General features: G+C 63.6%; 49 protein-coding genes and 1 CRISPR repeat array (1 of these 50 running past the window's edge). Of the genes, 33 read left to right on the forward strand and 16 right to left on the reverse strand.

Going from position 1 to position 57,671, the window contains the following annotated elements:
- Window positions 1-485: 485 nt before the first annotated feature.
- Window positions 486-1,271 (forward strand): IclR family transcriptional regulator domain-containing protein, encoded by a 786-nt coding sequence (locus CCD76_RS13980; RefSeq protein ID WP_087720069.1) that lies wholly within the window; start codon window positions 486-488, stop codon window positions 1,269-1,271.
- Window positions 1,272-1,467: 196 nt separating this feature from the next.
- Window positions 1,468-2,409: an AEC family transporter gene (locus CCD76_RS13985; RefSeq protein ID WP_256961314.1), complete on the forward strand. Its 942-nt coding sequence runs from the start codon at window positions 1,468-1,470 to the stop codon at window positions 2,407-2,409.
- 18 nt (window positions 2,410-2,427) lie between these two features.
- Here the strand turns inward: CCD76_RS13985 and CCD76_RS13990 are convergent, their stop codons facing one another.
- Window positions 2,428-3,252 carry a sugar phosphate isomerase/epimerase family protein gene (locus CCD76_RS13990; RefSeq protein ID WP_143543297.1) on the reverse strand — a complete coding sequence of 275 codons (825 nt, stop codon included), beginning with the start codon at window positions 3,250-3,252 and terminating at the stop codon, window positions 2,428-2,430.
- Window positions 3,253-3,400: 148 nt separating this feature from the next.
- On the opposite strand from CCD76_RS13990, the gene CCD76_RS13995 reads away from it, so the two are divergent.
- From CCD76_RS13995 to CCD76_RS14065, 15 genes are all read left to right on the forward strand, one after another.
- Entirely contained in the window at window positions 3,401-4,270 is an 870-nt protein-coding gene (locus CCD76_RS13995) for a DMT family transporter (RefSeq protein ID WP_087720072.1), read from the forward strand.
- A gap of 116 nt (window positions 4,271-4,386) precedes the next feature.
- Entirely contained in the window at window positions 4,387-5,727 is a 1,341-nt protein-coding gene (locus tag CCD76_RS14000; protein WP_256961315.1) for an SLC13 family permease, read from the forward strand.
- 154 nt (window positions 5,728-5,881) lie between these two features.
- A complete protein-coding gene (gene msrP, locus CCD76_RS14005) occupies window positions 5,882-6,913 on the forward strand; it encodes a protein-methionine-sulfoxide reductase catalytic subunit MsrP (RefSeq protein WP_087720074.1) in 1,032 nt (343 codons plus the stop codon).
- Window positions 6,913-7,551 carry a protein-methionine-sulfoxide reductase heme-binding subunit MsrQ gene (msrQ, locus tag CCD76_RS14010; RefSeq protein WP_087720075.1) on the forward strand — a complete coding sequence of 213 codons (639 nt, stop codon included), beginning with the start codon at window positions 6,913-6,915 and terminating at the stop codon, window positions 7,549-7,551. The genes msrP and msrQ overlap by 1 nt, the downstream gene beginning before the upstream one ends.
- Window positions 7,552-7,761: 210 nt before the next feature.
- Entirely contained in the window at window positions 7,762-8,748 is a 987-nt protein-coding gene (locus CCD76_RS14015; RefSeq protein ID WP_087720076.1) for a 2-hydroxyacid dehydrogenase, read from the forward strand.
- A 558-nt stretch (window positions 8,749-9,306) separates the two neighbouring features.
- The gene (locus CCD76_RS14020; protein WP_087720077.1) at window positions 9,307-10,365 is read left to right on the forward strand and encodes a LacI family DNA-binding transcriptional regulator; all 1,059 of its coding nucleotides are present in this window, start codon (window positions 9,307-9,309) and stop codon (window positions 10,363-10,365) included.
- A complete protein-coding gene (locus CCD76_RS14025; RefSeq protein ID WP_087720078.1) occupies window positions 10,362-11,360 on the forward strand; it encodes a TRAP transporter substrate-binding protein in 999 nt (332 codons plus the stop codon). The genes CCD76_RS14020 and CCD76_RS14025 overlap by 4 nt, the downstream gene beginning before the upstream one ends.
- A 12-nt stretch (window positions 11,361-11,372) precedes the next feature.
- Complete coding sequence (locus CCD76_RS14030; RefSeq protein ID WP_087720079.1) at window positions 11,373-11,981, forward strand: TRAP transporter small permease; 609 nt, start codon at window positions 11,373-11,375, stop codon at window positions 11,979-11,981.
- The gene (locus CCD76_RS14035) at window positions 11,978-13,285 is read left to right on the forward strand and encodes a TRAP transporter large permease (RefSeq protein WP_087720080.1); all 1,308 of its coding nucleotides are present in this window, start codon (window positions 11,978-11,980) and stop codon (window positions 13,283-13,285) included. Before CCD76_RS14030 ends, CCD76_RS14035 begins: the two co-directional genes overlap by 4 nt.
- A 152-nt stretch (window positions 13,286-13,437) precedes the next feature.
- Window positions 13,438-14,526, forward strand: coding sequence for a glycosyltransferase family 4 protein (locus CCD76_RS14040; RefSeq protein WP_087720081.1), 1,089 nt, complete (start codon window positions 13,438-13,440; stop codon window positions 14,524-14,526).
- Window positions 14,527-14,536: 10 nt separating this feature from the next.
- Window positions 14,537-16,696: an amylo-alpha-1,6-glucosidase gene (locus CCD76_RS14045; RefSeq protein WP_087720082.1), complete on the forward strand. Its 2,160-nt coding sequence runs from the start codon at window positions 14,537-14,539 to the stop codon at window positions 16,694-16,696.
- A gap of 492 nt (window positions 16,697-17,188) precedes the next feature.
- Window positions 17,189-17,869: an HAD family hydrolase gene (locus CCD76_RS14050; protein ID WP_087720083.1), complete on the forward strand. Its 681-nt coding sequence runs from the start codon at window positions 17,189-17,191 to the stop codon at window positions 17,867-17,869.
- Between the two features lie 128 nt (window positions 17,870-17,997).
- Entirely contained in the window at window positions 17,998-18,372 is a 375-nt protein-coding gene (locus CCD76_RS14055) for a translation initiation factor Sui1 (RefSeq protein WP_087720084.1), read from the forward strand.
- Between the two features lie 170 nt (window positions 18,373-18,542).
- Window positions 18,543-18,935 (forward strand): YbaY family lipoprotein, encoded by a 393-nt coding sequence (locus tag CCD76_RS14060; protein ID WP_218777039.1) that lies wholly within the window; start codon window positions 18,543-18,545, stop codon window positions 18,933-18,935.
- 88 nt (window positions 18,936-19,023) lie between these two features.
- A complete protein-coding gene (locus CCD76_RS14065; protein ID WP_087720086.1) occupies window positions 19,024-20,016 on the forward strand; it encodes an aldo/keto reductase in 993 nt (330 codons plus the stop codon).
- Window positions 20,017-20,071: 55 nt separating this feature from the next.
- On the opposite strand, the gene CCD76_RS14070 is transcribed toward CCD76_RS14065, so the two are convergent.
- The gene (locus tag CCD76_RS14070) at window positions 20,072-20,254 is read right to left on the reverse strand and encodes a hypothetical protein (RefSeq protein WP_306298808.1); all 183 of its coding nucleotides are present in this window, start codon (window positions 20,252-20,254) and stop codon (window positions 20,072-20,074) included.
- Window positions 20,255-20,346: 92 nt separating this feature from the next.
- Here CCD76_RS14070 and CCD76_RS14075 point away from each other — a divergent pair, with 92 nt between their 5' ends.
- Both CCD76_RS14075 and CCD76_RS14080 read left to right on the forward strand, forming a co-directional pair.
- The gene (locus tag CCD76_RS14075; protein WP_087720087.1) at window positions 20,347-21,270 is read left to right on the forward strand and encodes a nuclease-related domain-containing protein; all 924 of its coding nucleotides are present in this window, start codon (window positions 20,347-20,349) and stop codon (window positions 21,268-21,270) included.
- Window positions 21,271-21,372: 102 nt separating this feature from the next.
- Complete coding sequence (locus tag CCD76_RS14080) at window positions 21,373-22,365, forward strand: sugar kinase (RefSeq protein ID WP_087720088.1); 993 nt, start codon at window positions 21,373-21,375, stop codon at window positions 22,363-22,365.
- Here CCD76_RS14080 and CCD76_RS14085 read toward each other — a convergent pair.
- From CCD76_RS14085 to CCD76_RS19815, 6 genes are all read right to left on the reverse strand, one after another.
- Window positions 22,362-22,967 (reverse strand): hypothetical protein, encoded by a 606-nt coding sequence (locus tag CCD76_RS14085; protein ID WP_087720089.1) that lies wholly within the window; start codon window positions 22,965-22,967, stop codon window positions 22,362-22,364. The two genes, CCD76_RS14080 and CCD76_RS14085, sit on opposite strands and share 4 nt — an antisense overlap.
- Entirely contained in the window at window positions 22,960-24,585 is a 1,626-nt protein-coding gene (locus CCD76_RS14090; RefSeq protein WP_087720090.1) for a sodium:solute symporter, read from the reverse strand. The genes CCD76_RS14085 and CCD76_RS14090 overlap by 8 nt, the downstream gene beginning before the upstream one ends.
- Before the next feature lie 141 nt (window positions 24,586-24,726).
- Window positions 24,727-26,790 (reverse strand): choline BCCT transporter BetT, encoded by a 2,064-nt coding sequence (betT, locus tag CCD76_RS14095; protein ID WP_087720091.1) that lies wholly within the window; start codon window positions 26,788-26,790, stop codon window positions 24,727-24,729.
- Window positions 26,791-27,491: 701 nt separating this feature from the next.
- Window positions 27,492-28,826: a deoxyguanosinetriphosphate triphosphohydrolase gene (locus CCD76_RS14100; RefSeq protein WP_087720092.1), complete on the reverse strand. Its 1,335-nt coding sequence runs from the start codon at window positions 28,824-28,826 to the stop codon at window positions 27,492-27,494.
- 240 nt (window positions 28,827-29,066) lie between these two features.
- On the reverse strand, window positions 29,067-29,930 hold the full coding sequence (locus CCD76_RS14105) for an isocitrate lyase/PEP mutase family protein (protein WP_087720093.1): 864 nt from the start codon (window positions 29,928-29,930) through the stop codon (window positions 29,067-29,069).
- A 56-nt stretch (window positions 29,931-29,986) separates the two neighbouring features.
- Window positions 29,987-30,190: a hypothetical protein gene (locus tag CCD76_RS19815; RefSeq protein WP_143543299.1), complete on the reverse strand. Its 204-nt coding sequence runs from the start codon at window positions 30,188-30,190 to the stop codon at window positions 29,987-29,989.
- A gap of 98 nt (window positions 30,191-30,288) precedes the next feature.
- On the opposite strand from CCD76_RS19815, the gene CCD76_RS14110 reads away from it, so the two are divergent.
- Window positions 30,289-31,401 (forward strand): cobalamin-independent methionine synthase II family protein, encoded by a 1,113-nt coding sequence (locus CCD76_RS14110; protein ID WP_087720094.1) that lies wholly within the window; start codon window positions 30,289-30,291, stop codon window positions 31,399-31,401.
- A gap of 58 nt (window positions 31,402-31,459) precedes the next feature.
- On the opposite strand, the gene CCD76_RS14115 is transcribed toward CCD76_RS14110, so the two are convergent.
- The 5 genes from CCD76_RS14115 to glnA form a co-directional block, all read right to left on the reverse strand.
- A complete protein-coding gene (locus CCD76_RS14115) occupies window positions 31,460-33,202 on the reverse strand; it encodes an alpha-glucosidase (protein WP_087720095.1) in 1,743 nt (580 codons plus the stop codon).
- A gap of 177 nt (window positions 33,203-33,379) precedes the next feature.
- Complete coding sequence (glnG, locus tag CCD76_RS14120; RefSeq protein ID WP_087720096.1) at window positions 33,380-34,789, reverse strand: nitrogen regulation protein NR(I); 1,410 nt, start codon at window positions 34,787-34,789, stop codon at window positions 33,380-33,382.
- A 163-nt stretch (window positions 34,790-34,952) separates the two neighbouring features.
- The gene (gene glnL, locus CCD76_RS14125; protein WP_087720097.1) at window positions 34,953-35,996 is read right to left on the reverse strand and encodes a nitrogen regulation protein NR(II); all 1,044 of its coding nucleotides are present in this window, start codon (window positions 35,994-35,996) and stop codon (window positions 34,953-34,955) included.
- 141 nt (window positions 35,997-36,137) lie between these two features.
- On the reverse strand, window positions 36,138-36,710 hold the full coding sequence (locus CCD76_RS14130) for a DUF4124 domain-containing protein (RefSeq protein WP_179208931.1): 573 nt from the start codon (window positions 36,708-36,710) through the stop codon (window positions 36,138-36,140).
- Window positions 36,711-36,939: 229 nt separating this feature from the next.
- Entirely contained in the window at window positions 36,940-38,346 is a 1,407-nt protein-coding gene (glnA, locus tag CCD76_RS14135) for a glutamate--ammonia ligase (protein ID WP_087720099.1), read from the reverse strand.
- Between the two features lie 421 nt (window positions 38,347-38,767).
- Here glnA and CCD76_RS14140 point away from each other — a divergent pair, with 421 nt between their 5' ends.
- Window positions 38,768-39,757 carry a polysaccharide deacetylase gene (locus CCD76_RS14140; protein ID WP_087720100.1) on the forward strand — a complete coding sequence of 330 codons (990 nt, stop codon included), beginning with the start codon at window positions 38,768-38,770 and terminating at the stop codon, window positions 39,755-39,757.
- A 31-nt stretch (window positions 39,758-39,788) separates the two neighbouring features.
- On the opposite strand, the gene CCD76_RS14145 is transcribed toward CCD76_RS14140, so the two are convergent.
- Window positions 39,789-40,352 carry a nucleotidyltransferase family protein gene (locus CCD76_RS14145; RefSeq protein ID WP_087720101.1) on the reverse strand — a complete coding sequence of 188 codons (564 nt, stop codon included), beginning with the start codon at window positions 40,350-40,352 and terminating at the stop codon, window positions 39,789-39,791.
- Window positions 40,353-40,907: 555 nt separating this feature from the next.
- On the opposite strand from CCD76_RS14145, the gene typA reads away from it, so the two are divergent.
- The 8 genes from typA (at window position 40,908) to CCD76_RS20065 (ending at window position 48,583) form a co-directional block, all read left to right on the forward strand.
- Window positions 40,908-42,761 carry a translational GTPase TypA gene (gene typA, locus CCD76_RS14150; protein ID WP_087720102.1) on the forward strand — a complete coding sequence of 618 codons (1,854 nt, stop codon included), beginning with the start codon at window positions 40,908-40,910 and terminating at the stop codon, window positions 42,759-42,761.
- A 216-nt stretch (window positions 42,762-42,977) separates the two neighbouring features.
- Window positions 42,978-43,604, forward strand: coding sequence for an OmpW/AlkL family protein (locus tag CCD76_RS14155; protein WP_087720103.1), 627 nt, complete (start codon window positions 42,978-42,980; stop codon window positions 43,602-43,604).
- Window positions 43,605-43,701: 97 nt separating this feature from the next.
- Window positions 43,702-44,010 (forward strand): hypothetical protein, encoded by a 309-nt coding sequence (locus tag CCD76_RS14160; protein WP_087720104.1) that lies wholly within the window; start codon window positions 43,702-43,704, stop codon window positions 44,008-44,010.
- A 114-nt stretch (window positions 44,011-44,124) separates the two neighbouring features.
- Window positions 44,125-44,877: a trehalose-phosphatase gene (otsB, locus tag CCD76_RS14165; protein ID WP_087720105.1), complete on the forward strand. Its 753-nt coding sequence runs from the start codon at window positions 44,125-44,127 to the stop codon at window positions 44,875-44,877.
- Window positions 44,844-46,673 carry a glycoside hydrolase family 15 protein gene (locus CCD76_RS14170; RefSeq protein ID WP_179208932.1) on the forward strand — a complete coding sequence of 610 codons (1,830 nt, stop codon included), beginning with the start codon at window positions 44,844-44,846 and terminating at the stop codon, window positions 46,671-46,673. Before otsB ends, CCD76_RS14170 begins: the two co-directional genes overlap by 34 nt.
- Window positions 46,670-48,043 carry an alpha,alpha-trehalose-phosphate synthase (UDP-forming) gene (locus CCD76_RS14175; RefSeq protein ID WP_087720106.1) on the forward strand — a complete coding sequence of 458 codons (1,374 nt, stop codon included), beginning with the start codon at window positions 46,670-46,672 and terminating at the stop codon, window positions 48,041-48,043. The genes CCD76_RS14170 and CCD76_RS14175 overlap by 4 nt, the downstream gene beginning before the upstream one ends.
- A gap of 109 nt (window positions 48,044-48,152) precedes the next feature.
- Complete coding sequence (locus tag CCD76_RS14180) at window positions 48,153-48,356, forward strand: metallothionein (protein WP_087720107.1); 204 nt, start codon at window positions 48,153-48,155, stop codon at window positions 48,354-48,356.
- A 50-nt stretch (window positions 48,357-48,406) separates the two neighbouring features.
- On the forward strand, window positions 48,407-48,583 hold the full coding sequence (locus CCD76_RS20065) for a hypothetical protein (protein ID WP_179208933.1): 177 nt from the start codon (window positions 48,407-48,409) through the stop codon (window positions 48,581-48,583).
- Between the two features lie 95 nt (window positions 48,584-48,678).
- Here the strand turns inward: CCD76_RS20065 and CCD76_RS14185 are convergent, their stop codons facing one another.
- Window positions 48,679-49,617: a zinc metalloprotease HtpX gene (locus tag CCD76_RS14185; protein WP_087720108.1), complete on the reverse strand. Its 939-nt coding sequence runs from the start codon at window positions 49,615-49,617 to the stop codon at window positions 48,679-48,681.
- Between the two features lie 225 nt (window positions 49,618-49,842).
- Window positions 49,843-51,675, reverse strand: coding sequence for an ATP-dependent zinc metalloprotease FtsH (ftsH, locus tag CCD76_RS14190; protein ID WP_087720109.1), 1,833 nt, complete (start codon window positions 51,673-51,675; stop codon window positions 49,843-49,845).
- Between the two features lie 533 nt (window positions 51,676-52,208).
- Window positions 52,209-54,337: direct repeats of the CRISPR family, unit length 28 nt; unit sequence TTTCTGAGCTGCCTGGGCGGCAGCGAAC.
- Window positions 54,338-55,167: 830 nt separating this feature from the next.
- Here ftsH and CCD76_RS14200 point away from each other — a divergent pair.
- From CCD76_RS14200 to CCD76_RS14215, 4 genes are all read left to right on the forward strand, one after another.
- A complete protein-coding gene (locus CCD76_RS14200; protein ID WP_052384923.1) occupies window positions 55,168-55,521 on the forward strand; it encodes a YHS domain-containing protein in 354 nt (117 codons plus the stop codon).
- The gene (locus CCD76_RS14205; RefSeq protein WP_225347873.1) at window positions 55,514-55,852 is read left to right on the forward strand and encodes a DUF5676 family membrane protein; all 339 of its coding nucleotides are present in this window, start codon (window positions 55,514-55,516) and stop codon (window positions 55,850-55,852) included. Before CCD76_RS14200 ends, CCD76_RS14205 begins: the two co-directional genes overlap by 8 nt.
- A gap of 199 nt (window positions 55,853-56,051) precedes the next feature.
- Window positions 56,052-56,306, forward strand: a complete 255-nt coding sequence (locus CCD76_RS14210; protein ID WP_043337204.1) for an SHOCT domain-containing protein — start codon at window positions 56,052-56,054, stop codon at window positions 56,304-56,306.
- 100 nt (window positions 56,307-56,406) lie between these two features.
- Window positions 56,407-57,671 carry the 5' portion of a copper-transporting P-type ATPase gene (locus CCD76_RS14215; protein WP_175090792.1) on the forward strand. Its footprint extends 1,144 nt past the window's final position, so 1,265 of the gene's 2,409 nt are visible here — the first part of the coding sequence; the start codon lies at window positions 56,407-56,409; its stop codon lies beyond the right edge, outside the window.

The following is a 57,671-nucleotide window of genomic DNA, read 5'->3' on the forward strand; positions in this document are numbered from 1 at the left end:
AAGCGGGTGGTTAATCACACGGGACCCAACAAATATTACTTATCGAGCCAATATCCGGTTTGGCCACAAGACTTGATTACGACCAATGTATAAGACGTGACAAGATTTGGTATTCAAGGTTGCCAGGAAAAGCAACGACTCCTCCTGAAGTAGGAGAGAAGTGCGTGAGGGGAGAAGTGCGCGGCTCGAGTTCATGTTCGGATCCGACATTTGATCGTTCGAATCGCTTCAATACCTCGAATCATGAAGTGCAAGGGAATGCCATGACGACGCTGGCTTTGGCCCCCCCTGCATATCTAGGACTCGAAGGCTGTCATCCTACGAGGCAGCCACTATTGCACTGACATGGAGGCTTCCGACGACAGCAAGTTAATCGTGCAGGCTTGCTGCGCGCACTTTCCAGAACAGATGTTCGGCTTTCGAACTTTTCTTGTACCCCTTAAGCTCGTGGCAACTGACTGGATCGATATCGAGGAACTTCAGGCATGCATAGCAAGGAAGAAACGCTCAACCCTGATGATCGCGACTTCGTCACCGCACTGGCCAGCGGACTCGAGGTGATACTCGCGTTCGATCAGCAGTCACCACGGATGACGTTGAGCGAGGTCGCTGCCAAGACGGGAATGAATCGTGCGCGTGCACGGCGATTTCTGCTGACGCTGCACGCGCTGGGCTACGTGCGTAAACAATATCGTTCGTTCGAGCTGGCACCCAAGGCGCTACAGCTGGGTTATGCCTTTCTCTCCTCGAACGGTTATCGCAGCGTCATTCAACAACACCTCGAGGACATCACCGATGTTACCGGCGAGTCCTCGTCGATGGGCGTACTCGATGGCGACGACGTCACCTATGTGGCGCGATCGGCGGCTCATCACCGCTTGATGTCCATTTCACTGTCGATCGGCACCCGCCTTCCGGCAGCCTATACCTCCATGGGCCGCGTCCTGCTGGCGCAGTTACCGGACGCAGAGCGCGCCGCCTATCTCGAGCGGGTCACTCTCTCGCGACACACCGAGCACAGCATCACCGACAAAGCGGCGTTGGAGGTGCGCCTCGTCGAGATTCGCCAGCAGGGTTACTGTATTCTGGATCAGGAGCTGGACTCGGGACTTCGCTCGTTGGCTCTCCCGGCCTTCGACGCCAATGGTGGGTTGCTGGGCGCCATCAATATCAGCACCAACGCGGCGCGGATCGACATGCAGACGTTAACGAAAGACTTCCTGCCCCTGCTTCGCGAGAAGGCGAAACTGATAGCCCAGCAGGTCAACTGAAAGCTCGCGACGGGCAGTCGGCCAGATCACGGAGGCGCATCGCCAGCGCGCGCTGGAGGTCATCGGCTGGCAACGCTGATTGCAAACATTTGCTGACCGAGGACGACGGGCGCCGTACGAGTGAATCCACTTGCCGGTAGCCCGTCTCGGGCTCATGCTATTAGGCATAAGTCTAATTGGCAGCGGTCAACGTTTCGTGAACACCATCTTCGGCGCCATCGTTCCCATCTTCATCCTGCTGGGCATCGGTTATCTCGCGGTGCTCAAGCGCATCGTCGACAAAGCCCATATCCAGGGCATGGGCCGTTATGTGATCAACATCGCCCTGCCCGCGCTAGTGATCCAGGCGTTGCTCCAGCGTCCGCTGGGCGAGGTCTTCAACGTGCCGTACCTGCTCGTCTACGGACTGGGTTCCGGGCTCGCCTTCGCCATCACCTTCGGTCTGGTGACGCTGCGCGGTAACGCGCCGCTGGAACGCCGGGCAATGTACGCCCTGGGCACGTCGGCCTCCAACAGCGGCTTCATCGGCTATCCGGTGGCGGTGCTGGTGGTGGGCCCCACGGCGGGCATCGCTCTGGCGCTCAACATGCTGATCGAGAACCTGCTGGTGATTCCCACGGCGCTGGTACTCGCCGAACTCGGCCGCCAGGCCAAGGGAGGCGTATGGGAGACGGTGAAACCGGTGGCCGTACGCATTCTGCGCCACCCATTGATCATCGCCATCGCCGTGGGCACGCTGCTCGCCGCGCTGAACCTGCATCCGCCGGCCCCGATTGCCCGGGTGCTCGAGATGCTCGCCGCCTCGTCCTCGCCGGTGGCGCTGTTCGTCATCGGTGGCACGCTGTGCGGCCTGCGCGTGCGCGGCATGGTCAAGCGTGTGACTCGGATCGCGCTCGCCAAGCTCTCCCTGCACCCGCTCTGCATACTGCTGATGGTACTGCTGATCCCGGGGCTCGATCCGGTATTCGCCACCGCGGCAATCATCTTTGCCTGCGCGCCGATGCTCTCGATGTATCCGCTGCTGGGCCAGCGTTACGGGTTCGGCGAGCTGGGCACGGCGGCGATGGTAATGGCGACGGTGCTGTCGGCGCTGACACTGGCATTGGGAATCTGGCTGAGCCATCTGTGGCTGATATAGCCGCCGAACGAGGTGTTGTTACGGCTGCGAAGCCAGTAGCGAATCCAGCGCGTGCTTGCCCTGAAGCGCGGCCATGCCCGTCGGCATGACCGCCAGTGCATCGCTGAAGATTTCCAGCGACAGCGGCCCGGCATATCCTGTCCTGCCCAATGCCTCCATGAATCGTTCGAGGGGTAATTCGCCGTCGCCGGGAAACGCCCGTCGATGACGGCTCAGCGCTTGCAGATCCTGCCCGCGCGGCCACGGCGAATCGGCCAGCTGCACCAGGCCGATTCTGTCGCCAGGAATCGTGGCGAGGGTTTCCAGCTCGAGTTCGCGAGCCAGGATATGGTAGCTGTCCAGCACGATGGAAAGCGCCGGATGATCCGCCCGCTGCACGATCCGCCACGCCTCGCGATAGTCGAAGACATGCCGTCCCCAGGCCAGCGCCTCGAAGCCCACGCGCATCTCCCGTTCGGCCGCCAGTTCGGCCAGGTCGCGCAGGCTGTCGGCGGATCGGCCCCGGTCGTTCTGGGCTTCTTCGCGGGTGTTGCTGCAGGCGAGCAGGAAGTCGCCACCGAGATCGGCCAGCGTATCGAGTTGTCGCCTGGCTTCCTCCAGCATCTGCCGATGCCATGCCGGCGGCAGCGCCTCGGCATCGCGGAACGGCTGTAGCGCGACGACCGTCAGTCCGAGTTCCCGACAACGCTCCCCCACGGTTCGCGGCGCCAGACCGCTCGACTGCAGGTCATCGGCGAAAACCTCCACGCCGTCGAATCCGGCCCGCGCGATCGCCTCCAGCTTGTTCGTCAATTCTCCGCTCAGACAGAGCGTCGCCATCGCGGTTGTCGTTACCTGCTTCACGCATTCTCTCCCGGCTGGCAGGAGCCACCCATCTGGCCCGTCTGGATGTTCAGCCTAGAAGGAAACCGTCACGACGCCACAGGTTCGCGAATCCGATTCGTCATCTACGCTGACGACAGACAACATCTGCCAAGGAGGGCATCAAACCATGTCGAATTCGGTGAAGGGCACCGTCCACATCACGCTTGCAGCCATGTTCTGGGGCCTGTCGGGCGGCGTTGCGAGCCTGCTGATGGACGAGGGCTGGGATCCTTACGTCATCTCTTTCTATCGCGGCGCGATCGGCCTGGTCTGCATGCTGGCCTGGTTCGTCCTCCATCCGTTGCGCAACCTGCGATTCGACTGGCGGCTCATCGCCTGGTCGGTCGTGGCTGGCGTTGGTGTGGCCGGCAACTTCACCTTCTATTTCCTGAGCATCTCGAACGCCAACGTGGCGATCGCCGCCACGCTGATGTACACCGCGCCGCTGTTCGTCTTTCTGGTGTCGTTCGCATGCGGTCTGGAGAAGCCGACGCTAGGCAAATGGGCGTCGATCACGGCGGTGATGGTGGGTATCGTGCTGCTGACCGACATCCTGCGCAGCGGCACGGGCCAGGTTTCGGTCTGGGGTATCGCTTGCGGCCTGTTGTCCGGCTTGTCCTACGCCCTGTTCATCTTCGGCTTTCGCTACGCCAGAGCCCAGGGACCGGCGCAGGCGGTCCTGACGATCGCCTTCCTGACCCTGACGCTGCTGCTGTTCGCATTCGTCGACATCGGGCAGATGCAGAAAGTGCCGTTCACCGGCGACGCCTACGGGTTTCTGCTGCTCGGACTGTTCGGCGCAGGCATCTCCTTCTATCTCTATCTGCCCGGGCTGAGACGGACGTCCCCCTCGGCGGCCTCCATGATCGCCATGGTGGAGCCGGTCACGGCCTCGCTGTTCGGATTCGTCGTGCTGGGACAGACGCTCGCCCCGCTGCAACTTTTCGGCATGGCGATCATTCTGATCACCATTACTCTGCTGAGTCTGCAGCGCTGATCCAGCCCCCCGATTCGACCGATGGTCGCTTTTCACGCTGGTATACTGCCGCCTCGCTCGCCTTCGGATCTGTCGTGATGTCCTCTTCGATTACCGTTTTGCCTTGGCGTCAGGGAATGTCATTGCTGGCTCTGCTGGGCGCGCTCGGCTGGCTGTTGCTGGGCAGCGCCGACGGCTCGGTCCTGCAGGCCGGGATCGTAGTGGTGCTCTGCATCGGCCTGTGGGCCACCGGCTGGCTGCCGCAGTGGCTGACGGCGCTCATCTTCTTCACCCTCTGCACCGTGGCGAAGGTCGCGCCGGCCTCGACGGCGTTCGTCGGTTTCGAGTCGGCCGCGACCTGGCTGGTGTTCTCGGGCATGGTGATCGGCGCCGCGATCAATCACACCGGCCTGGGCGAACGCGTCGCCGCCCGGATCGGACCTCATCTCGCGTCAGGTTATCCACAGGCGGTCGTCGGCGTGGGGCTGCTGGGGCTGATTGCCTCCTTCTTCATGCCGTCGGCGATGGGCCGGATCGTGCTGCTGGTGCCGATCCTGCTGACTCTGGCCGACCGCTTCGGCTACGCCCCGGGCAATCCGGGCCGCAGCGGCGTCCTGCTCAGCGGCATCATGTCGAGCTTTCTGCCCACCTTCACGATTCTGCCGGCCAACGTGCCCAACAATGTGTTGATGGGGGCCAGCGAAGCGGTGCTCGGCTTCTCGCCCAGCTATGGCGAATATCTGCTGCTGCATTTCCCGGTGCTGGGGCTGCTCAAGTGGGTGCTGATCATGGGCTTGATCCTGTGGCAGTTCCGCGCCGCGGCGCCACCCCCTTTCACGACCGAGGCGTCGTCCGGGCTCGACGGCGGCGGCAGGCTGATGAGCGTGCTGCTGGCCTTCGCCGTGGTGATGTGGATGACCGATGCCTGGCACGGCATCTCGCCGGCCTGGATCGGCATGCTGGTGGCGCTGGTCTGCCTGTTCCCGGGCAGCGGGCTGCTGCCGGCCAGACCGTTGCAGCAGATGAACCTCGAACCGTTCATCTACGTCGCCGGGATCGTCAGCCTGGGCGCGCTGGCGCACGACAGCGGGCTGGGCGAGGCGATCGCCGGCCAGCTTCTCGACGTGTTGCCGCTCTCGCCCGAATCGACTGCCGGCAACTTCGCCTGGCTCTCGGTGATCGGCACGATCCTGGGCATGCTGGTCACGCTGCCCGGCGTTCCCGCGGTGATGACGCCACTGGCACCGCAACTGGCCGATGTCACCGGCTGGTCGCCTTCCGCGGTGGTGATGTCTCAGGTGATCGGATTCTCGACCGTGGTGTTCCCCTATCAGTCGCCGCCGCTGATCATCGGCCTGCTCACTTCCGGCGTGAGCATCCGTCAGGCCATGCGCATCACGCTGCCGCTGGCGGTGGTCACGATCCTGCTGTTGTGGCCGCTCGATTTCATCTGGTGGCGCTGGCTGGGCGTGATCTGAACGCGACCGGCGTTTTCCGGCAGGACGGGGCATGGATCACCTAAACTGAGCCTCATGCGGTGTCACGGCGTACGCCGGCGTCTCGGTACACGCATCCAGGCGCGCACCGCCAGCGTATCCACCCTATGCCATCATCGGCGGTTGGAGACTCATCATGTTGATCAAGATTGCCAAACCCGGCGACCTGCGCGAATCGGACGTCACCCCGGAATCGGTTTACCTCTCGCGTCGCCGCTTCATGGGCGGGCTGGCTGGCCTGGGCCTGAGTGCAGGAGCAGGATTGGCACTGTCGGGACGCGCTCTGGCGGCCGCCTCCGACTATCAGGACGTACCGGCCGGCAATCCGCCAGGCTGGCTCGAGCCCAAGCTGGCCAACGCCGAATGGGAAAGCGTGGTGCCTGCCGATCGCCAGTTGGACAAACTCACGCCTTTCGACGACGCCACCCACTACAACAACTTCTACGAATTCGGCACCGGCAAGGGCGACCCCGCCCGCAATGCCGACGCGCTCAAGACCCAGCCCTGGAGCGTGGTGATCGACGGCGAGGTCAATAACGGCGGGCGCTTCGATCTCGAGGATCTGGCCAAGCCTTCCCGCCTGCAGGAGCGCATCTATCGGCTGCGCTGCGTCGAGGCCTGGTCGATGGTCATTCCGTGGCTGGGGATTCCGCTGGGTGACGTCATCAAACGCGCCGAGCCCACGTCGAAGGCCAAGTACGTCAAGTTCGAGACACTGGTCGCACCGGAACAGATGCCGGGCCAGGACTCGTCGTTCGCGCTGATCGACTGGCCCTACACCGAGGGCCTGCGCATGGACGAGGCGATGCATCCGCTGGCGATTCTCGGGCTCGGCATGTACGGGCGCGAACTGCCCAACCAGAACGGCGCGCCCTTCCGGCTGGTCGTGCCGTGGAAGTACGGCTTCAAGAGCATCAAGTCGATCGTGCGGATCTCGCTGGTCGAGGAACAGCCGGTCAACTCCTGGCAGGCGATCGCCCCGGACGAGTACGGCTTCTATGCCAACGTCAATCCCGAGGTCGATCACCCACGCTGGAGCCAGGCCACCGAGCGCCGGCTACCCAACAGCCTGTTCAATCCCAACATCATCGATACGCGGATGTTCAATGGCTACGCCGAGGAGGTCGCGAGTCTCTATCAGGGCATGGATCTGAGGAAGCATTTCTGATGCCGACGCCCCGCTACACGCTGACGCTCTGGCGCATCGCGGTGTTCATCGCCGCGCTGGTGCCGCTGGCCTGGTGGAGCTCCCAGGTCGCGATCAACGCCGCCGGCCCGGAACCCGGCCGCTACCTGCTGCTCAACATCGGCCAGGGCATACTGTGGATGCTGTTTTCCACTCTCAGCCTGACCCCGCTGACCAAGCTGACCCGCTGGAAAGGCTTCACCCTGATCCGCCGCCAGCTCGGCCTGTGGACCTTGACCTATGCGCTGCTGCACCTGTTCTGCTACGCCGTTTTCATTCTGGGGCTGGATCTCTCCCGGCTCGGCAGCGAGATCGTCCGACGCCCCTACATCATCGTCGGCATGCTCGCTCTCGTCGGGCTGATCGCGATGGGCGTGACCTCCAACAAGTGGTCCATGCGCAAGCTGGGCAAGCGCTGGAAGACGCTGCACAAGATCGTCTACCTGGTGCTGGGTCTGGGGCTGCTGCACTTTCTCTGGGTGGTCCGTGCCGACCTGGAGCAGTGGAGCCTCTATGCCGCCGTTGGCGCCCTGTTGATGATTCTGCGCATTCCGCCCATCGCCCGGCAGCTGCCGAAATTCCGCCAATTGATCAAGCGGCCCGGGCGGGCCTCCGTATAACGCGTCGAGCGCCTGCTGGGCGCGTGACCGGTGACAAACACCAAGATTCCTTCGTTCGGACTTGTCTCCGACCGCGTCCTTCCCGCTAGACTTTCGTCGAAGCACTGCCTCAGGGGGCCGGGTTTGTCGGTAAGCTCGTGCGTCCCTCACCTCGCAGGCGGCGATGTCGTCGCCTGCGGATATTTCGATTTTTCAGCCGGAGAGTCTTTCATGAGCAAGCGCATCCTGGCGTACCGTCGCCTCAACGACCAGCAACTCGACCAGCTACGCGAACGCTTTCACGTCGACTACTTCGGCAAGCTCGAATCGGCCGACGATCCGGCATTCCGCGAGGCGCTGGGACAAGCTCACGGGCTGATCGGCGCGGGGGTCAACATGACCCCGGAACTGCTCGATGCCGCGCCCAATCTGGAAGCGATCGCCAGTATCTCGGTGGGTGTGGACAACTATCCGGTCGAGGAACTGACCCGGCGCGGCATCCTGCTCTGCAACACGCCGGACGTGCTCACCGAAACCACCGCCGATACCGGCTTCTCGCTGATCATGGCGAGTGCCCGCCGGGTGGTGGAACTGGCCGAGTACGTCAAGCGCGGCGACTGGAAGTCCAGCATCGGCCCCGAACAGTTCGGCAGCGACGTTCATGGCAAGACGCTGGGCATGGTCGGCTTCGGACGCATCGGCCAGGCGGTGGCCCGCCGCGGCGCCCTCGGTTTCGGCATGAAGATCCTCTACTCCAACGCCTCGCCCAAACCGGTTCTGGAAGCAGAGCTGGGCGCGCGCCGCTGCGAACTGGACGAGCTGCTGCAGCAGTCCGACTTCGTCTGCGCCATCGTGCCGCTGACCCCGGAAACCCGCCAGTTGATCGGTGCCCGCGAGTTCGAGCTGATGAAGGAGGGCGCCATCTTCATCAACATCTCCCGCGGGCAGGTGGTCGACGAACAGGCCATGATCCAGGCCCTCGAAAGCGGCCAGATTCGCGGCGCCGGTCTCGACGTGTTCGAGCAGGAACCGCTCCAGGCGGATTCTCCGCTGCCCAAGATGCCCAACGTGGTCGCACTGCCGCACATCGGCTCCGCTACCCATGAAACACGCACCGCCATGGCCCAGCGCGCAGTCGACAACATCATGCTCGCGCTGGATGGCAAACGCCCGATCAGCCCGTTCAACGAGGAAGCCTGGGGCGACAGGCTGAACTGAGACACCGTCCCCTCTATGGAAAGCGGCACTTTGGCCATTGATCAAGGTAAAACGCGGCCTTCATGACTCGGGAATCGCGCTTATGAATGGGCAAGATCCCGGAGATTTCTATCGGACTTCAACTACGATGATTGGGTCTTTCCGATAGCGACATCCGATAGTGACAAAGGGACACCATGAAAATAGCCATCGTGGTTTTGGTGCTGAGTTTGATTGGCTGTATCTACTTGATCTCCCATTGGGGAGAAACGGATGACTGTGCCAATTCGGCCAAGGCCGAAGCGGAGTGTCAGACGAAGTAGCGAACATGCAAGAAGTAGCAAGCATGCAAATTGCGTGGGCGACAGTTCGTCGCCCACGCATCGCCCTTATGCCATCGAGACATGGCATGACAGGTGAAGTCAGTGGCGCACTTGCCTGTCTCTCGTGATGAAGATCTCCCCCGAACACCTCTTGTAGTTCACCGACATCGTTTTCCACTAAAGGCGAATAGGCGCATTCCTATGGCACGACTAACCTGCTGACAGCTTTTTGGATCGATCCAAAACGGAATGCAGCATGCCCGAAAACGTCAGGAACTCATCCCGCCCGCGCGTCACGCTGAGAGATATCGCGGCCCATGCCGGCGTATCCCGTTCGACCGTCTCGCTGGTGATGCAAGGTAGCGAGCTGGTTGCCGAATCAACCCGCGCTCGGGTTCAGGAAGCGATGACAGAGCTGGGCTATGTCTACAATCGTGGCGCGGCGACCTTGAGAAGCGCTCGCACGGCGACGCTTGGCGTCGTCGTCCACGATATCGCCAATCCGTTCTTCGGTGCCCTGATGGCGGGTATCGACGAGACACTGCAGGACGCCGATTACGCTCCCTTTCTGGCCAGCAGCGGCGACAGCCTGGCCCGCCAGGCGCGCTTCCTGGCACGCATGCGGGAACATCGGGTCGATGCGCTGCTGTTGTGCCCCGCGGAGGAAACCCCCGCGTCGCTGATCGAAACGATCGCCGACTGGGGCATGCCCTGCATCGAGGTCATGCGGCACGTCGGCCCGTCACCGCTCGGCGACTATGTCGGTGCCGACCTTCGGGCGGGCGTCGCCAACGCCGTTCGTCACCTGATCGCCTTGGGGCATCGTCGTATCACCCTGCTCGCGGGAACCGCTGACCACTCCGCCGACCGCGAACGTCTCGCGGGCTACCGACAGGCCATGCACGAGGCCGGACTCGATGACCTGTCGCGCATCGTTCGCGGCCCCCTGACTCGTTGCGCAGGGCGCGAAATCACCCTCGAGCTGATGCGTGGCGACGACGTGCCCACGGCCCTGATCTGCCACAACGACCTGGTCGCACTGGGAGCGCTGCTGGCGCTTTCCCATCTTGGCCTGCGCGCGGGGCAGGACTGCGCGGTGGTCGGCGTCGACGACATCGATGAAGCCGCCCTCACCGACCCCGCATTGACCAGTATCGCGACCCACCCTCGATCGATCGGCCGCCGCGCCGCCGAACTGGCCCTGAAGCGGATACGGACGCCCGACGGCGAACGCGAACGCATCGTCCTCGAGGCACCGTTGATGGTTCGCGCCAGCTCCCAACCCTCGCTCGCTCGCCCCCAGGAGTCACCATGAGATTTCACGAGGTTCCACGCTATCTGTCCGGCTGGCGGCTCATCGTCGCCACGGGCCTTCTTTTCGCCGCGCTCGCCACGCCGGCCGAAGCCCGCGAGCTGATCTTCGGCCACGGCGCCACGGAGGATACCGCCTACCACCTGAGCGCGGAGCGCTTCAAACAGTTGCTGGAAGAGAAAACCGACGGCGAACTCACGGTGAACCTCTACAGCAATTCGGTGCTCGGTCATGAAACCGAGATGTTCGAGCAGCAGACCGCGGGTGCGCTGGATTTCTCGATCATCAATCCCGGCTTGATCTCGGAGTTCTCGCATACCGCCAGCATCTTCTCGATTCCGTTTCTGTATCGCGATCTCGATCATTGGCGGCACGTGCTGGATGGCGAGGCCGGCCAGGAGATCGCCCAGCGCATCGAGGCGGAAACCGGGGTCAAGGTGCTCGCCTACTACGGCGGCAGCACCCGTCAGATCGTCAGTACCCGCCCGCTGGAAACGCTCGACGATCTCGAAGGCATGAAGCTGCGCACCAATCCGACCCGGCCGGTGATCACGGCCTGGGCAGCGCTGGGCACCCAGCCCACGGTCATGGCCTACAAGGAGATCTACACCGGGCTGCAGCTGGGCGCCATCGACGGCCTGCTCAACGAGGCGGAGTGGATCTACCGCATGCGCTTCCATGAAGTCGCGCCCCATATCGGGCTTTCCGAACACGACATCACCGTGCGCTTGCTGACCATTTCCGACGATACCTGGGAGTCGCTCACGCCCTCCGAGCAGCAGGCGGTACAGGCCGCTGCCGACGAGAGCGAGCAGTACGCGCGGAACCTGCAGATCCGTCTCGACAAGGAGTCCCGCGACAAGCTCGAGGCCGAAGGCGCCACCTTCTACCCGATGGATCGCGAGCGCATGCAGCAGATCGTCGCCGGCCCGCTGGGCCAGGTGATCGACGACATGGGGCTGCGCGATCTCTATGAACTCATCATCAATACCCAGTAAAGGAGTCGTGTCATGGCATTCGCAACGGCCCTGGGCCGCGTCAACCGCCAGCTGGAACGCCTCCTTCACGGGGTGTTGCTGTTCTTGCTGGCCAGTTTCATCGTGCTGATTGTCTATCAGATCGTCAGCCGCAACCTGGGCTTCCTGCCGAGGCTCTACTGGACCGAGGAGATGAGCCGTTTCGCCTTCCAGTGGATGATCATGCTGGGCACCGCGATCGGCGTGCTGCATGCCGATCACTTCGTGCTCGAGGCTTTCCCCCGCGGTTCCCGCCCCGACCGGATGACCCGAGTGATCCGCGATGTCGCCTGCCTGACCGTCGGGCTGATCTTCGTCGTCTTCGGCCAGGCCTTCGCCCTTTCCGGTTTCAACCGGATTGCCAGCGCCTCGCAGCTGCCGATGGTCGTGACCTATTCGACCTTCCTCGTCAGCGGCGTGCTGATCGTGCTGTTCAGCCTGCAGCGCCTGCTGGTGACCGCCAGCCAGGGCGTCGATGCCATGGAGAGCGAGCTCGACACGCCTTCCGAGATCGACGAGCTCATCGATCCGGCCCATCCGAGCGCCCCGCCCACGCAAGACTTCGATTTGCCCTCGTCACACGAGAAGGAGACCCCGCGATGATGCCTGCCGACTGGCTCTACCTGCTGCCGTGGCTGCTGTTCGCGCTGCTCGGCGTCCTCATCGTGCTGGGCGTGCCGATCGCGATGTCGCTGGTGCTCACCTCGTTTGGCATCATCGTGCTCGATCCGCGCCTGACGCCGTGGATTCTGTTCCAGCGCATGTACTACGGCATGGACTCCTTCGTGCTGCTGGCGGTGCCGCTGTTCCTGCTCGCCGGCAATCTGATGAATGCCGCCCGCATCACCGACCGCCTGATCACGCTGTGCCTCAATCTGGTCGGGCATGTCAAAGGGGCGCTGGCCCACGTCAACGTGCTGGTCAGCATGCTGTTCGCCGGCGTTTCGGGGTCGTCGACGGCCGACAGTGCGGGTATCGGTACGGTATTGATCCCGGCCATGAAAAAGGAAGGTTACCCGACCCACTTCAGCGTCGCGGTGACAGCCGCCTCTTCGGTGATGGGGATCATCATTCCGCCGTCGATCAACATGATCGTGTGGGGCGCGCTCACCAGCACCTCGATCGCCGGGCTGTTTCTCGGCGGCATCGTGCCGGGGATTCTGATCGCCGCCGCGCAGCTGCTGCTCAACCTCGGCTACGTGCGCCGCTATGACGTGCCGACAAGAAAGCGCGCCACGCTCAGGCAACTGGCCAGTTCCGGCAAGGATGGCCTGCTCGCCGCCGGCATCCCGGTGCTGATCATCGGCGGCATCACCCTGGGCATCGTCACGCCCACCGAGGCCGCGGTCATGGCGGTGCTCTACGCGCTGCTGCTGGGCTTCATCGTCTATCGCGAACTCACCTTCAAGAGCGTCCTCGACGCCTCCACCGACACGGTGCGCCTCTGCTCGCTATCGCTGTTCAGCCTGGTCGGCGCGGCGATCTTCGGCTATCTGATCAGCTTTTACCGCATTCCGCCGTCGCTGATGGCGGGTGTCGAGATCACCGATCCGACCACGCTTTTGATCATCGCGACCATCGTCATGCTGCTGGTGGGCACCTTCATGGATTCGCTGCCGGCAATGGCGATCCTGGCGCCAATCTTCCAGCCCCTGGCGGCCCAGGCCGGCGTCGACCCGCTGCAATTCGGCGTGATCAGCGTCATGGCACTCGGCTTGGGGCTGATCACCCCGCCCTACGGGCTGTGCCTGATGATCGCGGCCAAGATCGGCGGTATTCCGCTGCTCAAGGCACTGGGCACGACGATGATCTACCTGCTGGTGATGCTGGTGGTGATCGGTGTGCTGATCGCCTTCCCCGAGCTGACGCTTTATCTGCCGCAGACCTTCGGCCCCGATAGCGGCTAGGGCCGTTTTTCGACACGGCGCGCTTGAATTTCTGTCGACAGTCCCTATAACCCGTTTCGTTTCGGCCTGGCTGGTGGCGTTGGCGTGCCCCGCCAGCGCCGCGTTCATTCTGTGGCTGCGTTTTTCCGTTTAGCGATCGGAGGAATATCAGGATGAGAATCGCCCAAGTCGCTCCCCTCAACGAATCCGTTCCACCCAAGCAGTACGGCGGTACCGAACGCGTCGTTTCCTATCTCACCGAAGCGTTGGTCGCCCAGGGCCATGAAGTGACGCTTTTCGCCAGCGGCGATTCGCGAACCGCCGCGGAACTGGTGCCGATGTGCGAGCGCGCCATGCGCGGCGACGAGCTGGTGGTCGACAGGATCTCGCCCCTGCTCGCCCAGATCGACAGCGTGCTCGAACGCGCCGACGATTTCGACGTGATCCACTTCCATACCGACTATCACGCTCACTTCCTGCCATTGCGTTATCTGTCCGTGCCGCATCTCACCACCTTGCACGGCAGGCTCGACATCAGCGACGCCTATCCGCTGTTCGCGCGTTTCCCCCACGAGCCGCTGGTATCGATCTCCAATCATCAGCGCCAGCCGCTGCGTGGCGTCAACTGGCTCGATACCGTCTACAACGGCGTGCCCGAGTCGCTCTACCGTCTCAATCCCGACGGTGGCGACTATCTCGCCTTCATCGGCCGTTTCTCGCCGGAGAAGGCGCCGCATACGGCGATCGAAATCGCCCTGCGCGCCGGGTTGCCGATCAAGCTGGCCGCCAAGCCCGCCGACGTCCAGGGCGACAAGGACTATTTCGATAGCTGCATCAAACCGCTGCTCTCCCATCCGCAGGTGGAATACATCGGCGAGATCGGCGAAAGAGAAAAGAACGATTTCCTCGGCAATGCCCGCGCGCTGCTGTTCCCGATCGCCTGGCCCGAACCGTTCGGCCTGGTGATGATCGAGGCCATGGCCTGCGGCACTCCGGTCGTCGCCTTCCGGCGGGGCTCGGTGCCCGAAGTCATGCGCGATGGCGTCAGCGGCCGGGTGGTCGACAACGTCGATCAGGCAGTCGCCGCGCTGGCGCATATCGAGAAGATCGACCGCCGGGCATGTCGGCGCTACTTCGAGCGGCACTTCTCGGTCTCGGCGATGACCGAAGGTTACCTGAGCTGCTATCAGCGCCTGCTCGACTCCGGGAACGGCCCGCATGGCCCCCGCCAGCGTATTCCCCTGCATGCCGCCGTCGCTTGAGGAGTCGGTCATGAACGATACGATTCGCGTCAACGATCAGTGGTACGTCAACGCCAGTTCGGCACGCGCGGATTCACCCACCCAGGTGCTCAAACAGGGCGAGACCTTCGCCCTTTTCGATCGGCTGGGAGACATCCAGCCGGTCGGCCTCGGCGAACAGGGGCTCTACCATGAGGGAACCCGCTATCTGTCGCGGCTCGAGCTGGATGTCGATGGCCAGCGGCCGTTGCTGCTCAATTCGGCGGTCAACCGCGACAACCAGGGATTCAGCGTGGACCTCACCGTGCCGGCCAGCGCCGAGGTAGCCAAGGATACGGTGCATCTGCGCCGCACCAAGGTGCTCTGGGACGGGGTGCTGCACGAGCGTATCCGCATCACCAACTACGGCACTGCCACCGCCAGGTTGCGGCTCGGTGTGCTGGTGGCCGCCGACTACGCCGATATCTTCGAAATCCGCGGACGCCAGCGCGCCCAGCGCGGGGAGCGGCTCGCGCCGACCCGGGACGGACAGGCCGTGCTCTTCCGTTACCGTGGTCTCGATGGCCGAACGAGTCAGACGCGCATTCGATGCGACCGCCCGGTGCGTGTCGATGAGGCGGAAAACGGCCAGTATCTGGTTCATGAGCTGGAATTGGCCTCCCAGCAGACGGTCACGCTCGAACTCAGTGTCGCCTGCGAGGAAGGGAAAGCACCGGAACAGGCACTGGACTTCGACACCGCCGTGCATCGGATCGGCGCCCGGCGGGCCCACGATCGCGCCCTGGTCGGCTCGCTCTACTCCGACAACGAGCAGTTCAACGAGTGGATGACACGCTCCGCCGCCGATCTGCAGATGCTGGTCAGCGATACGCCGCATGGGCCCTATCCCTACGCCGGGGTGCCCTGGTTCAGTACGGCGTTCGGGCGCGATGGACTGATCACCGCGCTGCAGACCCTGTGGCTGGCTCCCGATCTGGCGCGCGGCGTGCTGGGGTTTCTCGCCGCCACCCAGGCCGAGGACCAAAATGCCCAGTCCGACGCCTCCCCCGGCAAGATCCTGCACGAAACCCGCGACGGCGAAATGGCGCGGCTCGGCGAGGTTCCCTTCGGACGCTACTACGGCAGCGTCGATTCGACGCCGCTGTTCGTGGTATTGGCCGACGCCTATCAGGCGCGTAGCGGGGACACGGCGTTCATCCGCCAGCTGTGGCCGGCGCTGGAACAGGCACTGCACTGGATCGATCGATATGGCGATCTCGATGGCGACGGCTTCGTCGAATACGAGGCCAGCCGTCATGGCGGACTGACACAGCAGGGCTGGAAGGACTCCGCCGATTCCGTGTTTCATGCCGACGGCCGTAGTGCCGAGGGTCCCATCGCCTTGTGCGAGGTTCAGGGCTACGTGTTCGCCGCCAAGCGTGGTGCCGCCAGGCTGGCACGGCTGCTGGAAAAGCCGGAGATGGCCACGCGCCTGGAGCGGGAAGCCGATACGTTGCAGCAGCGCTTCGATGCCGCCTTCTGGCGCGACGACATCGCCAGCTACGCCCTGGCACTGGATGGCGACAAGACCCCGTGCGCCGTTCGCGCCTCCAACGCCGGCCACGCCTTGTGGAGTGGGATCGCGCTACCGGAGCGGGCCAGCACGCTGGCGCGAACACTGCTTTCCACAGAAGGTTTCAACGGCTTCGGCATTCGTACCCTGGCCGAAGGCGAGGCTCGCTTCAACCCGATGTCCTACCACAATGGCTCGGTATGGCCGCACGACAATGCCATGATCGCCCAGGGGCTGGCCCGCTACGGCTACCAGGAGGCCGCTATCCGCATCATGACCGGGCTGTTCGAGGCCGCCATGCACATGGAGGATTACCGCTTGCCCGAACTCTTCTGCGGCTTCGCGCGCGAACCCTCGCAAGGGCCGACGCGCTATCCCGTGGCCTGCTCGCCCCAGGCGTGGGCGGCGGGCAGCGTATTCCAGATGCTGCAGGCGTGTCTCGGTCTGACCTTCAGCGCCGAATCTCCGCATCTGCGCTTCGACTATCCCCGCCTGCCGGTGTGGATCAACCACCTGTCGATCCAGCGGCTGCGCGTCGGCGACGCCACCCTCGATCTCTCGTTGGCCCGGCACGCCAACGATGTCAGCGTCAACGTCACCCACCGCGAAGGCGACGTGAAGGTCAGCGTGCTGGTCTAGCGGCTCGAACGCATGAGGAGAAGCCATTGGCGAGGACGTTGAAAGGCTTCAGCGGGATATAACTCAACCTGCAGCGGGAGCGCGACTGAATCGAAGGCATTCATCGGAAAATGATGGGTTTCAGCAGGAATGTGCAGCGAGTGAGCATTTTCCCCATCCCGGCTTGTCAAGGTGAATCGGGACGACTAAAGTTGAAATCGAGATTGAAAACAGTGTTCCGTAATCCTATGTTCAAGGTTTCCGGTTACGGCGCCGATAATCGGGACACTGGGAAGCTCTGATTTACGTCGCGAGCGATGGGAGATTGGTCGCTGCCGGTGCGCAAGAACCGGAGTTTACGCGGTGTTAAATGAGGATTCTGAGCACCGCCAGCGATCAAGCTATCGAGCGCAGTAGTTAATCAGTGTTTCCCTAGAGCGATTTTCAGCGACAGGCGGGCCCCACTCGCTTGCCAATTCGAACTCACCGACTGCGCCCTCGAGGCGACCCATCATGCCCGATCCGCTCTGTTTGCTATTCGATTGCGACGGCACCCTGGTCGACAGCGAACCGCTGCTGGCCGAAATCATGGCCAAATGCCTGACCCAGGCCGGGCTCCCTTTTCAGGCCAGCGACTACATGCGCGATTTCCGTGGCACTCGCTTTGCCAACATCGTCGCGCACCTGGAGCGTGTCTACGGACGCCTGGAAGATGGGGTCCGCGAGCAGGCCGAGACCGCCATGCGCCAGGAAATGCACGAACGCATGGCCACCGAGCTTCAGCCCCTCGATGGCGTGGCACAAGCACTGGACGCTCTCGGTGCGCTGCCGCGCTGCGTCGCCTCCAACGGCCCCGAGCACAAGATCCGCCGGGCGCTGGACAGCACCGGGCTGAGCGGTTTCTTCGGCGACAACATCTATAGCGCCTATACCGTGGGCAGCTGGAAACCGGAGCCGGGCCTGTTCCTCCACGCCGGGCGGGACATGGGTTTCGCGCCCGCCGACTGCGTGGTCATCGATGACGCTCAGGTCGGTGTACGCGCGGCATTGGCAGCCGGCATGCGGGTCGTCCACATCAACCGCTTCCCCGAGCGCGAGGCGACACCCGCCGGTGCCATCGGCATCCGTCAGATGGATGAACTGCCGGCCGCCATCGACAGGCTGATCCCCGCCCTCGCCGCCAGCAATCTCTGACCCCCTTGGCATGAATCTCGACTCGCGGCCCGAGCCAACCGCTCGGGCCGCGGTCATTTCGGAATCGGTCGTTTTCGCGCGAACGGCCGCGTTATCATGCGCCTTTCATGTCTTGATTCGGAGTTCTCATGCCTTCGTTACAGGATCAGCTACGCGGCCTGGTCTACTCCACCGAACACGGCGAGACCTGCCCCGACTGCCGCCGGCCACGGGCCGACTGCCTTTGCCACGAACGCGAGGAGGCCGAGCGCATCGCCGCCTTGGACGGCATCGTGCGCATCCGCCGCGAAACCAGCGGTCGCAAGGGCAAGGGCGTGACCACGATCCAGGGCGTCCCGCTGACCCATGACGAGCTGAAAACCCTGGCCAAGGCACTGAAGAAGCGCTGCGGCACCGGCGGCGCGGTCAAGGATGGCGTGATCGAAATCCAGGGCGATCATCGCGAAGTGCTCAAGCGCGAGCTGGAGTCGCGCGGTTTCAAGGTCAAGCTCGCCGGCGGCTGATCGGCCCTCGTCGCTGTTCCGATCAGCGGGAATTTCCCACACGCTGGCTTGTCATAACCGCACGGTCGTCGTGCCGCACGCTTCGATGCCAGACTTTCCCAAGTTCCATCCACCATTTCACCGTTCCACCTCGAGGGGTTCCGATGCTTTTGCCCAGGGTTCCGCGACCTTTGCGTCTCGTCACCATCCTGTCTGCGCTCGTCGTGCTGGCGGGCTGCGCCGGCGGGCCCCAGTTCGACACGCTGGCCGCCCGCGTGGTCTCCGAAAAGCCGATCACGCTGCCCGACTCCGCCACGCTGGAAGTCCAGTTGAAGGACATCTCCACGGGCGACGTGCTGGCCAGCAGCCGCTACGAACGGCTGGACCAACTTCCGATTCCCATCACCCTGCAGTATGCCGCCGAGGCGATCGACCCCGACGATCTCTACCGTCTCAGCGCACAGATTCGCGACGGCGATCGCATCCTCTACCTGAATCCCGAGCCAGTATCGGTCTTCGCCGATGGCGACCCCACCGAACCGGACATTCCGGTAACGACCACCGGCGCCGATACGAGCCGCTGAAGACACGACGCGCCAAAGGTCCGGCTTGCCGAAGACGACATGCCCCGCCACTCTGTAGGGACTCGATTCATCGTCAAATGAGGACAAGATGGAAACATTGACATTACCGGGTACGGATATCGTCACATCGCGCATCGGCCTCGGCACCTGGGCCATGGGTGGCCGCCAGTGGGGCGGCACCGACGACCCCAATGCCATCCGCACCATTCATGCCGCCATCGACCAGGGCGTCAACCTGATCGACACCGCACCGGCCTACGGCTTCGGCCACTCGGAAGAGGTCGTCGGCAAGGCCGTCGCCCAGGCCGGCCAGCGTGACAAGCTGGTGCTGGCGACCAAGGCGGGCCTCGAGTGGTACGACGACGCAAGCGTGGCCCGCAACGCCACGGCGAAGCGGCTGGAGAAGGAGCTCGACGATTCGCTGCGCCGGCTGAACACCGACCACATCGATCTTTACCAGATCCACTGGCCGGACCCGCTGGTCGACATCCAGGAGACCGCCGAAACGATGGCGCGCTTCCATCGTGCCGGCAAGATCCGGGCGATCGGCGTCAGCAACTTCTCCCCCGAGCAGTGCGACACCTTCCGCCAGACGGCGCCGCTGCATACCCTTCAGCCGCCCTACAACCTGTTCGAGCGCGACATCGACAGCGAGATCCTGCCCTACGCCGAGAACAACGACCTGACGTTGTTGACCTACGGCGCGCTGTGCCGCGGCCTGCTTACCGGCAAGATGCACGAAGGCTATACCTTCAACGGTGACGATCTGCGCAACAGCGATCCCAAGTTCCTGTCACCGCGGTTCGCCCAGTATCTGGCCGCCGTCGATGCGCTGGCCGAGCTGGCCCGCACGCGCCATGACAAGAGCGTGCTGGCGCTGGCCGTGCGCTGGATTCTCGATCGCTCTCCCAACATCGTCGCGCTGTGGGGCGCCCGCAAGCCGGAGCAGGTCGAACCGCTGGGCGACATCACCGGCTGGAAGCTGAGCGACGAAGACATGGTCGATATCGATGCGATTCTGACCCGGCACATCAAGGATCCGGTCGGCCCCGAATTCATGGCACCGCCGACGCGCAAGTGACCGTGAAGTGATTCATCGCCAATCTGGAACCCGGCTTCGGCCGGGTTCTGTCGTCTCAGCGTGCCTGGCGTTGCGGCAGTTCCAGCGCGTCGACCAGTGCCGTCAGGGTCGGGCCGATCGTGGCGGTGACCTTGAGATCGAACAGCTCGTCCGCGCGCGTCTTGCCGAGATTGACGCAGGCGATCGGCCTGCCACGCCTGGCGGCCTGGCGGGCGAAGCGAAACCCCGAATAGACCATCAGCGACGAGCCGACCCATCGACATCGCAGACGATGCTCGACCTCGGCTAGAATGGGACTTCTTCCCGCCCACGCCGCAAGGACAACCGCTCATGGCCTGGTTGGAGTACGTGCTGCCGCTGATCTTTCTCGCTCCTTTGGGCGCCGCCGCCCTGGTGGCGATCACCCTGCGCGACGTACAGACCGTCGGCCTTCGCTCGCCGCATGACGGCAAGCCTATCCGCGAGATCGCCCAGGCCCATCGCGATCGTCTCGAGAAAGCGCGAATGGTGTTCTTCCTCGATGCCACGCTGGCGCCGACGCTCACCTTGATGCCGTTGGTCTACGGGATGGGCCGCATGCTGTTCGCCGAAAGGCAGAGCTGGCTGGAGTGGTCGCTGTACGGCGTCGCCAGCACCTTGCTGGCCATACTGTTCTGCTTCCTGATTCTGCGCGACGTGCAGCGCGTGCGCCGCCTGACCCGCAGTCTGGCCTGCGAGCTGGCGGTGGGCCAGGCGCTGGATCATCTGATCCGGCCGCTGGCCAAGCCCTACTTCGTCTTCCACGATTTCCCCGCCGACAGCTACAGTATCGACAACGTGCTGGTGACGCCCCAGGGCGTGTTCGTGATCCAGACCGTGGCCCGCGATTTTCCGCTCGATCTCGAGGGGCATCCCATCAACACCGTCTCGGTGGAGAACGAGCGCCTGCGCTTCCGCGGCTGGAATGAACGCCAGGTGCTGCGCAAGGTGCGACTCTCGACGGTCTGGCTGCGCCAGTGGCTGTCGCGCCACACCAAACTGAGCGTGCCGGTGAGTGGTATCCTCGTGCTGCCGGGCTGGATCATCGATGACGAAACCGAGCACCTCGGCGACAGCCGCGACGTTCGTGTGGTCGACGGTGCCGATCTCGCCACCCAGCTCGGCACCGCCCAGGTCGAAGTCATCGACGACGCCCAGCGCCAGCGTCTGGTGGACACCCTGAACGCCCGCTATCGACACTTCGAGAGCAAGCGCCAGTCAACCGACGGAGCCTGAAAGCCTCCACCTCGAACTTTCCCCAAGGGATTTTCCAGAGAGCGCTTCAAAAAGATTCTAAAAAGACCTTCTCAAAAACTTCCCCATAAGCCAGGAGACGCCATGCCCCGTTCCGATTCCCGCCCCGATTCTCGTCACGATTCCCGCTACGATGTGCTGACCTTCGGTGAAGCCATGGCCCTGTTCGTCGCCGACGACGACGGCCCGCTGGACCAGGTCACGCGATTCCACCGCCGCACGGCCGGTGCCGATACCAACGTGGCGATCGGGCTGTCACGACTGGGCTTCGACGTGCGCTGGCTCAGTCGCGTCGGCGCGGATCACAACGGCACCTTCCTGCAGCGGGCGCTAGAGGCCGAAGGGCTGGACTGCCGCCACGTGCAGCGCGATGACATCCACGCCACCGGCCTGGTCTTCAAGGAGCGCGCCGTCGACGGTGCCGATCCTCACGTCGAGTACGTTCGCCGGGGCAGCGCGGCCAGCTACCTGAATGTCGCCGACAGCGAAGGCGTGGCGCTGGAATCCGCACGTCACCTTCACGCCACCGGAATCCCGCCGGCCATCTCCGAGTCGGCACGAGAGCTGTCGTTCCATCTGTTGCGTCGGGCTCGCGGTGCCGGCCTGTCGATCTCGTTCGATCCCAACCTGCGGCCCAGCCTGTGGCCCAGCGAAAAGGTCATGATCGAGACGCTCAACGCGCTGGCCGCCGAAGCCGACATCGTCATGCCGGGGCTGAGCGAGGGGCGCTTGCTGACCGGCCGCGAAACGGCCTACGACATCGCCGGAGACTATCTCGACCGGGGCGCCAAGGTCGTGGTCATCAAGCTGGGGCCGGAAGGCAGCTACTTCCGCACCGCCGATAGCGAAGGCACCGTGGAGGGCTCGCCGGTCAAGCAGGTCATCGACACCGTCGGCGCCGGCGACGGCTTCGCGGTGGGCATCGTCAGCGCCTATCTGGATGGGCTTGACTGGCGAGCCGCGCTGCATCGCGGCAACCTGATCGGCGCCCGCCAGGTGCAGGTCATCGGCGACATGGAAGGCCTGCCCAGCCGGGAACAGCTGATCGCCATGGAGCGCAGCGGCAACGCCATCTAACCCGGTACGGGATCGTCGCCGCGAACCTGCCGGCTCGTAACGTGCGGCTTCGCGTTCAGCCGATCGCGGAGCCCCGCCAGCACCGCGGGCTTGAGCGCCCCCAGCGCTTCGCCGGAGAGCCCGCTGAGGACGATGAGCCGCGTCTGGCGGCGCTGCCGATAGTCCTCTCGCCCTTGAGAATAGCCCGGCCGCCCTTGGGAATAACCCAGCCACAGCGGCAGCTCGACGGCGCGCATCGTCGACGGTTGCACGCGCAGCGACCAGCGGCGTGGCCGGGCCAGCCGCTCCCAGAGCCACCAGCGCTCGAACTGCGAAATCGTCGGTCGCTGGCCGCCGCCGAGCGCAACGGCGCCATCACCCTCTGCCGGTTTCAGATCCAGCTCCCCCGCCACCAACAACGCCCGAGGCAGGTTCTCGGCGGCCAGGAGCCAGGCCAGCGGCGTTGCCGCCTCGCGGCCGATCGCCACGGCCCACAGCGACAGCCACGCCGGTTCGAACCGCTCGGCGCCAAACCGGCGCAGCCTGGGTTCGGCGTCGGTAGCGTTCACGCGCCGCGGCAGCCGCGCCAGTGGCTCCGGCGGCACGGCCTTCAGCTCATCCATTGGCCCAGCCCTGCAATAGCCCCAGCACGATCAGCGAGACGAAGAACCACACCACCAAGCCGATGCAGCGACGCCGCGTCAGGCGGGCATCACGGCCGATCTCGGCGGCACCGTCATGGCGGCCCTTGAGCATCGCCTGCATGTCCGGCGCGGTTTCGTCGATCACCACATCCGACAGCTGAGCCGCCGACGGTGCCGGTGCCGTCAGGCTCACCAGGTAGCCGACGACCACCGACACGATCAGCCCGACGAAGTTCTGGTAGAGCCAGGAGATGTCCGTCTGCGAGACGGCCCACACCGCCGCCATGCCGAGGACGATACCGGCGACCGCCCCGCGCCCATTGCTGCGATGGCTGAGCACGGCCAGCAGGAAAGTGCCCAGCAGCGCCCCGTAGAACCAGGAACCGATGCGGTTGACGGCCTCGATGACCGGCCCGAGGTTGCCGGCGAAGAACGCAAACATCGTGGCATAGAGCCCCCAGAAGATGGTGGCCCAGCGCGACGCCTTCAGATAGTGCTTCTCGTCGGCATCGGGCTTGACGTAGCGGGCATAGAAATCGCGAACCGTCACCGCGGAGAGCGAATTGAGCGCAGAGTCCAGGCTAGACATTGCCGCGGCGAAGACACCGGCAATCACCAGCCCGGTAATCCCGACGGGGAAAGCGTTGACCACGTAGCGCGGGAACAGCTCGTTCAGGTTGTCCGGTGCGGTCAGGCCATGCTGCTGGTAGTAGGCCGCCAGCATCACGCCGATGAACAGAAACAGCAGCATCTGCGGCACCAGCAGATAGCCGCCGATCAGCAGCGAACGCTGCCCTTCGGCGATCGACGGGCTGGTCAGCACTCGCTGGATCTGACTCTGGTCGGTACCGAAATAAGCGATATGCATCACCACGCCGCCGATCAACCCGGCCCACAGCGAGTAGGTCACGGTGGGGTCGAGCGACAGATCGATGGTGTCGAACATGCCGTTGGCGGCGCCGTAGGCGAACACGTCGCTCCAGCCGCCGGGCAGGCTCGAAACCATCAGCACCATGCTCAGGATCGCCCCCAGCCACAGCACGAACATCTGGATCACGTCGGTCCAGATCACCGCGCTGATCCCGCCGAGCACGGTGTAGCTCACGGCGATCACCGCCATCAGCACGATGGTCAGATTGACATCCCAGCCGGTGACGACCGACAGCACCAGCGCCGGCGCGTACAGCACGACGCCGGTGGCGAGACCGCGGGCGATCAGGAACAGCAGCGCGGCCAGCGACCGAGTCAACGCCCCGAAGCGGCGTTCGAGCAGCTCGTAAATGCTGTAGATCCCGGCACGGTGAAAGATCGGCACCAGAATCACGATCAGCACCGCCATCGCCAGCGGTACGTTGATGAACGTCGCCAGACGCTCCAGCCCGCCTTCGAATCCCCAGCCGGGGGCCCCGATGAACGTGATGGCACTCGCCTGCGTCGCCATCACCGACAGCCCGATCGCCCAGCCGGGAATCTTGCGACCGCCGAGGAAGTAGTCCTGCGTGCTCTCCTGATCCTTGCCGAAGCGGGCGCCCACCCAGGCAATCCCCACCACGTAGACGATCAGAACGACGGTATCCCACCAGGTAAAGGCTCCCACATCCGTGTCCTCGCTTTTTTGTTATCGACAAAATTGAGCGTAGCACGTCGTTTCCGCGATGACCGGCCCCGCTCGCCAGGAGGCGGAAACGAAAAGCCCCGGCCAAGTGGCCGGGGCAAGGGTGAGTCGCACGAGAGCGGATCAGCCTGGCGGCTGCTCGGGGCTGTCGGGCATGTTGATGCTGCCCGGCTCCATCCGGTTGAGATGCAGGAACTGCAGATGGCGCTCGTACTGGTCGAGAATGTCATCGATGACCTGCTCGCGGGTATACCCCATCAGGTCGTAGCCCTGACTCCCTTCCAGCAGATACACCTCCAGACGATAGTAGCGGCTGCTGCTCCGCGGCGTCCGCATGGCGAAGGATGGCGTGGAGAACGGATGCGTCCAGATCTGGTAGGCAAAGTTCTGCTCGTTACCGAGATCGACGTAGAGCGACAGATAGTCGTCGTCGTTCTGGGTGCCATCGCTGATGTCGACCTGAACGCCCTGCTTCAACAGCTCTTCACGCACCGCTTCCATCGCCGGGCGCCCGGTCTCTTCCAGGAACTGCTGCGCCTGCTGGCGATTGGGGAAGGACATGGCGCGCTTGAGTCGCATCTTCCAATCATAATGGCGATCACGGCCACCGGAGGACATGCGCCCCGACAGCGAGCCGGACAGGCTCAGGCGATGGCTGTCTTCCTTGAACGCCTCGACCTTCAGTGCCTTGTAGAGCCCCGCGATCATGAAGAACAGCACGATCGAGAAGGGCAACCCGGTGATCACCACCGCGCTCTGCAGCGTCGACAGGCCACCGGCGAGCAGCAGCGACAGGGTCAGAACCCCGATCACGGCCGACCACAGGATACGCATCCAGATGGGCGCATCGCTGTTGACGTCCTTGAGCTTGGAGGTGAAGTTCGACAGAACCAGGGCCCCCGAGTCACCGGAGGTGATGAAGAACACGATCGCCAGGATACTCACGGCAACGGTCGTGATGACCGGGAACGGATACTCCTGCAGGAATAGATAGATCCCCGCCGGCGGCGTCTCCATGACCTGTTGGCCGAAGTCCGTCGCCCCGTTCATCGCCATGTCGAGGGCGCTGTTACCCAGGATCGACATCCAGATCATCATGAACGCGATCGGCAGCGTCAGGGTGCCGGCCACGAAGGTCCGAATCGTGCGGCCACGAGAAATGCGCGCCAGGAACAGGCCGACGAACGGGCCCCAGGCGATCCACCAGGCCCAGAAGAACAGGGTCCAGCCGTTCAGCCACTCCGTCGGGCGATCGAAGGCATAGGTGTTGAACGACATCGAGATGAAGTTGGACAGATAGTCACCGACGTTCATCACCAGCGCGTTGAGCAGAAAGACCGTCTTGCCGGCAAACAGCACGAACAGCAATAGCGCGATGGCCAGCAGGACATTGAACTCGGAAAGCCGACGGATCCCTTTCTCGACGCCAGTCACCGCCGAAATGGTGGCGAACAGTACGATCAGCAGCACCAGAATGGTCTGCGTCCAGGCGCTCTCCGCGATGCCGAACATGAAATTCAGCCCGTAGTTGAGCTGGATCACACCGATCCCGAGACTGGCCGCGATGCCGAATACCGTCCCCAGCACGGCGGCGATATCCACCACGTGGCCGATGGGGCCGTAGATCTTCTTGCCGAAGATGGGATAGAGGGCGCTACTGATGGTCAGCGGCAGGTTGTGACGATAGCTGAAGAAAGCCAGCGACATCCCCACCAGGGTATAGATGCCCCACCCTGAAAGCCCCCAGTGCAGGAAGGTCAGCTGCATCGCGTGGCGCGCTGCCGCGACCTGGTCATCGGGGGCATTGGGCGCGTTGTAGAACTGGGTCAGCGGCTCCGCCAGGGCGAAGAAGATGACCCCGATCCCGATACCGGCAGAGAACAGCATTGCCGACCAGGAGAAGATGTTGAAATCGGGTCGCGAGTGCTCGGGCCCGAGACGAATCCTGCCGAAGCGGGACACCCCGACGAACAGCACGAACACCAGATAGATGACGACTGTCAGAAAGTAATACCAGCCGAAGGTGTTGGAGATCCAACCCAGCAGCGCATTGATGATGCCGTTTGCTTGTTCGGTAGCGATCATCGCCCACAGCGAGAAGACGACGATACCAATGACCGACCCATAGAAGACGACTGGATTCAGTCTGTCCTCGGTCGTGGAATTATTATCGGGGCTTGTGCTCATGCGGCTCCCATCATGTTCAGATAGTTTGCGTTGACGAGAGATCAGGGCGCCCCGGAAGCCCATACCGGCCTGCGGGGGTCGCTGAGCGATAATGGCCCTTCACTCGTTTCCGTTTTACCGCCGCGAGGTCTTGCGACCTCGGATCGAGTCAAATCGAATTCGGTCGTTGAATCCATCGCTGTCTTCAACGAAAGCCTTGACCCGACCCATTCTCCCCGGCCTCTTGCCTTGCCACGCAGGACACTTGGCCAGGGAGTCGCTATCACTGCTTGCCGGTGCTCCTGCGAACGCCCGGTATCGGGCCGAGCCAATGCTTGAACTATGATTCATCGCTGCACAAATGCGAGCGCTATTTCTACCGCTCGAATTCACAGCCCTCCGCTTCAAGGCGCTTCATGTCAAAGCGCTTCACATGAAGCTCTCGAAGACTCGGCAGGTTGGTACGCAGTTTCGACGCACGCTGGCGCCGACGCCATTCGGTATCGACGACGCTACCGATGACGTAATTTTTTATTGATTGATCGTTCAATTAAAATACGGCGTTATGGATCAACTTTCAACAGCCGCACCGTCAGACTCTCATGCACCCGCAAGGGTCAGAGCATCGAAAGCGACGACGCCGGATACGGATCCGACGTCGCCGCGGGAAGAAAAAGGGAAGGGAAAAGGAGTCGAAAGAGAGATGAAAAGAGAGCGAGGACTTACTCCGCCTTGAGGCGTCCGCCCATTTCCTGAGCGAGCTCGACGGCATAGTGGTCGGTCATGCCACCGATGAAGTCGAGCATCCGGCGGTAACTGTCATACAGGGGCCAGTTCGGCTTCGGCGTATTTTCGCCGATCAGCGCCAGCACACGCTGATGCTTGAAGGACGATTGGCCAGTGTGATGCAGCTCGTGGGCTGCCCCGATGAATGCCTCGAGCAGGATGCCGAGCGTGGTGTAGGCGCCGATCTCGAGCTTGGCCTTGCGCTCGTTCTGGAAGATGCGCTCGCGGGCCAATTGCTTGGCCGAGGAGACGCCCCAGGTCAGGTCCGGGTGGCACAGCTCGAGCAGATCATCGTTCAGCGTGCCATTGAGCAGCGCCCTTTCGTGCTGGACGAAGACATCACCGACTTCATTGACCGCCCGCTCCATCGCCGCGCCGCGAAGCGCCGCGATCCGTCGACGCTGGGATACACCATCGACGGCCATCTGCTCGTAGCCGGCCGGCGGCTCGCCGGCGATCTGCAGCAGTACCTGCGCGACTTCCTCATAGCGCAGGATGCCCATCTCCAGACCATCCTCCAGATCGAGCAGCGCATAGCAGATATCGTCCGCGGCCTCGACCAGGTAGGCCAGCGGATGCCGGCACCACTTCGACTCGCCGACCGCCTTCAGCCCCAGACGCTCGGCCACCTCGACCAGTAGCTGCTTCTCGGACTGGTAGCAACCGAACTTGCCCATCTGGCCACCGTGCTCGACCGTCCACGGATACTTGAGCAGGGTGCCCAGCGTCGCGGCGGAGAGCCGCATGCCGCCCCGAAACTGGTTGTACTCGATCTGGGTCACGACCCGGAACCCCTGGGCGTTACCCTCGTAGGTCAGCAGATCGCGGCGCTGCGCGTCGTCGAGCCCTTCCAGCAGGCCACTGCCCTGCAGCTCGGCCCACTTGAACCAGTCTCGTATCGCGTACTCGCCGGCGTGGCCGAACGGCGGATTGCCAATGTCGTGCCCCAGGCAGGCCGCCTGGACGATCACGCCGAGATCGGCAGGCGTCACCCAGCCCGGCAGGCTGTCGCGCAGCTGCTCGCCGACGATCATCCCCAGGCTGCGGCCGACGCAGCCCACCTCGATCGAATGCGTCAACCGGGTGTGGATATGATCGTTGTCGGTCAGCGGGTGGACCTGGGTCTTGCGCCCGAGCCGGCGGAAGGAGCCGGAGAAGACGATGCGATCGTAGTCCTTGTGGAAAGGGCTGCGACCGATTTCACCACGCGAGGTCCGGGCATCGTGCAGACGGACGGGATCGAGCAGGCGCTCCCATTGCATGGTGGTCATCGCGGTCTCCGTTAACAGTAAAGGCAGCTTCGGGCTTCGGGCTTCGGGCTTCGGGCTTCGGGCTTNGCTTCGGGCTTCGGGCTTCGGGCTTCGGGCTTCGGGCTTCGGGCTTCGGGCTTCGGGCTTCGACCGACTAGGATGCCGCCCGGGTCGCGGAAAGAAAAGCACCCACGCCCGGCTTGCGGCCCATCATCCCTGCTCTTGGCTCTTGGCTCTTGGCTCTTGGCTCGCAGCTCGTCGCTATTCTTTCACGTCCATGTACTCGCGCGCCCAGATCCGATACTCGTCGAGCGTCGAATAACGCGTCGACAGCTGCGAGGCATCCAGATCGTTGGTGGCGATGTTGCGCTGCTCGCGCAGGCAGTCGTAGGTCGCCTTGATCGCCGCGAAGTAGGCCGCGTGGCCGTTGACGACGATGCGCACGCCGAGCTTGGCCAAACGTGCACGATCGCGCAGCGCCGGGTTGTCGTAGGTGACCAGCATCAAGGGCACCGTCAGCGGGGCGGCAAGCGTTTCCAGATGCTCGAAATCCCGCACGCCGACCAGGCAGATGGCATCGACACCGGCGGCCTGGTAGGCACGAATGCGCGCGATGGCGGCATCGTCGTCGAGCTGGCCGGCATGGGTGCGCGCGATGATCGACATGGCAGGATCGATACGCGCCTCGAGTGCCGCACGCATCTTGCCGACCCCCTCTTCGACCGGAATCAGATCGGTCGACTTGTGGCCGTACTGCGCCGGCAGCAGGGTGTCTTCGATGGTCAACGCCGCCACGCCGGCACGCTCGAGTTCGGTGATCGTGCGCATCACGTTGAGCGCGTTGCCATAGCCATGATCGGCGTCGGCGATCACCGGCAGGCGGGCCACGCGGCCGATGCGGGTCGCCTGCTCGACGAACTCGCTCAGCGTGATCAAGGCGAAGTCCGGTGCCGCCAGTACCTGCAGCGAGGCGACCGAGCCCCCGAGAATGCCGACTTCGAAATCGAGATCGGCGGCGATACGAGCCGACATCGGATCGAAGACCGACGCCGTGTAGTAGCACGCGTCGCTGGCCAGCAGCTTGCGGAACGCGTTACGTAAATCGTGTTGCGAGGGGGTTGTCACGAAACACTCCTGTCTCTATCACCCTTGCGGGCTTTGCTTCCCAGAGGACCTGTCTTTCATCCTGGAAACATGGTTTTCATGAAGGCGCTGCTTTCGCCCTTGGCACAACTCGGGCGCCCGCCGATAGCCGATGAAACCGCGATGAAGGCATCGGCGCGGACCGACAATCCTACCACTAAAGTTTGAGAAACGACGCTGGTACCGGGGCGCCGCCTGACGATCGATGAATGCCATGCATGATGATCGTGAGCGCGCTTCATTGGCCGAAATCCCCTCCAACCCGCATCATTAGCGGCCTCAGTATCGTTATTTGATCCACGTGCCACCATCGGGTCGGCGCCTCTCGAAAGGAAACCTCATGTCGCAAACGCATCCCCCATTCCGAGCCGATATCGTCGGCAGCTTTCTGCGCCCAGCCGCACTGAAGGAAGCCCGCGTCCAATTTCAGCGCGGCGCCATCGATGCCTCGGTACTTGAAAGGATCGAGGATGAGGAAATTCGTCGCGTGGTCGAACAGCAGGAAGCCGCCGGTCTTCAGGTGGTGACCGACGGCGAATTCCGCCGTGCCTGGTGGCACTTCGATTTCCTCGAAGAGCTCGATGGCGTCACGGGATACCAGGGCGAGCAGGGCATCCAGTTCCAGGGCGTGCAGACGAGTGCCAAGCAGATCCGCGTCGACGGCAAGGTCGGCTTCAACCCCGAACATCCGATGCTGGATCATTTCCGCTATCTGGCCGGCGTCGCCAACGTCATGCCCAAGATGACGATCCCCAGCCCCAGCGTGCTGCACTTCCGTGGCGGTCGCAAAAAGATCGATAGCGGCGTCTATCCCAGCCTGGATGCCTTCTTCGCCGATACCGCCGACGCCTATCGCGATGCCATCCGCGCATTCTACGAGGCCGGCTGCCGCTATTTGCAGCTGGACGACACCGTCTGGGCTTACCTCTGCTCCGAGAAGGAGCTGCAGGCCGCGCGGGATCGCGGCGACGACCCGGACCAGCTGCAGGCGATCTACGCCGAGATGATCAATCACGCCCTGGCCGACAAGCCGGACGACCTCTATGTTTCGCTCCATGTCTGCCGCGGCAACTTCCGCTCGACCTGGATCAGCGAAGGCGGCTACGAGCCGGTGGCGGAGACACTGTTCGGCAAGGTCGGCGTGGATGCCTGGTTCCTCGAGTACGACAGCGACCGTGCCGGCAGCTTCGATCCGCTGCGCTTCATTCCGGAAGGGCACCAGCAGGCGGTGCTCGGCCTGATCACCACCAAGGTGGGCGAACTCGAGGATCCGCAGGCCGTCCGGGCGCGTCTCGACGAGGCCACGCAGTTCGTCGACAAGCAGCAGCTCTGCCTGAGCCCGCAATGCGGCTTCGCCTCCACCGAAGAAGGCAACAACCTTGCCGAGCAGGCGCAGTGGGACAAGATCCGGCTGACGCTGGAGATCGCCAACGCCTACTGGGGCCAGGGCTGAACGCCCGGAAGATCGGCCCTGCCGGGGAGATGCAACGTCTCCCCGGCAGGGCCGCCGGCTAGCGGGGCTCGCTTTCGTCGTGGCGAATGAGCGACCCCAGCAGACGGCTGAGAAAGCCTTTCCGCTCGGGATCGGGCTCCTGCTCGATCAGCGCTCTGGGATCGATGCTCTCCCGGTCGATATGCACGAACGCCGCCTGAAAGGCCGGTAACGTCAACCTGCCTTCGCTCAGCTGCGCCGTGAATCCGGCCTGATAGATGATCTCGCCGGCCCCGGCCGGCAGACTGGTGGAACGCGATTCCTCGGTAAGGTTGAAGACCACCAGGATCGCCTGATCGTGAGAGACCCGCAGCCAGCCCAGCAGTTCGTCGTCGAAGTCGCTCAGGATCAGCGTCCCGTCGACCATCGCCGATTGAGACTTGCGCCAGCGCAGGAACTGCCGCGTCACGTTCAGGGTGCTTTCCGCATCGGCATGCTGCTTCTCGACCGACAGCTGACGATGATGCCCGTCCACCGGCAACCACGGCTCCACCGACGTGAAGCCGCCGTGCTCGCCGCTCGCCCATGGCATCGGCGTGCGACAGCCGTCGCGCCCCTTGTACTCCGGCCATAGCGCCAGCCCATACGGGTCGACCAGCCGCTCATAGGGCACGTCCGCCTCCGGCAATCCCAGTTCCTCGCCCTGATAGAGACAGATGCTGCCATAGAGCGAGCAGAGCATGACCGTGGCGACCTTGGCCACCAGCGGCCCGTGCTGTTCCAGGTTCTCGTGCTCGGTCCAGCGGGACACGACGCGCATGACGTCATGGTTGGAGAGCGCCCAGCAGGGCCAGGCGTCGCCCGCGTAATACTGGAAATGCTCGATGATGTCGCGCAGCCGCTGGGCGCTGAACTCGGCATCGAACAGGTCGAAGGTGTAGGCCATGTGCAGGCGATCATCGCCGATGGTGTACTCGACCATGCGCTCCAGCGGCCTGTCGTCGGAGATCTCTCCTACCGTCATGGTGCCGGGATACTCGTCCATCAGCGCGCGCAGTTCGTTCAGAAACCCGATGTTCTCCGGTTGGCTGATGTCGAACTGATGCCGCTGCATCGAATAGGGGTTCGATGCCGGCACGCTGGGGGTCTTCAGCTCGCCGCTGCCCAGCGCCGGGTTGTCCTGCAGCCCCAGGCTGTGGAAGTAGAAGTTCGAGGTATCCAGGCGGAAGCCATCGACGCCGAGATCGAGCCAGAAACGGGCGTTATCGAGCTGTTCCTTGCGCACCGCCGGGTTGTGGAAGTTGAGATCCGGCTGGCAGGACAGGAAGTTGTGCAGGTAGTACTGGCGCCGCCGGCTGTCGAAGGTCCAGGCGCTGCCGCTGAAGAACGACAGCCAGTTGTTCGGCGCCGTGCCGTCGGGCTTGGGGTCGGCCCAGACGTACCAGTCGGCGCGCTGGTTATCGCGGGAGCTTCGGCTCTGCAGGAACCAGTGGTGCTGATCGGAGGTATGGCTCAGCACCAGGTCGATGATCACTTTCAGCCCCAGCCCGTGGGCGCGCTCGAGCAGCATCTGGAAATCGTGAAACGAGCCGAACATCGGGTCGACGCCGCGATAATCGGTCACGTCGTAGCCGAAATCCTTCATCGGCGAGGGAAAGAACGGTGAAATCCAGATCGCATCGACGCCCAGTTCGGCCACGTAGTCCAGCTTGGCGGTGATCCCGGGAAGATCGCCGATGCCGTCGCCGCGCGCATCCATGAAACTTCGGGGATAGATCTGGTAGATGACGCTGCCACGCCACCATTGGGTCGAGTCGAACATGGAACTCCCCACGTTGGTGAATATTGATCATGGCCTTCAACCTGCCAGGACGATGCCCGGCGATCCACCGGACGTCGCCCGAACGCGTTCGGAGACTCGACCCGCGAGCCTGCGGCTCCGCCGGCTGACAGGCCGACGAACGGTAGCCACGGCAATGATGACGGAGCGCTCCCGGCGCTATTCGTCGGCCAGTGCCGGCAACAGCACCTTGACCTTGCGCGTCAGCGTATTGCGCCCCCAGCCCAGCAGTTCGGCAGCCTCGCCCTTGCGTCCGCCGGTATGCTTCAGGGCGGTCTCGATCAGGATCCGCTCGAAATCCGGCACCGCCTCTTCGAGCAGGTGCGTGTGACCCGAGGCCAATGCCCGATCGGCCCATTCCCGGAACGCGTTGCGCCAATCGCCGCTCGGCGTCTCGCTCCCTTCGAGTTCGCGCAGCTCCGGCGGCAGGTCGTCGACCAGCACTTCACGGCCGGAAGCCATCACGGTAAGCCAGCGACAGGTGTTTTCCAGCTGTCGAACGTTGCCGGGCCAGGGTAGGCGTGTCAAATGCGTCTCGGCCTCCTTGGTCAGCACCTTGGACTCGGCCGAGAGCTCCTTGGCAGCCTCGGCGAGAAAGTGCTGGGCCAGGCGCGGAATATCCTCGCGGCGCTCTGACAGTCGGGGCAGATGGACGCGAATCACGTTGAGCCGGTGGAACAGATCCTCGCGGAAGCGCCCATCCGTCACCAGTTTTTCCAGGTTCTGGTGCGTCGCGGCGATGATCCGCACATCCACCTTGACCGGCACGTGCCCCCCGACCCGGTAGAACTCGCCGTCCGCCAGCACGCGCAGCAGGCGCGTCTGGGTATCGGCGGGCATGTCGCCGATCTCGTCCAGAAACAGCGTGCCGCCATCGGCCTGCTCGAAACGCCCGCGACGCTGGGCGGCAGCACCGGTGAACGCCCCCTTTTCGTGGCCGAAAAGCTCGGATTCCATCAGATCCTTGGGGATCGCGGCCATGTTGAGCGCGATGAACGGGTGTCCGCTGCGCGGGCTGTGCTGGTGCAGCGCCTGGGCGACGCGCTCCTTGCCGGTGCCCGATTCGCCGTTGATCAGTACCGTGATGTGCGACTGCGACAGCCGGCCGATCGCCCGGAATACCTCCTGCATCGCTGGTGCTTCACCGATGATTTCGGCGGATAAGCCCTCCGGCATCGCCGCGGGAGAACGCCGCTCGCGGGCGTGCGCCACCCCGCGCCGAACCAGCGCCAGCGCGTCGTCGACATCGAACGGCTTGGGCAGATACTCGAACGCGCCACCCTGATAGGACGCCACGGCGCTGTCCAGGTCGGAGTGCGCCGTCATCACGATCACGGGAAGGTCAGGATGCATCTGGCGGACCTTCGCCATCAGATCGAGCCCGTCGAGCCCCGGCATGCGGATGTCGGTCAGCAGCACGTCCGGCGGGTTGCGTTCGATCGACTCGAGCGCGGCATCGGCCCGCTCGAAGGATTGCACTTCCAGATCCGGCTGTGCCAGTGCCCTTTCCAGAACCCAGCGAATCGCACGATCGTCGTCGACGATCGCGATACGGGCGACTTCAGTCATGGCAGTTCTCCAGCAGAACGGTGAATCGCGCTCTCAGCGACTTCGGTACTCTCGATAACTTCGGTACTCGCGACAACTTCGGTACTCGCGACGACAGGGATCAACGGCCCGCGCGCACGACCCGGTCGAGGCGCTCGCGTACGAAGCAGGGATGCGGTCGGTCTCACTGCTGCGCCTCGAACGGGATCAGCAGTCGAAACTCCGTGGCGCCCGGTTGGGATTCGCATTCGATCAGCCCCTGATGCTGATGCAGGATCGACTGCGCGATCGACAGCCCCAGGCCGCTACCCTCGGCACGACCGGAGACCATGGGGAAGAACAGCGTCTCCCGGATGTGCTCAGGAATGCCGGGGCCGTTGTCGACGATCGCGACTTCACACACCAGCCGGTGGCGCTCGGCGCCCAGGGTGAACTGACGGCGAACCCGGGTACGCAGCAGCAGGCGCGGCTCGGGCGTTCCGAACTCTTCCATGGCTTGAACCGCATTACGCGCAATGTTGAGGACGGCCTGAATCAACTGCGGCTCGTCGCCGACCAGATCCGGCATGCTGGGGTCGTAATCGCGCTCGAAGCTCAGTTGATGATGCTCCGCCTCGAGCAGCGCCCGCACTCGTTCCAGCACCTTGTGCACATTGAGCGGCTCGTGGTGCACCAGCGTATTGGGGCCCAGCATGCGATCGACCAGATCCCGCAGGCGATCCGCCTCCTCGACGATGATTCGGGTGAATTCGGTCAACTGCGGATCAGGCAGATCCCGCTCCAGCAACTGCGCGGCGCCGCGGATGCCACCCAGCGGATTCTTGACCTCGTGGGCGAGGCCGCGCATCAGCACTTTGACCGTCTCCTGGCGCGCGATCAGCGCCTCCTCTCGGGAAATTCTCAGCAGTCGATCCCGCGGCTCGATCTCGAGAAGCAGTTCGCGGCTGGTGATCGGCGTCGCGGTGAAATCCACCGTGATCACCTCCCCGGCGGTCAGCACCATTGCCGCTTCCCGCTGCGTATAAGGATGAAACTCCTGCATCGCCTTGAGCAGCACCTGTCGGATGCTGCCGTCCTCGCCGTTCAAGCACTCCAGCCAATGACCGACCACCCGGGGCCGGCTCGCGGCCAGTAGCGCCTCGGCGGCAGGGTTGAGCCAGCGCACGTGCAGATGCTCGTCGAGTAGCAGGACGGCGGTCGTCAAGTGCTCCAGCAAACGTTGATACATGCGTCGTTCCATCGTGGTGATCCGGTATGTGCTTATACAGTGCAAAAACCGCGCCACTCCCCGATTTCGCTCAGGACCGGGAAACGCTCAATAGCAACCAAGTCTTCATTCACCAAAATGGTGCAATTCTCAAATCGCTGCCTATCGATTATTCGAATTCGGGTTATTGGGATTGGCGGGCAGGTTGACGCTGGCCCGCTGGACGTAGAGCGTCACCGCTGGCGTCGACAGCCGCACCTGGCCCTGGGCGTCCAGCAGTTCGGCCTGGATCTGGTGCTCGCCGCGCTCGAGCTGGCTCAGCGCAAACACGCTGGTATGCATCGGCGATTGGCTCACCGCACCATCGACCCGTAGCTGAACCCGGTCGCCCGGCTGCAGTTCGGGCTCGATCGCCAATTGCACCTGAACATTGCCGCCCTGCCCGGTCGGCAGGGTCTCGCCATTGCTCGGGCTGGTGATCGCAAAGCGGTCATAGTCGACCGCCGAAGGCGATGTCGTCGTCGACTGGGCCGGGCGCGAGCGGCTTTCGACCTCTGCGGGATCAACCACCGTAATGGGCTTGAGATCGATCCGGCTGCCCTGCCCGGGCTCGTCGCTGTAGACCACGTTGCCGTTGGCATCGACATGCCGATAGACCGGGGCCGCCAGTGCCGGCAACGCCACAAGCAGCGCCGCCACACCGCCGACCATCCACCTAACCCGTCGTGCTTGCATCGTTATCCTCTCCTTGTTGCCACCGATCATGACACCGCTTTATCGGCCGACACCGACCAGGGCCTGAATGTGTCCGGCTCGCCTTGCCCCCGGTGCCGCCAGAGCCCGGGCCGACGAACTCCTCGTACAGATCTTTCGGCAAGAGACCAAGAGCCGGCAAAAGCAGGACGCTCCACGAACGAAAAAGCCCCACCGAGGTGGGGCTTTTCGTCAGGCCAAGGTGCGAACCTTAGACACTGTAGTAGAGGTCGAACTCGACCGGATGCGTCGCCAGACGCAGACGCTCGACGTCTTCGCTCTTCAGCTCGATGTAGGCATCGATCATGTCGTCGGTGAACACGTTACCTTCGGTCAGGAAGGCGCGATCGGCGTCGAGTGCTTCCAGCGCCTGATCGAGGCTGGTGGCCACGGTCGGGACCTTCTTGCCTTCTTCCGGCGGCAGATCGTACAAGTTCTTGTCCATGGCATCGCCAGGGTGAATCTTGTTCTTGATGCCGTCGATACCGGCCATCAGCATCGCTGCGAACGCCAGGTAGGGGTTGGCAGTCGGGTCGGGGAAGCGGGTCTCGACGCGCTTGCCCTTCGGGTTGGAAGTGTACGGAATACGAATGGACGCAGAGCGGTTACGCGCACTGTAGGCAAGCATGACCGGCGCTTCGAAGCCCGGCACCAGACGCTTGTAGGAGTTCGTCGAAGCGTTGGTGAAGGCGTTCAGAGCACGCGCGTGCTTGATGATACCGCCAATGTAGTACAGCGCCATTTCGGACAGACCGGCGTACTCTTCGCCCGCGAACTGGTTGGTACCGTCCTTCCAGAAAGACTGGTGAACGTGCATCCCGGAACCGTTGTCACCGACCAGCGGCTTGGGCATGAAGGTTGCCGTCTTGCCGTAGGCATGTGCCACGTTGTGGATGACGTACTTCATCTCCTGAACTTCGTCGGCCTTCTTCACCAGGGTGTTGAACTTGACGCCGATTTCGTTCTGACCGGCGTTGGCCACTTCGTGGTGATGCACTTCGACGCTCTGACCGATCGCCTGCAGCGTGTTACACATCGCGCTGCGGATGTCATGGAAGCTGTCGACCGGCGGCACGGGGAAATAACCACCCTTGACGCGCGGACGGTGGGCCAGGTTGCCACCTTCGACCTGACGATCGGTGGACCAGGCACCCTCTTCGGAAGAGATCTTGTACATGGAGCCTTCGATATCGGTCTTCCAATGCACTTCGTCGAAGATGAAGAACTCGGGCTCCGGACCGAAGAAAGCGGTGTCGCCCAGGCCGGTGCTGTTCAGATAGGCTTCGGCACGCTTGGCGATGGAGCGCGGATCGCGCTCGTAGCCCTGCATGGTGGCCGGCTCGATGATGTCGCAGCGCAGGATCAGCGTGGAGTCTTCGGTGAACGGATCGAGGAAGGCAGTCCCGTCTTCCGGACGCAGAATCATGTCGGACTCGTTGATGCCCTTCCAGCCTTCGATGGAGGAGCCGTCGAACATCTGACCATCTTCAAAGAATTCCGCATCGACAGCACTGGCAGGAATCGTGACGTGCTGCTCCTTGCCCTTGGTATCGGTAAAGCGCAGATCCACCCACTTGACGTCGTGTTCTTCGATAAGGGCGAGGGTTTTCTCAGACATGTTGTCCTCCACTGTGAGCCATGGCTCGATTCGTTGGCGAATATCCAACACCGTTTTTTGGCATGTGTGTTTTGTAGCACGAAGTTAGCGCTCTTGCCCACGCGCACACCGTTTTTACATAGCCATGCAGAGAATGTGCCAAAATGAAGCAGAACAGTGAGCGACTGATATAACCGCATGACGATAAAGATAATTTCTATCTTCATCCCCATGCCACACAGCCACGATGTGCACGCAAAACGTTCATCCCGCAAAGTGACGAATCGCCAAAAGCACCATATTGGTGCAACAACATAGCCACTTGCACCAAAATAAAGCTTCTAGCCATCGCCGGAAACTTTGCCGAAATCCGATAGGCGACGGATACTGTGAGTCAGCGCCGTGATTAACGGCGATCAATGACTCAGTAATGGAATTACCCATGCCCAGGCTGGATCGCACACAGGATGTAGTACAGCGCCTACGCGGTCATTGGCGTCTCAATCTCAGCGAGCCGCTATGGGGCCGAAGCGCTATTCTGGCACTGCGCCGGGTACTGGATGATGGAGCCGAGGCACGCCTGCCCCACCGCGCCGACTGGTGTCTGGGGCCGGACAGTTTCCAGCAGTTGCTGGAAAGCCTCAGCGATAGCGCGCAGATCGTCGGTCTGGAAAGCGTGCTGCAGCTTCATCACGATCAGTTGCCCCGCATCGCACTCACGTTCGATGGTGGCTGGCGCGACACGCTCAAGCAGGTTTCACCCATGCTGGAGCGCATGGCACTGCCGGCCAACGTCTTTCTCCCCTGCCCTGTCACCCAGCGAGCCTGGAGCTCCTGGCATGAAGCGTTCGGCGAAGCGCTATGGCATGAAGACACGGCCGAGCTTGCCGCCCGGCGGCTGGTCGAAGCCGGCCTGCCACCGCCGCCGGCTTTCGCCGGTAGCCGGGACGAGCGCTACAGCCAGGCGATCAAGACCTACGTGGACGAGCTAGACCAGTCGCACAAGCCGGCAACGCTGTATGCCGTTGCTGCAACGCTGGGCGCCGAAGCGATTTTCTGCGACGAGGCGCTGGATGCATTCAGCATCCGCCGGCTCGAACAAGGTGGGCTTTTCCGTTTCGGCAGCCTGATGCCGCCACGATTCCTGATCCGGGACGCCCGGGCGCTGGCCCGGCTGCGCGAAAGCCAGCACCAGTTGGCCATTCTGTGCCGCCACCCATTGCCCGTCGCCACCTATGCCGGTGCCGACGAGGACGACGACCTGGCACGGCTCGCGACCGGCGCGGGCATCCAGCAAGTGCTGACTCGCCGTGCGGGCTGGCTGGAGCCACCGATCGATACCGTACTTCTGCCACGCTTCGTCATTACCCAACCGGTCGCCAACAGCCCCGGGCGGCTGTTCGACTGGCTGCTGGGCAATCTCAATTCCTGAGTTCGCCCTGAGATCGCCGCCGAGCCCGGCTTCACAGCTCGGGAATGTCGAGCTTCGGCCACTGTCGTAGCCACCCCTTGGCGGCGACCCGACGCCGAAATACTTCGGGGTCGCCATGTCGGGGATTGTGCGTGACCCGCCCGGCCAATAGCGAACCCACGCCGAACGGCGCGATCAGACGCAGGCGATCGTCGTCGCCCAGCGTGACGCCCACCGCGGTTTCCCGTTCGACCCAGACACTCAGCGCTTCTTCTATAGAGAGGTAGGGACGATGCCCGTGGCGCTCGTGCATGCGAGCCTGGTTCTTGACCGACCAGGGCAGCGCCGAGGCGCGCTCGAGGTGCCGTTCGTGCTCGCGATCGACACGCTTGCCGACCTGGACCGAATCGAAATAGTCCGGATCGAAATAGACCAGATCGATATCGTTCAGCGGCGTGGATGACGAATAGCCGTGCAGGCGATCCCAGACCAGATTGCGCACGAAGCCGGCGGCCAGCCACCAGTCGGGCAGGCACAACGACCGCGCCTGGCGCAGCGCCTCCATGCGCCAGACGTCGGCACGAATCCACTCGCCTATCTGCTCAGCGTCTTCCACGGGATCCTCGCAAGAATAAAAACCGCTATTTTTCAGCTAGTTGTGATGACAACAAAAGGCGCGCCAGAACCGGATCCGGGGCAAACGACTTCTCTCGCGCCCGCAGGATCGCCGTGAAAAAAGATCTTGCGCTACGCCGATAGACTAAAGTAGCCAGTGTCGCGCGCTTGCCTGTACAATGCGCGCCCGACCCTCCTACTCAGTGCCCAGGGGACTCGTCGATCCAGCGCAGAGCGTGGATCATCGACTTAGGGGCTGTCGGCGTTTCATGCACGGCCGCGCCGGAGCCAGTTTTTGTGCGGGGCAAGGCGTGAGGAGCGCAGTTTGGTCATTCCAAATGCACGACGAATAACGCAGCAACGTGCAAAAATTGGCCCGGCCCTTCGGGTTGCGCGGCAAATGGCGCCATGCGGCGTTGCGGGATTGGAAAAGGGAAACACCCTTCTCTGCATCCCGCGCCTGGCCTGGCGCCATTTGACCCAGCAACGCGGTTCGCGCTGAAACGTCAACAGCCCCTAGACATGGGCGCACACATTTTACGATGGAAACCGCCCCATGAGTGACAACGCCTCTAACGCTCGCATCGAGAGCATTAGGAACATTGCCATTATCGCCCACGTCGACCATGGCAAGACGACACTGGTCGACAAGCTCCTGAGCCAGTCCGGCACCCTGGACCGCAAGGCCGAGGGGCAGGAGCGCATCATGGACTCCAACGACCAGGAAAAGGAACGCGGCATCACCATCCTGGCCAAGAACACGGCGATCCGCTGGCAGGCACCCGACGACGACGAGGTCTACCACATCAACATCGTCGACACGCCGGGGCACGCCGACTTCGGCGGCGAGGTGGAGCGCGTAATGTCGATGGTCGACTCGGTCCTGCTGCTGGTCGATGCCGTCGACGGCCCGATGCCGCAGACCCGCTTCGTCACCCAGAAGGCCTTCGACCAGGGCCTCAAGCCGATCGTCGTGGTCAACAAGATCGACCGCCCCGGCGCGCGCCCCGACTGGGTGATCGACCAGATCTTCGACCTGTTCGACAACCTCGGTGCCTCCGACGAGCAGCTCGACTTCCCGATCATCTACTGCTCGGCGCTCAACGGCATCGCCGGTCCCGAACCGGAGGAGCTCGCCGAGGACATGACGCCGATGTTCCGGTCGATCGTCGACATCGTCGAGCCGCCCAGGGTCGAGCTCGACGCGCCCTTCCAGATGCAGATCTCGGCGCTCGACTACTCCAGCTACGTCGGCGTCATCGGCCTGGGCCGCATCACCCGCGGTAGCGTCAAGCCCAATCAGCAGGTCACCGTTGTCACTAAGGAAGGCAAGAGCCGCCGTGGCAAGATCGGCCAGGTGATGACCCACATGGGCCTCGAGCGCGTGCAGACCGAGGAAGCCACCGCCGGCGACATCATCTGCATCACCGGCATCGAGGACCTGGCGATCTCCGATACCCTGTGCGACCCCAATGCCGTCGAGGCGCTGCCGCCCCTGACCGTCGACGAGCCCACGGTGTCGATGACCTTCCAGGTCAACGACTCGCCGTTCGCCGGCAAGGACGGCAAGTACGTCACCAGCCGCAACATCAAGGATCGCCTCGACCAGGAGCTGATCCACAACGTGGCGCTGCGTGTCGAACAGGGCGAGTCCGCCGAGAAGTTCAAGGTTTCCGGCCGCGGCGAACTGCACCTTTCGGTGCTGATCGAAACCATGCGTCGTGAAGGCTTCGAGCTGGCCGTCGGCCGCCCCGAGGTCATCATCCGCGAGATCGATGGCGTCAAGCAGGAGCCGTACGAAGAAGTCATCATCGACTGCGAAGAGCAGCACCAGGGCGCGGTCATGGAAGAGCTCGGCTATCGCAAGGGCGAGATGACCAACATGAACCCGGATGGCAAGGGTCGTGTGCGTCTGGACTTCATCATCCCCGCGCGCGGTCTGATCGGCTTCCGTGGTCAGTTCCTGACGCTGACCTCGGGCACCGGCATCCTGACCAGCCGCTTCGATCATTATGGCCCGTTGAAGCCGGACGCCTCCATCGAGCGTCGTAACGGTGTGCTGGTCTCCATGGTCGGCGGCAAGGCACTGGCCTACGCGCTTTACGCGTTGCAGGAGCGCGGCAAGCTGATCATCGATCACGCCACGGAAGTCTACGAAGGCATGCTGATCGGCATCAACAACCGTGCCAACGACATGGTGGTCAACCCGACCAAGGGCAAGAAGCTCGACAACATGCGCTCGACGGGTAACGATGAAAACATTGTGCTGACGCCACCGATCAAGTTCACGCTCGAACAGGCGATCGAATTCCTCGATTCCGATGAACTGGTGGAAGTGACGCCAAGCCATATTCGTCTGCGCAAGAAGCACCTGACCGAAAACGAGCGCAAGCGCGCCAAGAAGAAGTAACCGCTGTCGAGGCCCTTTCGCGGACCCGCCACTCCTGGCGGGTTCGTTTTTCTTGATCCAGGTCGCATCCACCCCCTTGCCCGCGAGACGACCGTCCCGGGACTTGTCCTGGAGCAAATTCCCGGCCCGCCCGTGACGCTATCGTGAGCACGCTTTCCCATGCCGATGCGCTTCGTCGCGCGGCATAGGACTCACCACAGCCCGGGAGATTTCGAGATGCGTTCTTCTATCCTGCTTTCCGCCGCCCTGCTCGCCACCGGCCTGGTGTCCAGCGCGTCTGCGCTCGCTTATGGCCAGGGCGACCTGTTCACCCGCTTCGGCGTCGCCAAGGTCGAGCCCAAGAGCGACAACGGTGAATTCGACGACCTGAACATGGATGTCGACGTCGGTGACGACAGCGGCTTCGCCTTCACCCTCGGCTACCGCTTCACCGACAAGCTCGGCATCGAGCTGCTGGCCGCCGAGCCCTTCAAGCACGATATCGCGCTGAACGGCGACAACCTGGCCTCCACCAAGCACCTGCCGCCGACCCTGACGCTGCAGTACTACCCGCTGGGCGGCAGCGATGCCCGCGTTCAGCCCTACGTCGGCGCCGGCATCAACTACACCCACTTCTCCGACGAGGAGCTCGACGTCGGCAGCCTCGACCTCGACGACTCCTGGGGGGCCGCCGCCCAGGTCGGTGTCGACCTGCTGATCAATGACCACTGGGCGCTCAACGCCGCCGCCTGGTATCTCGATATCGACAGCGACGCCACCGCCACGGTCGCCGGCACCGACTACGACGCCGACGTCGAGATCGACCCGGTGGTGGTCATGGGCGGGCTCAGCTATCGCTTCTGAGCGCCCCGGCGGGCGGCACGGCCAGCCCGCCTGTAGGCGTCGCCCGCCGCACGCGCTACGCTGTGAAGGCAAACCCGCTGCCCGCAAAGGAATCGCGATGCACAAGCACATCGAATGGGACGCACCGGGCGACACCAGCGTCTCCGCCCACTATGCCAAGGACCCCAACGACTACGGTGAACCCCATCCCGGCAGCATACTCACCGGCCGCTATCGTGGTGCAACGGTGCGTATCCGGGTCGAGGCCTATCGCGATGCCACCAGCATCGGCGAGGTGGTCGCGCTGATCGACCCGGCCAGCGGCGAGCGACTGAAGACCCTCGGCGACCTATCTCTCGGCGACCGGGTGCGCCTGCCCGACGACAAGCGCGCCTTCCAGCCGCCCGCCCCCGACCGGGATACCTGAACCCGGCCAGCCCCCTTGCCAGCCCCCTGCCAAAGGGTATGATGAAAGACGCGGCGCCGGCCGGTGCCGCTTCTTCGTTCCGCGAGCCACCAACGAGACGCCAGCGACGAGACGATGCCCGATTCCACGCCACCGCCTCCCCCGCCGCGCCACGACTGGGCATTGTTCCTCGACTTCGATGGCACCCTGGTGCCACTCGTCGACCATCCCCGCGACACCACCGTCTCGGCGCCGCTGCGCCACCTGATCGCCACGCTCGATCGCGAGCTCGACGGCGCCGTGGCGATCGTCAGCGGCCGTCCGGTCGCCGAGCTCGAGCGCCTGCTCGCCCCGCTCACCCTGCCCCTGGCCGGCGTTCACGGGCTGGAGTGGCGCGACGCCAAAGGCGCCTACCACAGCGCCATCGAGCGCCCCGAACGATTGGCCGCCTGCCGCGACGCCCTGGCCACCTTCGTCGCCGAACACACCGGCCTGCACTACGAGGACAAGCGCGTCTCGCTGGCCCTTCACTACCGTGGCGCGCCCGATCGCGCCGAGGCCTGCCGCCGGTTCATGGACGAGTGGCGGGACACCCTAGGCGAGACCTTCGAGACCATCGCCGGCAAGTACGTCATCGAACTGCGTCCAGCCGGCGTGCACAAGGGCACGGCGGTCGAGCGGCTGCTCGACGATCCGGTCTTCCGTGGCCGCCGCCCGGTGTTCGTCGGCGACGACGTCACCGACGAGGACGCCTTTCGCGAGGTCAACGCTCGTGACGGGCTCAGCGTGCGCGTCGGCGGCGGAAGCGAGACCGTCGCAACCTATTATCTGGAATCGGTACAGGAGGTACTGACATGGTTGGAGAGTCTGCCATCCCGTTCGACCTGAGCGCGTCGACCGACTCGCGATCCCCCTCCCTGGAACTCGGCCTCATCGGCAACTGCCAGATCGGCGCCCTGATCGATGCCGATGGCCGGATCGTCTGGTGTTGCCTGCCCCGCTTCGATGGCGACCCCTTCTTCTCGCGCCTGATGGACACCACCGACCGCGGCTACTTCGCCATCGAACTGCAGGACCAGGTCGCCAGCCGCCAGTACTACCAGCGCAACACCGCCATCCTGTGCACCGAGCTCACCAACAAGTTCGGCGGCCGTATCCGCATTACCGACTTCTGCCCGCGCTTTCGCCTCTACGACCGGACCTTCCGTCCCGAAGCCCTGATACGCCGCGTGCAGTGCCTGGCCGGCACGCCGGTGATTCGCATCCGGTTGCGTCCGACCACCGCCTACGGCGAACGCACCCCCGAGACCACCCACGGCAGCCATCACATCCGTTACATCGGCCAGGGCCGGGTGACCCGGCTGACCACCGACGCCTCGATCACCCACGTGCTGCAGGAGTCGCCGATCGTCCTCGAGGGCGAGCTCAACTTCGCACTCGGCCCCGACGAGAGCGTCACCGAGTCCGTCACCGCCATGTGCCAGCGCTTCGAGACCCAGACCACCATCTATTGGCAGGAATGGGCGCGCGGCCTGGCCATCCCCTTCGAGTGGCAGAGCGCGGTGATCCGCGCCGCCACCACCCTCAAGCTCAGCACCTTCGAGGATACCGGCGCGGTGATCGCCGCGATGACCACCTCGATCCCCGAGGCCGCCGATACCCAGCGCAACTGGGACTATCGCTACTGCTGGCTGCGCGACGCCTACTTCGTGGTCCATGCCCTCAACCGCCTGGGCGCCACCGCGACCATGGAGAATTACCTCAACTACATCATCAACCTGGTGGTCGGCGCCGCCGAGCACGAGCTGCAACCGCTCTACGGGATCGGCGGCGAGGCACGCATCGAGGAGTACGAGGTCAGCGGACTCGCCGGCTACCGCGGCATGGGGCCGGTACGGGTCGGCAACGCCGCCTACCATCAGGTACAGCACGACGTCTATGGCGCCGTGGTGCTGGCCGCCAACCAGGCATTCTTCGACGAGCGCCTGGCACGCCCCGGCGACGAGGCACTGTTCCGCCGCCTGTCGATTCTCGGCGAGCAGGCCGCACGGCTGTTCGACAAGCCCGACGCCGGCATCTGGGAATATCGCGGCCGCGCCCGGGTGCACACCTACTCGGCGATCATGTGCTGGGCCGCCTGCGACCGGCTCGCCCGCATCGCGGCACAGCTCGGGCTCGACGAGGACGCGACCCGCTGGCGCCATCAGGCCGACCGCATGCATGACGTGATCTGCCGGGAGGCTTGGAGCGAGTCGCGCCAGGCGTTCACCGAGAGCTTCGGCGGCGACACCATGGATGCCAGCCTGCTGCTGATGCACGAGCTCGACTTCCTCGCCGCCGACGACCCGCGCTTCATCAGCACGGTCGGCGCCATCGAGGCCGAGCTGCGCCGCGGCGATCACCTGTTCCGTTACGCCGCCGCCGACGACTTCGGACACCCCGAGAATGCCTTCAACATCTGCACCTTCTGGTACATCGACGCGCTCTGGGCGATCGGCCGCCGTGACGAGGCGCGCCGCCTGTTCGAGAACATGCTCGAGTGCCGCAACGCCCAGGGGTTGCTGTCCGAGGATCTCGACACCACCAGCAACGAGCTGTGGGGCAACTTCCCGCAGACCTACAGCATGGTCGGACTGATCAACTCGGCGCTGCATCTGAGCCGCAGCTGGGAGGAAGCCGTATGACACGCCTGGTAGTGGTTTCCAACCGTGTATCGATCCCCGAGGCCGGCAAGCCCCAGGCCGGGGGCCTGGCGGTGGCCATCACCGGCGCGCTCAGCGAGCACGGCGGGCTATGGTTCGGCTGGGACGGCCGCATCAAGCAGGTACCCTCGAACCATCCCGGCGTGGTCACCCGGGACAACGTCGATTACGCGACGCTGTCGCTCTCCAAGGACGACTACGATGACTACTATCTGGGCTTCGCCAACGAGGTGCTGTGGCCGGTCTTCCACTTCAACCTCGGTGCCATGGACTTCCGGCTCGACTACCTGAAGGCCTACACGCGAGTCAACGCCCGCTTCGCCGACGCCCTGACCCCGTTGCTTCAGGGTGGCGAACTGATCTGGGTCCACGACTACCATCTGCTACCGCTGGGCAAGGAGTTACGCCAGCGCGGTGTCCGGGCGCCACTGGGTTTCTTCCTGCATATCCCCTTTCCCAGCTACGACCTGCTGCGCGCGCTGCCCTGCCATCGCGAACTGCTCGAGGATCTGCTGTATTACGACCTGGTCGGTTTCCAGACCGAAAACGACCTCCACGCCTTCCACGCCGCCCTGGTCGAGACCTTCGGCGCCCGCATCGACGGCGACATCGTCGAGTGCCAGGGGCGCCGTATGCGCACCGGGGTCTACCCGGTGGGCATCGAGGTCGATGAAGCGATCGCCGAAGCGGAAAGCGCCATCGCCGAGGATCCGGCCCGCCAGTTCCAGGCCGACCTCGGCAAGCGCGACCTGATCATCGGCGCCGACCGGCTCGACTACTCCAAGGGCCTTGTCCAGCGCTTCAACGCCATCGAGACGCTGCTCACTCACTTCAAGCATCGCCGCCAGCGTACCATCTTCATGCAGATCGCCAGCCCTTCGCGCAGCGAGATCCCCGAGTACGACGAGCTCCGTCGCCAGCTCGAGGGGCTGGCCGGACACATCAACGGGACCTATGCCGACATCGACTGGCTGCCGGTACACTACCTCAATCAGACCTACGCCCACGGCGACCTGATGGGGCTGTTCCGTGCCGCACGGGTCGGCCTGGTGACACCGCTGCGCGACGGCATGAACCTGGTCTGCAAGGAGTTCGTCGCCGCCCAGGACCCGGCCGACCCCGGCGTGCTGGTGCTCAGCGAACTGGCCGGCGCCGCCCGCGAACTCAGCGGTGCGCTGCTGGTCAACCCCTACGACGTGCATGACATTACCAGCGCCATCGAGCGCGCCCTCAACATGCCGCTCGACGAACGCCGTCACCGCCACCGCCAGATGCTCGAGGTGCTGCGTCGCAACAGCCTGCTGGCATGGCGTCAGCGCTTCATCGACGACCTTGCCCACAAGCCTGACTGATCGGCTGGCCGAGCCCCTTGCCACGCTGGCAAGGGGCGCTCCGGGGGAGTTGGCAAAGCGAGCCACGCTTTCTACCTTGACTAACGAATCCGCCGAACAGGAGACAGCGATGGCCGACCTGGGAACCTGCGCCTGCGTGGGCTGCGAACACGAAGTCACCAGCGAGCAAAGTGCCATGAGCGAAGGGCAGGCCTTCTGTTGCTCGGCCTGTGCGGCCGGTCATCCCGATGGCATGCCCTGCATCCACGAAGCGTGTCCCTGCACCGAGCTCAACCGTCCCGCTTCCGGCGAGTTGCCCCGCGAAGGCCTCTGATCCGGACACCGGAAATCCTCGAGCCAGCATCCTCAAGGCAAGGAGCGATCATGCAGAAACAAGCCCGTGTGGAACCGGTATTCACCGCCCGCGCCATGAACGAGAAGGTCACCGGCTGGATCGTGATCGACGAGAGCCAGCCCGACAACGAGAATGTCGTTTCCGAGCACGACACGCAGGACGAGGCGCTGCGTGCCGCCGAGCGGTTCGAAAACGCGGAGCACTGAGCCATCCACCACGGCCCGCCACCGGCGGGCTGTCTGATCCCCACCCCGGCCCCAGCGATGTCAGTCGCGTGCCGGCTTTTCACACCCTTCGTCGATCACCAGTAATGACCAAAGCCCCGGAAGCGGGGGACACCCGGATTCGATGCCGGCGGCACCGACAGCACGTCGTGCGCGGGATCTGCCGGCCTGCTTCGCTGTGGCAGCGACCGCAACCGTGCCACCCGGTCCTCCGTTGGGGGATGCGTGCGCAGCAGTGACGGTTCGGGAATGCGTCGTCCGGGCAGAAACATCTCTTCCCAAAAGCGCCCGACGCGACGCTCGAGCTTGAGCAGCGCCCTGGCCAGCCCGGCGGGGTCCCCGGTCAGCTCCGCCGCCGCCCGGTCGGCGTCGTACTCCCGGCTACGCGACAAGGCCAGCTGCAGAAGCGCCATCAGAAGCGGCGAGAAGGCCAGTAACAGCAGTATGTGCCAGGGCAGATAAGCGGCTCCGGTCAGGAACAGCGGCAGATTCAGCAACAGAATCAGCTGACCGATCCAGGAGGCCAGGGAGACGATCCGCGACATGGCATCGGCAAGCCCCATGATCCACAGGTCACGGTGTGAAATATGCGCGACCTCATGGGCCAGAACCCCCTGCAGCTCCCGCCGGTCCAGCAGTCGCAGAAGCCCATCGGTGACGCATACCGCACTCTCTTCGGGCGCGCCGACCGCAAAGGCGTTGGGCAGGCGGCTGGGCACGTAATAGAGTTCCGGCACTCGCGGTAATCCGGCCCTGCGCGCCAGATCCGCCATCATGACAATGCCTTCGGGAAACTCCCTGCCGCTGAGCCGTCGCGCCTTATAGGACGACAACAGCAGACGCCTCGGCAGCGCCGGGGTCAGGACGAGACCCAACATCGCGCCCGCGACGATCAAAAACGTCAGCGCGGGCCCCGCCATCATCCCGACCACGGCCCAGACGATCAGCCCCATACCGCCGATCAACAGGGCAGAGTGCAAGAAGTTATATACGCGATGCCGTCGAGTGGGGGTCATCCTTAGTTTCTCGCCATAGCCGCATGGAAAACGCCATTCCTTTCCAGCACGCAGAGTCAGGGCACGCTACCTGGCGGCCACCGAGTCGCCGAACCTCATGCCCCGGTATTCGGCGTCGACGGAAGCTGCACGCAAAAGCCGACAGGTAGGCGTGGCAACCATACCGGTGCCGGTTGCCATTATTCGCCTCTATCTCGATCCTGACCGGGAACTGGCCAGAACCGTTCAGGCAGCCGCGACCTCGGGCACACGGACCTTCTCCGCGACGGCGGCAAGATCAGGCTCATCGAGTGTTTCGCGATCGAGCAGTTCGCGAGCCGTCTCTTCCAGCAGCGCCCGGTTGGCTTCGAGAATCGCCACAGTACGCGCGAAGACTTTGTCGATAATCGCCTTCACCGCCGCATCCATCCTCTCGGCCGTCGCCTCGCTGTAACGGCGGTTCAACCACGAGGTCTGATCGCCCGTGCCTAGAAAGCCGGGGCGATCCGTGTCGTAGCTGACATGGCCGAGCTCCTCATCCATGCCGTAGCGGGCCACCATGGCGCGGGCGATATCGGTAGCCTTCACCAGGTCGTCGGCCGCACCGGTGGAGAGGTGACCATAGATGATCTTCTCGGCCGCCCGTCCACCCAGCAGCACCGCGATCTTGTTCTCGAGTTCCTCGCGGGCCATCAGGAAACGGTCCTCCGTCGGGCGCTGGATCGTGTAGCCGAGCGCACCGATGCCTCGCGGGATGATGGAGACCTTGTGCACCGGATCCACGCCCGGCACCGCCATCGCGACCAGCGCATGCCCCATCTCATGATGCGCCACGATCTCGCGCTCGCGCGGATTGAGGACACGGTTGCGTTTCTCCAGCCCCGCGACGATGCGCTCGACCGCGTTGTTGAAATCGGCCATGGTCACGGCCTCTGCCCGGCGCCGGGTGGCGAGCAGGGCGGCCTCGTTGACGAGGTTCGCGAGATCCGCCCCCGAGAAGCCGGGGGTCAGGGCCGCCACCTTCTCCGCGTCGACATCAGGCGCAAGCGTCACCTTCTTCATGTGCACGGTCAGAATCGCGATCCGCCCCGCCTTGTCGGGCTTGTCCACCAGCACCTGCCGATCGAAGCGACCCGCCCGCAACAGCGCAGGATCAAGCACCTCAGGCCTGTTGGTCGCGGCCAGCAGCACAATCCCCGATGTCGGGTCGAAACCGTCCAGCTCGGTCAGGAGCTGGTTCAGCGTCTGTTCCCGCTCGTCATTGCCGCCGGCATGCTGGCCCGAATTGCGTGCACGGCCCAAGGCGTCGAGCTCGTCGATGAAGATGATCGCGGGGGCATTCTTGCGGGCCTGCTCGAAGAGATCGCGAACGCGCGCCGCACCGACGCCCACGAACATTTCGACGAACTCCGAGCCCGAGATCGACAGAAACGTGACGCCCGCCTGCCCGGCCACGGCGCGGGCGAGCAAAGTCTTGCCGGTGCCCGGGGGGCCGACCAGCAGCACGCCCTTCGGCACTCGGGCGCCGAGCTTTCCATACTCCTCGGGGTTGCGCAGGAAGTCCACGACCTCCTCCAGTTCGCCCTTGGCCTCGTCGACTCCGGCGACGTCGTCGAAGGTCACGCCGGTTTCCTTCTCCATGTAGACCTTGGCGCGACTCTTGCCGACCTGCATGAAACCGCCGAACCCCTGCTTTTCGGCGAACTTGCGAAACAGCAGCATCCACACCGCAAAGAAGACAAAGGCCGGCACGACCCACGACAGGATCGTCCCGACCCAGGTGTGTCTTGGCACACCGGTGATCTCGACGTCGGCCGCATCGAGCCGGTCGAGGATCGCGGGGTCCACGATGGTGGTAACGAACTGGCTGTGGCCATCGACCGGCGTGTCGAAGGTACCAGTGATCGTGTCGCTACCCACGGCGACCGCCCGTATCCTGCCGTCTTCGAGGTAGGACTCGAATTGACTGTAACTGATCGGCACCACGTCCCGTGAACCGGCGATGATATCCTGGATAACGATCACCGCGACGAAAGCCAGCACCCAGTACCAGAGATTGAATTCGGTCTTCTTCTCCACCTTTTCGCCCTCCGCCCTTGCCGCTAGTCTTTCCCCTTCCCTTCCGGCCAGAAGCCACATCCTTACACGCTGCCCTGCCGGCACAGCGTGCGCTCAAGACACGCCTCGCATGATCTCTCCACGTCGAGGCATACGATATATGTGGGCCCGAGCCAATTCAGTCAAGGCTACAGGAGCCTTTCCCGATCCTGCCCTCTTCCATAGCGTTGCGCAAGCCGCCGATCGGTTCCGGTAGCCACCGGCGACCGAGCCAGACGAGTAGCCTTGGGCAGGAAACACCCAAAACTGATAGACAAAACACGGGCTATATTGCTGTATGGATCACCGTTTATCCGGCTTGTTCCTGCTTCCCCCAAGGTGCCCCACAGGAGTCACTCGTGATCATGTGGAGCCACTCACAAAGCACTGGTTCCAGCGCCTTGATAGGTTCGTGTTCGGATGCGAGGCACGACTCCGCCGGAGCTTCTCTGACGAAAATGGTCGATGGTTCTATCTGGGCGGGCCGACCGAGCCCCCATGGCCACGCTTGTCATTTTCTGAGCTGCCTGGGCGGCAGCGAACCGCGCCGTGCTCAACGTCGAGCAGACCGTTCGTTTCTGAGCTGCCTGGGCGGCAGCGAACTTCAATATCCAGTAGTGCATCGCGCGCCGGCATTTCTGAGCTGCCTGGGCGGCAGCGAACTTCGTGCGCTCGGTCATCTACGACACACCCTGTTTCTGAGCTGCCTGGGCGGCAGCGAACGCGGATCGGGTAGCGAACACGGTGCTTCGATCTTTCTGAACTGCCTGGGCGGCAGCGAACGTGTCCCGGTTCATCTGGTTCTCGATCATCTCTTTCTGAGCTGCCTGGGCGGCAGCGAACATCGCCTGGTTGTCGCCGCCGTCGAGCACCTGTTTCTGAGCTGCCTGGGCGGCAGCGAATGCTGTAGGGCGGGGCTTCGAGTTCGCCCTTGATTTCTGAGCTGCCTGGGCGGCAGCGAACCCGGGGCAGCACGCGCAGGGTGTCCTCGTTGCTTTCTGAGCTGCCTGGGCGGCAGCGAACGTGTCCCGGTTCATCTGGTTCTCGATCATCTCTTTCTGAGCTGCCTGGGCGGCAGCGAACATCGCCTGGTTGTCGCCGCCGTCGAGCACCTGTTTCTGAGCTGCCTGGGCGGCAGCGAACGTCAAGGGCTTCCCGGGGACTGTCGCGCCTCCTTTCTGAGCTGCCTGGGCGGCAGCGAACGCTCGCGATGGCTTCGAGCGGGTGTACGACGATTTCTGAGCTGCCTGGGCGGCAGCGAACATGCGCGAGTTCATTGCGGCGTCCAAGGCGCTTTTCTGAGCTGCCTGGGCGGCAGCGAACATTTTACTGCCCGACTCCTACCCTTGCCGGCCTTTCTGAGCTGCCTGGGCGGCAGCGAACATGACGGCGACACGTTCCGCGCCAACGTCCAATTTCTGAGCTGCCTGGGCGGCAGCGAACCTGCTTTGCGGGACTTCCGCGAAGCGTCGATGATTTCTGAGCTGCCTGGGCGGCAGCGAACAATCTCGCGGTGGATCTCGAGCGCGGCCAGCATTTCTGAGCTGCCTGGGCGGCAGCGAACACCGCCTGGTTGTCGCCGCCGTCGAGCACCTGTTTCTGAGCTGCCTGGGCGGCAGCGAACGTCAAGGGCTTCCCGGGGACTGTCGCGCCTCCTTTCTGAGCTGCCTGGGCGGCAGCGAACGCTCGCGATGGCTTCGAGCGGGTGTACGACGATTTCTGAGCTGCCTGGGCGGCAGCGAACATGCGCGAGTTCATTGCGGCGTCCAAGGCGCTTTTCTGAGCTGCCTGGGCGGCAGCGAACATTTTACTGCCCGACTCCTACCCTTGCCGGCCTTTCTGAGCTGCCTGGGCGGCAGCGAACATGACGGCGACACGTTCCGCGCCAACGTCCAATTTCTGAGCTGCCTGGGCGGCAGCGAACAATCTCGCGGTGGATCTCGAGCGCGGCCAGCATTTCTGAGCTGCCTGGGCGGCAGCGAACACTGAGTCGTTGGCGTCGGCGTCGCAAAGAATTTTCTGAGCTGCCTGGGCGGCAGCGAACGGTCCGACCGACTGGAACGACTACGCGCAGCTTTTCTGAGCTGCCTGGGCGGCAGCGAACTAAGCCTGACGCATGGCGTCGATCCGCGTCTCTTTCTGAGCTGCCTGGGCGGCAGCGAACTCGACCGACCGCGAGATCGCCGGCGGCGGGCTTTTCTGAGCTGCCTGGGCGGCAGCGAACCCATGTCGTCGTCCTCGTCTTTGTCAGCGTCGTTTCTGAGCTGCCTGGGCGGCAGCGAACGCCTTCATGGAGCAGGAGGTGCGCGTTATCGATTTCTGAGCTGCCTGGGCGGCAGCGCACGACCCTGATGGCGCTGACATCGATCAACTGAATTTCTGAGCTGCCTGGGCGGCAGCGCACGCAACCTGCATCGCTCGGGCGTCGGCTTTGTCTTTCTGAGCTGCCTGGGCGGCAGCGCACGCCAATCATCGTGTGTATGGGCGCATCTTGAATTTCTGAGCTGCCTGGGCGGCAGCGCACTGCAAACCAACCTTTCGCCTATCGACAATCTATTTCTGAGCTGCCTGGGCGGCAGCGAACATCGACAATGACGCCTTTCTTGATGCCGAGCATTTCTGAGCTGCCTGGGCGGCAGCGAACACATCGCTGTTCCCGAGGGCATCCTGCAGCCGTTTCTGAGCTGCCCAGCCATTCGCCCAGGTCACCACTTCAATGAGGCCGCTGCAGCTTACGGCAAGCTCCGTCTTGATCCGTGTCAATGGACAAGGTTCGAATCTGCGCTAGGTTAAGATATACATCACTCTGCAGGAGCCCTGCCGCATGGCCAGGCACACGTCATTTCCTAAGCAATCCTCGCGGTCTGCCACCGCCTGGCATCGCTTTGGTCTGGTCATCCTGCTGGGCATGGTGCTACTGCTCTCTAGCGCCGCCACAATGGCAGATGACCCCTCCTCGGCAGATGCTCCCTCCTCTACTGAGTCTGGCCAGGTTGGCGTTGAGCCTCACGCAGATACGCACTCGAACACCGAGTTCATCAACGCAGACTATCCTCAACCGCGATGCCACCATGGCCATGGCACTCGTAATGTCGGCAGCGCCCTGTTGCGCCTGGAGCGCCAGGACTTGGAGCTCGAGCCCCTTCCCTTGAGCATGACGGCCCCGGCCATAGCGCCCCGGGTTGTCACCGCCAGCGGCTCGCCAAGTGCCCCTCCCTCACCCTCCTCGGTTCCTGTCTACCTTTTGACCCAACGCTACAGAGTCTAAGTCGACCTCGTATCTCCATCTCGCGCTTCCAGCCGTGGCCGCGTGGGAGAAAACCCGTGCCCGCCCCACATTGATCCAGGCAACTGCCGGAGTGGCCGCTGTGTGTGCAGAGACTCTTCCCACCATGAGAAGTGCATGCACATTCGCAACCACACCCGAGTGCTCGGTATCGGGTACGGCTTAGCGGACGTCACGAGGAAGACTTTATGGACGCACTGTTTTACTTCCTGCTTTGGGCAGCAATCCTCTTCTTGATGATGCGGTTCGGCTGTGGCGCCCACGTCATGGGGCACAGCCATGGCAGGACCAAACACGACAACGATAGCCCAGGGAATCAACGTGCAACTGAAGGGCTGGAGTGGATTCCGCCAGCCGAGGACGTCGACCCCGTCTGCGGCAAGACCGTCAGAACGAAAGGGGCCAAGCCAAGCGTCCACGATGGCCACGTCTTTTACTTCTGCTCTCGTGACTGCCGGGAGCGCTTCGAGGCCGCGCCCGAACAGTATCTCGTCCCTGGTGCAACGGCCTCGCCCCTCCAACCGGAGAACAAAGATGCCTGATGCCAATGCTCCGTTGACAGCCAAGCCCCGTTCAGGAACTCGCTTGCCGGTTCAGGCAACGCCGCGGATTCCCATGATCGCACTCGGGATGAGCCTGGGGCTGTTCCTGGCCGTAACCTTCATCCTTTGCGTCGGCTTCGATCTGCTGTTTCCCGACCAGGCGATGTATAAGAGCTGGCTGCGCTTGTTGCCAGGCTTCACTTGGCTCAGCTGGTCAAGCTTCTTCCTGGGGCTGGTCGAAAGTTTCGGCTACGGCTGGTACATCGCCCTGGTCTTCGGCCCGCTATACAACTTCTTTGTCACACGCCTCAACCGACACAGCGGAGCGTAGGCCATGAACGAATCCATCACTCAATACCGAAGGCCTCAACGCATGCGTGCGGCGTTGATTCCATTCCACTGAAGAGGTCGGAAACTGTCCGGGATCAAGAGCCGCCTACTTTCATCTACCTTCTCTTGACCCTTGGGTTACCCGCAGGCTTTAGCCTGACGTCAGGGCAAAGTAAGTAACAAGAAAAGGAGATCCGACCATGTGGGGCGACATGATGGCGTATATGGGGAGTTACGGCTGGGGGCATATGCTCTTCGGCGGGCTCATGATGGTGTTGTTCTGGGGCATCGTCATTGCCTTGGCCGTTCTCCTGGTGCGTGGCCTGACCCGAGGCCGGGGCGAGCCATTTTCTCAACGGCGGCCAACGGCCCTGGACCTTCTTCAAGAACGCTACGCCCGGGGAGAAATCGACCGCGAGGAGTACGAGCAACGCAAGCGCGATCTTCTGCTTTGATCGCACCTCCTGATTATTGGATACGGCACTATTAGTTTCGACCCTATCGAGATAGGGCCACGAGGTTGAATCAAGACGCGGAAGCGACGGAGACGATTCCATGACGCAACACCAACACGACCATTGTCACGGGCATGCCTCGCACGAGGCACCGACACTAGGCAGCGGCGATACGGACCAACACGCCGCCGGCAGCCAGGGTGGCGCCCAATACACCTGCCCGATGCACCCGGAGGTCGTCTCCGACCAGCCGGGTGACTGCCCCAAGTGCGGCATGCACCTCGTGCCCGTGGGAAGCGACGACTCGCAGACGCATGACGGGCATGGTCATGGGGCCTCCGCGCCGGCCCACGGCGGCAAGTACGACAAGGTGCCGGCCGGGCATGCCGGCGCCGTCTACACCTGCCCGATGCACCCCGAGGTGCGCCAAACCACTCCCGGTGCCTGCCCCCTGTGCGGTATGGGTCTGGAGCTGGAATCGGCGGCGGTCGGCGATGAAGGGCCGAATCCCGAGCTGGTCGATTTTACCCGACGCTTCTGGGTCGCGGCCGTGCTCACGCTTCCGGTCCTGATTCTGACGATGAGCCCCTACCTGGGCCTCGGGGCCATTCGCGACTTCTTCGGTGAACGCAACGCGATGTGGATCGAGCTGGTGCTCAGCACGCCGGTGATCCTGTGGTCGGGCTGGCCGTTCTTCGTGCGCGGCTACAACTCCTTCCGCACCATGAACCTCAACATGTTCAGCCTGATCGGCATGGGGGTCGGCGCGGCCTATCTGTTCAGCATCGTGGCGGTGCTGGTGCCGGGCGTCTTCCCCGACGGCTTTCGCCGGGAAGACGGCACCGTCGGCGTCTATTTCGAGGCCGCGGCGGTGATCGTCACCCTGGTACTGCTGGGTCAGGTGATGGAGTTGCGCGCCCGTGAAGGCACCGGCAAGGCGATCCGCGCGCTGATGGACATGGCCGCCAAGACCGCGCGGGTGATCCGGCCCGACGGCAGCGAAGAAGAGGTCGCGCTGGAAGACGTGCAGGTGGGCGACCACCTGCGGGTGCGCCCCGGCGACAAGGTGCCGGTGGACGGCGTGGTGGTCGAGGGCCGCTCCTCGATCGACGAGTCGATGATCTCGGGCGAGCCGGTGCCGGTGGAAAAGGTCAAAGACGACAAGGTCACCGGGGCCACGATCAACGGCACCGGCAGCCTGGTCATGGAGGCCACCCGCATCGGCGCCGACACCATGCTCAGCCAGATCGTCGAGATGGTGGCTGCCGCCCAGCGCAGCCGCGCACCGATCCAGAAATTCGCCGACAAGGTGGCGGGCAAGTTCGTGCCCGCGGTGATCGGCGTCGCCATCCTCTCCTTCATCGC

Origin of the sequence: Salinicola salarius (genome assembly GCF_002179555.1) — a bacterium.
GTDB classification, from domain to species: domain Bacteria; phylum Pseudomonadota; class Gammaproteobacteria; order Pseudomonadales; family Halomonadaceae; genus Salinicola; species Salinicola salarius_A.

What these genes read in the sequence shown, in the direction of transcription:
- CCD76_RS13980 (WP_087720069.1), top strand. Translation starts at nt 486, where the DNA reads ATGCATAGCAAGGAAGAAACGCTCAACCCTGATGATCGCGACTTCGTC.
- CCD76_RS13995 (WP_087720072.1), top strand. Translation starts at nt 3,401, where the DNA reads ATGTCGAATTCGGTGAAGGGCACCGTCCACATCACGCTTGCAGCCATG.
- CCD76_RS14000 (WP_256961315.1), top strand. Translation starts at nt 4,387, where the DNA reads ATGTCATTGCTGGCTCTGCTGGGCGCGCTCGGCTGGCTGTTGCTGGGC.
- msrP (WP_087720074.1), top strand. Translation starts at nt 5,882, where the DNA reads ATGTTGATCAAGATTGCCAAACCCGGCGACCTGCGCGAATCGGACGTC.
- msrQ (WP_087720075.1), top strand. Translation starts at nt 6,913, where the DNA reads ATGCCGACGCCCCGCTACACGCTGACGCTCTGGCGCATCGCGGTGTTC.
- CCD76_RS14015 (WP_087720076.1), top strand. Translation starts at nt 7,762, where the DNA reads ATGAGCAAGCGCATCCTGGCGTACCGTCGCCTCAACGACCAGCAACTC.
- CCD76_RS14020 (WP_087720077.1), top strand. Translation starts at nt 9,307, where the DNA reads ATGCCCGAAAACGTCAGGAACTCATCCCGCCCGCGCGTCACGCTGAGA.
- CCD76_RS14025 (WP_087720078.1), top strand. Translation starts at nt 10,362, where the DNA reads ATGAGATTTCACGAGGTTCCACGCTATCTGTCCGGCTGGCGGCTCATC.
- CCD76_RS14030 (WP_087720079.1), top strand. Translation starts at nt 11,373, where the DNA reads ATGGCATTCGCAACGGCCCTGGGCCGCGTCAACCGCCAGCTGGAACGC.
- CCD76_RS14035 (WP_087720080.1), top strand. Translation starts at nt 11,978, where the DNA reads ATGATGCCTGCCGACTGGCTCTACCTGCTGCCGTGGCTGCTGTTCGCG.
- CCD76_RS14040 (WP_087720081.1), top strand. Translation starts at nt 13,438, where the DNA reads ATGAGAATCGCCCAAGTCGCTCCCCTCAACGAATCCGTTCCACCCAAG.
- CCD76_RS14045 (WP_087720082.1), top strand. Translation starts at nt 14,537, where the DNA reads ATGAACGATACGATTCGCGTCAACGATCAGTGGTACGTCAACGCCAGT.
- CCD76_RS14050 (WP_087720083.1), top strand. Translation starts at nt 17,189, where the DNA reads ATGCCCGATCCGCTCTGTTTGCTATTCGATTGCGACGGCACCCTGGTC.
- CCD76_RS14055 (WP_087720084.1), top strand. Translation starts at nt 17,998, where the DNA reads ATGCCTTCGTTACAGGATCAGCTACGCGGCCTGGTCTACTCCACCGAA.
- CCD76_RS14065 (WP_087720086.1), top strand. Translation starts at nt 19,024, where the DNA reads ATGGAAACATTGACATTACCGGGTACGGATATCGTCACATCGCGCATC.
- CCD76_RS14070 (WP_306298808.1), bottom strand. Translation starts at nt 20,254, where the DNA reads ATGGTCTATTCGGGGTTTCGCTTCGCCCGCCAGGCCGCCAGGCGTGGC.
- CCD76_RS14075 (WP_087720087.1), top strand. Translation starts at nt 20,347, where the DNA reads ATGGCCTGGTTGGAGTACGTGCTGCCGCTGATCTTTCTCGCTCCTTTG.
- CCD76_RS14080 (WP_087720088.1), top strand. Translation starts at nt 21,373, where the DNA reads ATGCCCCGTTCCGATTCCCGCCCCGATTCTCGTCACGATTCCCGCTAC.
- CCD76_RS14085 (WP_087720089.1), bottom strand. Translation starts at nt 22,967, where the DNA reads ATGGATGAGCTGAAGGCCGTGCCGCCGGAGCCACTGGCGCGGCTGCCG.
- betT (WP_087720091.1), bottom strand. Translation starts at nt 26,790, where the DNA reads ATGAGCACAAGCCCCGATAATAATTCCACGACCGAGGACAGACTGAAT.
- CCD76_RS14100 (WP_087720092.1), bottom strand. Translation starts at nt 28,826, where the DNA reads ATGACCACCATGCAATGGGAGCGCCTGCTCGATCCCGTCCGTCTGCAC.
- CCD76_RS19815 (WP_143543299.1), bottom strand. Translation starts at nt 30,190, where the DNA reads ATGAAGCGCGCTCACGATCATCATGCATGGCATTCATCGATCGTCAGG.
- CCD76_RS14110 (WP_087720094.1), top strand. Translation starts at nt 30,289, where the DNA reads ATGTCGCAAACGCATCCCCCATTCCGAGCCGATATCGTCGGCAGCTTT.
- CCD76_RS14115 (WP_087720095.1), bottom strand. Translation starts at nt 33,202, where the DNA reads ATGTTCGACTCGACCCAATGGTGGCGTGGCAGCGTCATCTACCAGATC.
- glnG (WP_087720096.1), bottom strand. Translation starts at nt 34,789, where the DNA reads ATGACTGAAGTCGCCCGTATCGCGATCGTCGACGACGATCGTGCGATT.
- glnL (WP_087720097.1), bottom strand. Translation starts at nt 35,996, where the DNA reads ATGTATCAACGTTTGCTGGAGCACTTGACGACCGCCGTCCTGCTACTC.
- CCD76_RS14130 (WP_179208931.1), bottom strand. Translation starts at nt 36,710, where the DNA reads ATGCAAGCACGACGGGTTAGGTGGATGGTCGGCGGTGTGGCGGCGCTG.
- glnA (WP_087720099.1), bottom strand. Translation starts at nt 38,346, where the DNA reads ATGTCTGAGAAAACCCTCGCCCTTATCGAAGAACACGACGTCAAGTGG.
- CCD76_RS14140 (WP_087720100.1), top strand. Translation starts at nt 38,768, where the DNA reads ATGCCCAGGCTGGATCGCACACAGGATGTAGTACAGCGCCTACGCGGT.
- typA (WP_087720102.1), top strand. Translation starts at nt 40,908, where the DNA reads ATGAGTGACAACGCCTCTAACGCTCGCATCGAGAGCATTAGGAACATT.
- CCD76_RS14155 (WP_087720103.1), top strand. Translation starts at nt 42,978, where the DNA reads ATGCGTTCTTCTATCCTGCTTTCCGCCGCCCTGCTCGCCACCGGCCTG.
- CCD76_RS14160 (WP_087720104.1), top strand. Translation starts at nt 43,702, where the DNA reads ATGCACAAGCACATCGAATGGGACGCACCGGGCGACACCAGCGTCTCC.
- otsB (WP_087720105.1), top strand. Translation starts at nt 44,125, where the DNA reads ATGCCCGATTCCACGCCACCGCCTCCCCCGCCGCGCCACGACTGGGCA.
- CCD76_RS14170 (WP_179208932.1), top strand. Translation starts at nt 44,844, where the DNA reads ATGGTTGGAGAGTCTGCCATCCCGTTCGACCTGAGCGCGTCGACCGAC.
- CCD76_RS14175 (WP_087720106.1), top strand. Translation starts at nt 46,670, where the DNA reads ATGACACGCCTGGTAGTGGTTTCCAACCGTGTATCGATCCCCGAGGCC.
- CCD76_RS14180 (WP_087720107.1), top strand. Translation starts at nt 48,153, where the DNA reads ATGGCCGACCTGGGAACCTGCGCCTGCGTGGGCTGCGAACACGAAGTC.
- CCD76_RS20065 (WP_179208933.1), top strand. Translation starts at nt 48,407, where the DNA reads ATGCAGAAACAAGCCCGTGTGGAACCGGTATTCACCGCCCGCGCCATG.
- CCD76_RS14185 (WP_087720108.1), bottom strand. Translation starts at nt 49,617, where the DNA reads ATGACCCCCACTCGACGGCATCGCGTATATAACTTCTTGCACTCTGCC.
- CCD76_RS14200 (WP_052384923.1), top strand. Translation starts at nt 55,168, where the DNA reads ATGGACGCACTGTTTTACTTCCTGCTTTGGGCAGCAATCCTCTTCTTG.
- CCD76_RS14205 (WP_225347873.1), top strand. Translation starts at nt 55,514, where the DNA reads ATGCCTGATGCCAATGCTCCGTTGACAGCCAAGCCCCGTTCAGGAACT.
- CCD76_RS14210 (WP_043337204.1), top strand. Translation starts at nt 56,052, where the DNA reads ATGTGGGGCGACATGATGGCGTATATGGGGAGTTACGGCTGGGGGCAT.